This is a genomic window from Nocardia exalbida NBRC 100660, assembly GCF_000308575.1.
GTDB lineage: Bacteria > Actinomycetota > Actinomycetes > Mycobacteriales > Mycobacteriaceae > Nocardia > Nocardia exalbida.
The window spans coordinates 1-54,348 of the sequence record NZ_BAFZ01000159.1 but is presented as its reverse complement, the minus strand read 5'-3'; the positions used below and the strand labels follow the sequence as shown (position 1 = coordinate 54,348).

Annotated in this window: 52 protein-coding genes; 20 read left to right on the top strand and 32 right to left on the bottom strand. The window is 69.3% G+C overall.

Annotation, left to right across the window (positions count from 1 at the left end; all coding sequences use genetic code 11):
- Positions 1-949: glycosyltransferase family 9 protein (locus tag ON29_RS31160; protein ID WP_040871785.1), on the bottom strand; the 949-nt coding region annotated here is incomplete at its 3' end.
- A 215-nt stretch (positions 950-1,164) separates the two neighbouring features.
- Between ON29_RS31160 and ON29_RS31155 the strand changes: the two genes are divergently transcribed.
- Positions 1,165-1,755: an HdeD family acid-resistance protein gene (locus tag ON29_RS31155; protein ID WP_040871784.1), complete on the top strand. Its 591-nt coding sequence runs from the start codon at positions 1,165-1,167 to the stop codon at positions 1,753-1,755.
- A 173-nt stretch (positions 1,756-1,928) separates the two neighbouring features.
- Complete coding sequence (locus ON29_RS31150) at positions 1,929-2,234, top strand: hypothetical protein (RefSeq protein WP_040871783.1); 306 nt, start codon at positions 1,929-1,931, stop codon at positions 2,232-2,234.
- 80 nt (positions 2,235-2,314) lie between these two features.
- Here the strand turns inward: ON29_RS31150 and ON29_RS31145 are convergent, their stop codons facing one another.
- Positions 2,315-2,497: a hypothetical protein gene (locus ON29_RS31145; protein WP_040871782.1), complete on the bottom strand. Its 183-nt coding sequence runs from the start codon at positions 2,495-2,497 to the stop codon at positions 2,315-2,317.
- 549 nt (positions 2,498-3,046) lie between these two features.
- On the opposite strand from ON29_RS31145, the gene ON29_RS31140 reads away from it, so the two are divergent.
- The 3 genes from ON29_RS31140 to ON29_RS31130 all read left to right on the top strand — a co-directional run bounded on the left by ON29_RS31140 (position 3,047) and on the right by ON29_RS31130 (position 5,313).
- On the top strand, positions 3,047-3,472 hold the full coding sequence (locus ON29_RS31140) for a DUF4383 domain-containing protein (RefSeq protein ID WP_040871781.1): 426 nt from the start codon (positions 3,047-3,049) through the stop codon (positions 3,470-3,472).
- Positions 3,473-3,896: 424 nt separating this feature from the next.
- Positions 3,897-4,223: a hypothetical protein gene (locus ON29_RS31135; protein ID WP_040871797.1), complete on the top strand. Its 327-nt coding sequence runs from the start codon at positions 3,897-3,899 to the stop codon at positions 4,221-4,223.
- 250 nt (positions 4,224-4,473) lie between these two features.
- Positions 4,474-5,313: a patatin-like phospholipase family protein gene (locus tag ON29_RS31130; protein ID WP_051175799.1), complete on the top strand. Its 840-nt coding sequence runs from the start codon at positions 4,474-4,476 to the stop codon at positions 5,311-5,313.
- Positions 5,314-5,656: 343 nt separating this feature from the next.
- Here the strand turns inward: ON29_RS31130 and ON29_RS31125 are convergent, their stop codons facing one another.
- The 8 genes from ON29_RS31125 to ON29_RS31090 form a co-directional block, all read right to left on the bottom strand.
- Positions 5,657-7,093, bottom strand: a complete 1,437-nt coding sequence (locus ON29_RS31125; protein ID WP_040871780.1) for an aldehyde dehydrogenase family protein — start codon at positions 7,091-7,093, stop codon at positions 5,657-5,659.
- A gap of 2 nt (positions 7,094-7,095) precedes the next feature.
- Complete coding sequence (locus ON29_RS31120; protein ID WP_040871779.1) at positions 7,096-8,802, bottom strand: thiamine pyrophosphate-binding protein; 1,707 nt, start codon at positions 8,800-8,802, stop codon at positions 7,096-7,098.
- Entirely contained in the window at positions 8,792-9,718 is a 927-nt protein-coding gene (locus ON29_RS31115) for an SDR family NAD(P)-dependent oxidoreductase (protein ID WP_040871778.1), read from the bottom strand. The genes ON29_RS31120 and ON29_RS31115 overlap by 11 nt, the downstream gene beginning before the upstream one ends.
- 41 nt (positions 9,719-9,759) lie before the next feature.
- Complete coding sequence (locus tag ON29_RS31110) at positions 9,760-11,589, bottom strand: flavin-containing monooxygenase (protein ID WP_040871777.1); 1,830 nt, start codon at positions 11,587-11,589, stop codon at positions 9,760-9,762.
- 57 nt (positions 11,590-11,646) lie between these two features.
- The gene (locus ON29_RS31105) at positions 11,647-13,023 is read right to left on the bottom strand and encodes an aromatic ring-hydroxylating oxygenase subunit alpha (protein ID WP_040871776.1); all 1,377 of its coding nucleotides are present in this window, start codon (positions 13,021-13,023) and stop codon (positions 11,647-11,649) included.
- A 29-nt stretch (positions 13,024-13,052) separates the two neighbouring features.
- A complete protein-coding gene (locus tag ON29_RS31100; RefSeq protein WP_040871775.1) occupies positions 13,053-13,913 on the bottom strand; it encodes an SDR family NAD(P)-dependent oxidoreductase in 861 nt (286 codons plus the stop codon).
- Positions 13,903-15,531, bottom strand: coding sequence for an SMP-30/gluconolactonase/LRE family protein (locus ON29_RS31095; protein WP_040871774.1), 1,629 nt, complete (start codon positions 15,529-15,531; stop codon positions 13,903-13,905). The genes ON29_RS31100 and ON29_RS31095 overlap by 11 nt, the downstream gene beginning before the upstream one ends.
- A 459-nt stretch (positions 15,532-15,990) precedes the next feature.
- Positions 15,991-16,797 carry a FadR/GntR family transcriptional regulator gene (locus ON29_RS31090; RefSeq protein WP_040871773.1) on the bottom strand — a complete coding sequence of 269 codons (807 nt, stop codon included), beginning with the start codon at positions 16,795-16,797 and terminating at the stop codon, positions 15,991-15,993.
- Positions 16,798-16,918: 121 nt separating this feature from the next.
- On the opposite strand from ON29_RS31090, the gene ON29_RS31085 reads away from it, so the two are divergent.
- Genes ON29_RS31085 through ON29_RS31065 form a run of 5 tightly spaced genes read left to right on the top strand, consistent with a single transcriptional unit; the run spans position 16,919 to position 22,169 of the window.
- The gene (locus ON29_RS31085; protein WP_040871772.1) at positions 16,919-18,088 is read left to right on the top strand and encodes an acyl-CoA dehydrogenase family protein; all 1,170 of its coding nucleotides are present in this window, start codon (positions 16,919-16,921) and stop codon (positions 18,086-18,088) included.
- A 32-nt stretch (positions 18,089-18,120) separates the two neighbouring features.
- Positions 18,121-19,062, top strand: coding sequence for an acyl-CoA dehydrogenase family protein (locus ON29_RS31080; RefSeq protein ID WP_040871795.1), 942 nt, complete (start codon positions 18,121-18,123; stop codon positions 19,060-19,062).
- A gap of 4 nt (positions 19,063-19,066) precedes the next feature.
- Positions 19,067-19,849, top strand: coding sequence for an enoyl-CoA hydratase/isomerase family protein (locus ON29_RS31075; protein WP_040871771.1), 783 nt, complete (start codon positions 19,067-19,069; stop codon positions 19,847-19,849).
- Entirely contained in the window at positions 19,846-21,042 is a 1,197-nt protein-coding gene (locus ON29_RS31070) for an acyl-CoA dehydrogenase family protein (RefSeq protein WP_040871770.1), read from the top strand. Before ON29_RS31075 ends, ON29_RS31070 begins: the two co-directional genes overlap by 4 nt.
- Positions 21,042-22,169 (top strand): acyl-CoA dehydrogenase family protein, encoded by a 1,128-nt coding sequence (locus tag ON29_RS31065; protein ID WP_083864184.1) that lies wholly within the window; start codon positions 21,042-21,044, stop codon positions 22,167-22,169. Before ON29_RS31070 ends, ON29_RS31065 begins: the two co-directional genes overlap by 1 nt.
- 37 nt (positions 22,170-22,206) lie before the next feature.
- On the opposite strand, the gene bfr is transcribed toward ON29_RS31065, so the two are convergent.
- From bfr to ON29_RS31030, 7 genes are all read right to left on the bottom strand, one after another.
- Positions 22,207-22,686, bottom strand: a complete 480-nt coding sequence (gene bfr / locus ON29_RS31060) for a bacterioferritin (protein WP_040871768.1) — start codon at positions 22,684-22,686, stop codon at positions 22,207-22,209.
- Between the two features lie 58 nt (positions 22,687-22,744).
- Positions 22,745-22,936 (bottom strand): (2Fe-2S)-binding protein, encoded by a 192-nt coding sequence (locus ON29_RS31055; RefSeq protein ID WP_040871767.1) that lies wholly within the window; start codon positions 22,934-22,936, stop codon positions 22,745-22,747.
- Positions 22,937-23,158: 222 nt separating this feature from the next.
- Positions 23,159-24,868 carry a class I adenylate-forming enzyme family protein gene (locus ON29_RS31050; protein ID WP_040871766.1) on the bottom strand — a complete coding sequence of 570 codons (1,710 nt, stop codon included), beginning with the start codon at positions 24,866-24,868 and terminating at the stop codon, positions 23,159-23,161.
- A gap of 28 nt (positions 24,869-24,896) precedes the next feature.
- Positions 24,897-26,075 carry a MaoC family dehydratase gene (locus tag ON29_RS31045; protein ID WP_040871794.1) on the bottom strand — a complete coding sequence of 393 codons (1,179 nt, stop codon included), beginning with the start codon at positions 26,073-26,075 and terminating at the stop codon, positions 24,897-24,899.
- 28 nt (positions 26,076-26,103) lie between these two features.
- On the bottom strand, positions 26,104-27,087 hold the full coding sequence (gene acuI, locus ON29_RS31040; RefSeq protein WP_040871765.1) for an acrylyl-CoA reductase (NADPH): 984 nt from the start codon (positions 27,085-27,087) through the stop codon (positions 26,104-26,106).
- A 136-nt stretch (positions 27,088-27,223) separates the two neighbouring features.
- Positions 27,224-28,000: an SDR family NAD(P)-dependent oxidoreductase gene (locus tag ON29_RS31035; protein ID WP_040871764.1), complete on the bottom strand. Its 777-nt coding sequence runs from the start codon at positions 27,998-28,000 to the stop codon at positions 27,224-27,226.
- A complete protein-coding gene (locus ON29_RS31030) occupies positions 27,997-29,535 on the bottom strand; it encodes a class I adenylate-forming enzyme family protein (protein ID WP_051175802.1) in 1,539 nt (512 codons plus the stop codon). The genes ON29_RS31035 and ON29_RS31030 overlap by 4 nt, the downstream gene beginning before the upstream one ends.
- Before the next feature lie 106 nt (positions 29,536-29,641).
- Here ON29_RS31030 and ON29_RS31025 point away from each other — a divergent pair, with 106 nt between their 5' ends.
- From ON29_RS31025 to ON29_RS31010, 4 genes are all read left to right on the top strand, one after another.
- Positions 29,642-30,817 carry a CaiB/BaiF CoA transferase family protein gene (locus ON29_RS31025; RefSeq protein WP_040871763.1) on the top strand — a complete coding sequence of 392 codons (1,176 nt, stop codon included), beginning with the start codon at positions 29,642-29,644 and terminating at the stop codon, positions 30,815-30,817.
- Positions 30,814-32,085: an acetyl-CoA hydrolase/transferase family protein gene (locus ON29_RS31020; RefSeq protein ID WP_083864181.1), complete on the top strand. Its 1,272-nt coding sequence runs from the start codon at positions 30,814-30,816 to the stop codon at positions 32,083-32,085. Before ON29_RS31025 ends, ON29_RS31020 begins: the two co-directional genes overlap by 4 nt.
- Positions 32,085-32,852 carry an enoyl-CoA hydratase/isomerase family protein gene (locus ON29_RS31015; RefSeq protein ID WP_040871762.1) on the top strand — a complete coding sequence of 256 codons (768 nt, stop codon included), beginning with the start codon at positions 32,085-32,087 and terminating at the stop codon, positions 32,850-32,852. The genes ON29_RS31020 and ON29_RS31015 overlap by 1 nt, the downstream gene beginning before the upstream one ends.
- A 156-nt stretch (positions 32,853-33,008) precedes the next feature.
- The gene (locus ON29_RS31010) at positions 33,009-33,320 is read left to right on the top strand and encodes a 2Fe-2S iron-sulfur cluster-binding protein (protein WP_040871761.1); all 312 of its coding nucleotides are present in this window, start codon (positions 33,009-33,011) and stop codon (positions 33,318-33,320) included.
- 85 nt (positions 33,321-33,405) lie between these two features.
- Here the strand turns inward: ON29_RS31010 and ON29_RS31005 are convergent, their stop codons facing one another.
- From ON29_RS31005 to ON29_RS30995, 3 genes are all read right to left on the bottom strand, one after another.
- Positions 33,406-33,591 (bottom strand): hypothetical protein, encoded by a 186-nt coding sequence (locus ON29_RS31005; protein ID WP_040871760.1) that lies wholly within the window; start codon positions 33,589-33,591, stop codon positions 33,406-33,408.
- Positions 33,592-33,939: 348 nt separating this feature from the next.
- Entirely contained in the window at positions 33,940-35,169 is a 1,230-nt protein-coding gene (locus ON29_RS31000; protein ID WP_040871759.1) for an acyl-CoA dehydrogenase family protein, read from the bottom strand.
- Positions 35,170-35,203: 34 nt separating this feature from the next.
- Complete coding sequence (locus ON29_RS30995) at positions 35,204-36,358, bottom strand: acyl-CoA dehydrogenase family protein (RefSeq protein WP_040871758.1); 1,155 nt, start codon at positions 36,356-36,358, stop codon at positions 35,204-35,206.
- Positions 36,359-36,498: 140 nt separating this feature from the next.
- Between ON29_RS30995 and ON29_RS30990 the strand changes: the two genes are divergently transcribed.
- Entirely contained in the window at positions 36,499-37,800 is a 1,302-nt protein-coding gene (locus ON29_RS30990; RefSeq protein WP_217999359.1) for a cytochrome P450, read from the top strand.
- A complete protein-coding gene (locus ON29_RS30985; protein ID WP_040871757.1) occupies positions 37,797-37,985 on the top strand; it encodes a ferredoxin in 189 nt (62 codons plus the stop codon). Before ON29_RS30990 ends, ON29_RS30985 begins: the two co-directional genes overlap by 4 nt.
- Before the next feature lie 280 nt (positions 37,986-38,265).
- Here ON29_RS30985 and ON29_RS30980 read toward each other — a convergent pair whose 3' ends face one another.
- From ON29_RS30980 to ON29_RS30940, 9 genes are all read right to left on the bottom strand, one after another.
- Positions 38,266-39,069 (bottom strand): NAD(P)-dependent oxidoreductase, encoded by an 804-nt coding sequence (locus tag ON29_RS30980; RefSeq protein WP_083864180.1) that lies wholly within the window; start codon positions 39,067-39,069, stop codon positions 38,266-38,268.
- Position 39,070: 1 nt separating this feature from the next.
- Positions 39,071-39,889, bottom strand: coding sequence for an NAD(P)-dependent oxidoreductase (locus tag ON29_RS30975; protein ID WP_040871755.1), 819 nt, complete (start codon positions 39,887-39,889; stop codon positions 39,071-39,073).
- A complete protein-coding gene (locus tag ON29_RS30970; RefSeq protein ID WP_040871754.1) occupies positions 39,889-40,410 on the bottom strand; it encodes a DoxX family protein in 522 nt (173 codons plus the stop codon). The genes ON29_RS30975 and ON29_RS30970 overlap by 1 nt, the downstream gene beginning before the upstream one ends.
- Positions 40,411-40,414: 4 nt before the next feature.
- Entirely contained in the window at positions 40,415-41,371 is a 957-nt protein-coding gene (locus tag ON29_RS30965) for an alpha/beta fold hydrolase (RefSeq protein WP_051175798.1), read from the bottom strand.
- 16 nt (positions 41,372-41,387) lie between these two features.
- Positions 41,388-43,073, bottom strand: a complete 1,686-nt coding sequence (locus ON29_RS30960; protein WP_051175797.1) for a thiolase C-terminal domain-containing protein — start codon at positions 43,071-43,073, stop codon at positions 41,388-41,390.
- Positions 43,074-43,152: 79 nt separating this feature from the next.
- Positions 43,153-44,511: a cytochrome P450 gene (locus tag ON29_RS30955; RefSeq protein WP_040871753.1), complete on the bottom strand. Its 1,359-nt coding sequence runs from the start codon at positions 44,509-44,511 to the stop codon at positions 43,153-43,155.
- A 10-nt stretch (positions 44,512-44,521) separates the two neighbouring features.
- A complete protein-coding gene (locus ON29_RS30950) occupies positions 44,522-44,716 on the bottom strand; it encodes a ferredoxin (RefSeq protein WP_040871752.1) in 195 nt (64 codons plus the stop codon).
- Positions 44,717-44,730: 14 nt separating this feature from the next.
- Positions 44,731-45,591, bottom strand: a complete 861-nt coding sequence (locus ON29_RS30945; RefSeq protein ID WP_040871751.1) for a mycofactocin-coupled SDR family oxidoreductase — start codon at positions 45,589-45,591, stop codon at positions 44,731-44,733.
- 56 nt (positions 45,592-45,647) lie between these two features.
- Complete coding sequence (locus tag ON29_RS30940) at positions 45,648-46,355, bottom strand: SDR family NAD(P)-dependent oxidoreductase (RefSeq protein ID WP_040871750.1); 708 nt, start codon at positions 46,353-46,355, stop codon at positions 45,648-45,650.
- A 301-nt stretch (positions 46,356-46,656) separates the two neighbouring features.
- Between ON29_RS30940 and ON29_RS30935 the strand changes: the two genes are divergently transcribed.
- The 4 genes from ON29_RS30935 to ON29_RS30920 are packed head-to-tail and all read left to right on the top strand — an operon-like array spanning position 46,657 to position 51,713.
- Positions 46,657-48,123 carry an aldehyde dehydrogenase family protein gene (locus tag ON29_RS30935; RefSeq protein ID WP_040871749.1) on the top strand — a complete coding sequence of 489 codons (1,467 nt, stop codon included), beginning with the start codon at positions 46,657-46,659 and terminating at the stop codon, positions 48,121-48,123.
- A 23-nt stretch (positions 48,124-48,146) separates the two neighbouring features.
- A complete protein-coding gene (locus ON29_RS30930; protein ID WP_040871788.1) occupies positions 48,147-49,355 on the top strand; it encodes a CaiB/BaiF CoA transferase family protein in 1,209 nt (402 codons plus the stop codon).
- A 19-nt stretch (positions 49,356-49,374) separates the two neighbouring features.
- Entirely contained in the window at positions 49,375-50,559 is a 1,185-nt protein-coding gene (locus ON29_RS30925) for an OB-fold domain-containing protein (RefSeq protein WP_040871748.1), read from the top strand.
- Complete coding sequence (locus ON29_RS30920) at positions 50,556-51,713, top strand: thiolase C-terminal domain-containing protein (protein ID WP_040871747.1); 1,158 nt, start codon at positions 50,556-50,558, stop codon at positions 51,711-51,713. The genes ON29_RS30925 and ON29_RS30920 overlap by 4 nt, the downstream gene beginning before the upstream one ends.
- 69 nt (positions 51,714-51,782) lie before the next feature.
- On the opposite strand, the gene ON29_RS30915 is transcribed toward ON29_RS30920, so the two are convergent.
- The 3 genes from ON29_RS30915 to ON29_RS30905 form a co-directional block, all read right to left on the bottom strand.
- Positions 51,783-52,079, bottom strand: coding sequence for a DUF4286 family protein (locus ON29_RS30915; protein WP_051175796.1), 297 nt, complete (start codon positions 52,077-52,079; stop codon positions 51,783-51,785).
- 9 nt (positions 52,080-52,088) lie between these two features.
- On the bottom strand, positions 52,089-53,345 hold the full coding sequence (locus ON29_RS30910) for an amidohydrolase family protein (protein ID WP_040871746.1): 1,257 nt from the start codon (positions 53,343-53,345) through the stop codon (positions 52,089-52,091).
- A gap of 271 nt (positions 53,346-53,616) precedes the next feature.
- The coding region (locus ON29_RS30905; protein ID WP_157172953.1) for an amidohydrolase family protein at positions 53,617-54,348 on the bottom strand (732 nt) is incomplete at its 5' end.

Genomic DNA, 54,348 nt, shown 5'->3' with positions numbered 1-54,348 from the left:
AGCCCGTCCCGGGCCAGTTGCGCTTGCTCAACTGCTTGTCGACGGCATTGATCACTTCGGTGACCCCGATCTGCAGCAAACCCGGGTCGGGGGCGTCGGCGTCCGGGTCGCCGACGTGGCCGGTCCACAGCACCGCGTGCCGGCCGAGCAGGTGCGCGGGCGGACCGGCCCGCCGGGGCGGGGTGGGGCCGAACAACAGGACGGTGCGGGTGCCGAACGCCGTGGCCAGGCCTACGACTCCGGTGTCCCCGCAGATCACCAGGGCGGCCTCGGCGACGGTGGCGGCCAGATCGATGAGGTTCTGCTCTCCGGCGAGCACCCGGCCGACGGGCAGCCCCGCCCGGGCGGCGATGCCCAGCGCGAGCTGGCGTTCGTACTCGTCGCCGGTGATGACCACTTCGCGTCCGAGCATCAGCAGGTGCCGCACCACCGCGGCGAAACGATCAGGCGGCCAGCGGCGCGCCGGTGCGCCCGCGCCGACGTGCACGACCACACAGTCGCGGCGGCTGGTCGTCGACACCGGCGGAACCAGTCCGAGATTGCGGCGATCCGCTCCGATGCCGCCGTACTCCAGCAGATGACACCAGCGGTCCACCTCGTGCATCTCGGGTTCCCATTCCGGGCCGGACAGCTCGGGGAACGCGGCGTTGCGAAAGGAGAGGATGCGTCCGGGCCGGGTCCTGGACAGCGCGACGATGCTTTCGGCGCTCGCGCCGTGCAGGTTGACCGCCAACTCGGGGGGAGGTGCGTCCCAGCGCAGGCTGCCCGGATCGGTGGTGGGCGCGAGCGCGTCGACCGAGGCGATCAGATCGACGATCGGCTTCAGTCGCTGCGGGGCCGCCAAAACGATGCGATCGTGCGGTTTGGCCCGGCGCAGTGCGCGGAGAGCCGGGACCGCGGTGAGTAGGTCACCCAGCCCACGCGCCTGCAACACGAGCAGAACCGCCACCCTCTTCTCCTAGCCACCCGAGTCTCACCGAACCCCGACCCACCCGTTCACCCCCGGGGGCGCCAACGAAGAGTCACTCCGAGATGACTACCCGACCGCACGGGCGGCGAAACGTGAACTCCGGGCAACGCCGCAGTACCAGGCTGATCCAGCATGTTGCGGCCCACTGGGCAAATGGGCAGAAAACCCGAGGGGGTGAGCTATAGCATCAATGCATGACGACAAACAGCGTGGTAGAGGGTCCCCTGCAGTCTCTTGCCCGCCGTGCGTGGCAAACCATTCTGGTCACCGGCATTCTCGCGGTGATCCTCGGCATCCTGATCCTGGCCTGGCCGGACATCACCCTGCTGGCGGCGGGCATCATTTTCGGCGTCTACCTCGTGGTCACGGGTTTCCTGCAGCTGATCGCGGCCTTCGGAGCGCCTGGCGGCGCCGGTCTGCGCGTGCTGGCGTTCGTTATCGGGGTGCTGTCCATCGTGGTCGGCGTCTTCTGCTTCCGCGACGAATTGGCCTCGATCCTGCTGCTCGGATTGTGGATCGGCATCGGCTGGCTGTTCCGCGGGATCGCGCTGCTGGTAGCCGCGATCTCCGAACCCGGGATGCCGGGGCGCTGGTGGCAGGTGTTCTTCGGCGTCGTGACCGCGGCCGCCGGCGTCGTGCTGATCATCTGGCCGGTGCGGTCGGTGGCCACCCTCGCCGTCTTGGCGGGGGTGTGGCTGATCATCCTCGGCATCGTGGAGATCATCGTGGCGTTCGGGGTTCGCAAGGACACCGCGGCGGTCGGCGCCGCGCACGCCGCCGCCTGATCGCGGAAACGCTCGGCCGGGTGTTACCTGCGCCCGGCCGCGCGATGTCGTGTCTCCCGGCGTCTCGACCAGCACGGTTCCGTCCCGCTGGAACTCGTGACAGAATCACAGGCGCATTTTCACGAGACGTCGGCTTCGGGGTTGGTCGACATCGAAAAGAACTGGAGGCACGAATGATTCGTACTGCTGGGTTTGTCGGTGCGCTGGCCCTGGCGGGGGCCGCGGCCATGCTGTCGGCGGGGACGGCGCAGGCCGCGGTCGGAACGCTGTCGATCAACGGTGAGCTGCACGCGGATCCGGTGGGCTGCTTGAACACCGACGGAACCTTCTACACCACGTTCCAGATCACTGTCGTCAACAGCACCGATCGTGCCGTCACGCTGTACTCCGGCCGGGACTGCACCGGCTCCGTGGTCGGCGAGCTGCCGGTGGAGAAGATCGGCTACCTGCCCAAGGGCGGCAGCGTCTCCGTCAGCTGACGAGTGACCGAGGTGGCGGCGAGGCGGGACACCGCCTCGCCGCCTGATCGCCCGAACTCGCGGACGGCGCCGTGTTCCGTTCAGCGCGTGCGCGGCCAATCGCCTGCGCTCGGCACCGCGGACTCCGCGGTCGCCCGCACCGGAATCGGCGCGGTGACGGTCGCGCGGCGACGGCCGCGCGGATCCCACACCATCGCCGTTGCCGCTGTGCCCAACAGGACGGCGACGATCATCGCCACAACGCACCACACCAACACTGCCATGCCTCCCGGGCATCACCCATCCGGCTGACAGACTGCGTTGGCTTACCAAGGCGGACAGTTGTTTTCGAGTCGTGCACAGTATTGCCCGAGCGAGTGGCCTACGCGAGTCGACGGCGGCCGCCGCGCACCGCGAACGAAGCCGCCATCGACGTCTGCCCGGCCCGTCGCACCAGCGCGGACGCCGGTTCCTCGGTGCGGCACGGCTCCGATGTAGTCGGCGCAGGAGACGAGGATCACGGCGCGTCACTGGCGATCCGGTGTGTGGGGCGGGTCCCGGTCGCCCGGCGTCGCACCCGTTCGGTGTGCGGCCGGATGTCCACCATCGACGCGTCGACCGTGGCGCCACCACGTCCGTCCGCCCACGTCGTCCGGGCCGTCGACCACCATGTGCCCCGACGAGCGTGCAGCCTGCCTGTTTGCCCACTTCCCGCCGGGGTAGCACGGGGACGAAGGTACCCACTACCAGCGGAAAGGGTCGGCTCGGCGATGTCTACTACTTCCCCACCCGGCGCGACGACAGATCGGCGGTCTCCTCTTCAGGTCGCCGCCATGGCCGTAGGAGCGGTATTCCTCCTGGTCGGCATCCTCGGCTTCATCCCGGGGATCACCACCGACTACAGCGAACTCGACTGGGCGGGACATCACTCCCAGGCTCAGCTGCTCGGTTTGTTCAGCGTGTCCGTGCTGCACAACGTGGTCCATCTTGTTTTCGGGTTCGCCGGAGTGCTGGCGGCCCGTGCCGCCGCGTCGGCGCGTGCGTACCTCATCGGTGGCGGTGTCGTATATCTGATCCTGTGGCTGTACGGACTCCTCGTGAACCCCGACAGCGACGCCAACTTCGTGCCGCTCGATACGGCGGACAACTGGCTGCACTTCGTGCTGGGTGCCGGCATGATCGCGCTGGGAGTGGTCTTGGCGCGGCGGCCCGTGACCCAAGCGCCCGGAGCGGGCCGGCAGTCCGGAATTCTGGAATAGAGCGCGCCCGACCCAGCCCGATCGAGCCGCCCGCGCCGGGATGACCGAGGGCGGTGGGGTGGGGGGCTTCGGTAGCGGGGAGGTCGGCGCAGGGGCGTTTCGGCACCGGCCCTCGACTAGAACACGTTCTAGTCGAGGGCCGGTGTCTTGCCGCTGGGAGATTGCCGCCGAGCCAATGGATCTCGGTGTCCGTCCGCGAGCCCGGCAATGCCGGAGGAGCGGCGATACGCTCGGTGGGAGGCCGAGTCCGGCCCGGGAAAAAGTTGTACTCGTCGCACGCCGCACATGTTGACATCAGCTGCTGTAGACAACATATGATGTCAATACCTTGCTCAGCCCGTTCCTCGATGCGCCGACGCCGCTCGAGCTGCGGGAGTGCAGGCGCTTCGACCACTTCAGCAACGACCGCGCCGAGGGAGTACCGATGAGGGCCAAACCACCCGCGCTGGGATATCTCCGCAAGGACGTCTCGGGTGTGTCCCAGGATTGGGACGAAGCGCAGATGCGGAGTTTGGCCAAGCGGCTGGGGTACGAGCTGTGCAAGACCGTGACCTTCGGCGCCGGTACCGACGCACCGGTCGATCGCCTGGTCGAAGCCGCACGCACCTTCGGCGTCGAGGCGGTCATCGCACCGGGGCTGCAGCACTTCGGCAACGCGGTACCGGCCGAACTCGTCGAGGTGTGCGACCTGATCACGGTCACGCCCCAGCAGACGTACTCCCGCTCGGCGCTGTCGCGCATCTGGGCATAGTTCGCCCGGTGCCGGGGAGCGTTCTGCTGTGGCACGAGGGGGCCGCGCTGTCGTCGAGGTGACCCAGGCGCTTGGATGAGCGCGGTATGTCGCTGCCGGACAATGGGACAGGCATCGGATACGTGAATCAGGGTCCCGGTCTCGTCGGGGTCGTCACCGACGTCCACGTGGAGACCTGTCACCGCCGGTAGCGAAGGGCGGCCGATCGAGCGTGACGGTTGTCGCGACCGGGACGGATAGGCTGATCGGTATGTCGGAAACGGTGTCACCCAACGGATTGTCGGTCGCGCTCGTGCTCGGTGGAGGTGGTCAGGTCGGCCTCGCGTGGTTGGCGGGATTGGCTACCGGGCTGCGCGACAGTGGAATCGATTTGTCCCTGGCGGACCGGTTCGTCGGCACCTCGGCCGGGGCGGTGGTCGGCGCGGTCCTGGCCGACGGCGGTGACCCGGCGCGTCTGCTGCGGCCGCGGTCGACGTCGGCGCCGGTACAGGCGGATCCGGCGCGGATGGCGGAGGCATTCGCCGTCCTGCGCGCCCCCGGACAGGATCCCGCCCAGGCGCGCCGCCGGGCGGGTGAACTGGCGCTGGCCGCACAGGTGGGTGATCCGGACGAGCACATCGCGCGCATGGGTGGGCTGGCCGGTGTGGCACAGTGGCCCGCGCGCGATCTGATCGTCACCGCGATCGACATCACCACCGGCGAGTTGCGCGCGTGGACCAGGGACGGCGCGGCGTCGTTGCCCGCCGCGCTGGCGTCGAGCACGGCGGTGCCGGGTGTCTTCCCGCCGATTCCGATCGACGGCCGCCACTACATCGACGGCGGGTTGCGCTCACCGGTGAACGCCGACCTGGCCGCGGGCGCGGACGTCGTGGTGATCGTCGAACCCTTGGCGCACATGTTCCCGCGCATCGCCAGCGATCGTGAATTGGGTTCGGCCACAGAGATTTCCATAGTGCCCGACGACGACGCCATCGCCGCGTTCGGGCTCGATGTGTTCGACCCGGCCGCGCTGGCCCCCGCCCATGCGGCCGGTGTGCGCCAGTCCGCCGAGGCGGCGCTGCGACTGAAGGATGTCTGGCCGAACCCCTGACCTGGGTGTGCCCCGTCCTGAGCAAAAGGATGGTTACCTGCCGCTACATCGTCCGGATTCCTGGTGTGCCCGCGGCTGGTAGGGGCCTTCCTCACGGGCGAACGGATCGTCTGGTCTGGTTGACCGCGGCCAGTACGGTCAGCTCCGGAACCGCCTCGCTCGCGGCCGGAATGCGGGCTGTCGTGGGGTCGATCCGCATCGTCGTGGGTGGCGAGATTGCCGACCGCCGGCCTCAGCACGATCGCCACCAGCACCAGCACCGACACGACAGCGCCCAGGACGACCAACTGCGTCCACCATCCTGCCATCACAGCCATCTGTTCCCCGTCATACGCGCACTCCGCTACGACCCGGATTCTTCCGGTGCGTACCCGAGGATGCCCTTGATCTCCAGGTAGTCGTGAAATCCGAATTCGCCCCATTCGCGGCCGTTTCCGCTCTTGCGGTAGCCACCGAAGGGGGCGTGGAAGTCGAAGGCGTCGTTGATGGTGATCCAGCCCGACCGGATGCGGCGGGCCACGGAGCGGGCCTGGTCCAGATCGGAGCCCGCGACATTGCCCGCGAGTCCGTACTCGGTGTCGTTGGCGATCTCGACGGCGTGGTCGACGCTGTCGTAGCCGAGGATGGCCAGCACCGGGCCGAAGATCTCCTCGCGGGCTATGGTCATGTCGTTGGTGACGTTCGCGAACACGGTGGGCCGCACGTAGTAGCCCTTGGTGAGTCCGTCGGGGCGGCCGGTGCCGCCCACCACCAGCGTGGCTCCCTCGTCGATGCCCTTCTGGATGAACGCCTGGATCTTGTCGAACTGCGAACCGGAGACGACGGGGCCCAGCGCCGCATCACCGGTGGGGTCGCCCACGCTGAGCTGGGCCGCGGCTCGGCGGGCGGTGTCTATGGCCTCGTGCATGCGGGCACGGGGGACCAGCATGCGCGACAGCGCGCTGCAGGTCTGGCCGGAGTTCATCATCATCGGGCCGATCGCGGCGGCGACATTGGTGGTGAAGTGCGCGTCGTCGAGCACGATGTTCGCGCTTTTGCCGCCCAGCTCCTGGGTGACCCGCTTGACGCTGGGCGCGGCATTACGCGCGATCTCGATGCCCGCGCGGGTGGAGCCGGTGAAGGAGATCAGATCCACGTCCGGATGCGCCGACAGCGGCACCCCGACGCTGGGGCCGTCGCCCTGGACCAGATTGAAGACACCGGCGGGAACGCCTGCGGCATCGAGGATCTCGGCGAAGATCTGCCCGGTGAACGGCGAGCGTTCCGACGGCTTGAGCACCGTCGTGCAACCCGTGGCGAGGGCGGGGAACACCTTCACGGCGATCAGGCTCATCGGCCAGTTCCACGGCGTGATGAGGCCGCACACGCCGATGGGCTCCTTGACGACCAGGGTGGCGCCGCGCCGCTGCTCGAAGGCGAAATTCTCCAGGACCTCGATGGCGGTCGACAGGTGCCCGGCCCCGAGGTCCACCTGGAATCCGCAGGCCAGCGCGCTAGGTGCGCCCATCTCCTCGGTCAGCGCGGCGGCGAGGTCGCCCGCGCGTTTGCCGTACTCCGCGCCGATGGCGCGCAGCAACGCGATCCGTTCCGGCACCGAGGACGCCGACCAGGCGGGAAACGCCTCGCGGGCGGCCGAGACCGCCCGGTCCACGTCCGCGGCCGACCCGGTTGCGACCGTGCCGCACACCGCTTCGGTCGCCGGGTTCACGACTTCGAAGAACTGCGCCTCGGCCGGGTCGACCCAGGCGCCGTCGATATAGAACTGGGAATACTCGCGCATGACTACTGCGTCCCTTCCGCGTACCAGGTGCGGAACTCGTCGTAACTCGGCATCTCCTCGGAGTTCGCCTTCGGGTCTACGGCCACGTGGATGACGCCCGGTTTGCCGCTGGCGTACGCCCGTTTGATGGCGGGGGCGATGTCCTGGTCGTGGTCGACGAATTCGCCGTAGCAGCCGAAGCCCTCGGCGACCTTGTCCAGGCGGGTGTCGGTGCTCCAGTGCGTACCGGTCTCCAGCGAGCCGGGCCCGAAAAGCCCCTTGTAGACCCCGACTTCGAGGCCCCACGCGTAGTCCACGGCCACCACGCAGACCAGCGGAAGGTTCAGCCGCGCCGCGGTCTCGAGTTCGCCGATGTGGAACAGGAACGACGAGTCGCCGGTGACCAGCATGACCGGCCGCTTCCTGCCCTCGGCCACCGAGGCGCCGATGGCGTAGGGCAGACCGGTACCGAGGTGCCCGAAGTTCTGGTTCCAGATCACGTCGTGCGGCTTGGCCTGCGAATAGGTCCAGCCGAAGATCGTGGTGGCGCCACCGTCGCGGACCATGATGCCGTCGGAGGGGAACACTTCGGTCGCCTCGACGACGAGTCGCGCGGGGTGCACCGGGGACCGCCCCGACGGCGCGTTTTCCGACAGCTCGGCGAGCCGGGCGGCGTCCCGCTCGATCCAGCCCGCGAGCTCGGGCGACGGCGTGCGAGGCGTGTCCTTCAGCGCCTCGACCAGCTGCGGGACGATCGCGCGCAGGTCACCGACGAGCGGAACATCGATGGGGCGATTGACCCCGATGGCCTCGGGATTCTGTTCCACCAGAATCCATTTCCGGTTCGCCTCGTTGGCCACCCAGTGCCGGCCCACCCCGTAGTGGACGGGTTCACCGAGTTCGGTGCCGACGGCCAGGCACAGATCAGATCGCACCACCGCATCGATGGACGACGGCGAGAAGCCGTAAGCGAAGGTGCGGTCCTCGAGTCCCTCGATATACGAAGTACCGCCGGAGGTCTGGATAACCGGGCAGGCCATCAGCTCGGTGAGCGCGCGCACCGAGTCCCCGGCGCGCGTGGTGTGCACGCCGTGCCCGACGAGCAGGACCGGCTGTCGCGCCGCGCGGATCAGCCGCGCCGCCTCCTCGATCCGGTCCTGGCCCGCGGTCTGGCCGACGAGGCGATACCGGCTGGGCGGCAAGGGTTCCGGAACGTCGAGTTCCTCTTGGATGATGTGCTTGGGCCACTCGATGTAGACCGGCCCGGGTGTTCCGGTGAGTGCGCGGCGCAAGCCTTCGCGAATGATCTCGTCGGTCTGGTCGGCGTATTCGATGCTGGCGTGGTACTTCACCGACGGCGCGAAGAGCTCGGCCTGCTTGACGAATTGGATACGCCCGCGCCGCACCCGCTGCTCGGTGATCCGGGCGCGCTGCCCGCCGAGGAAGATCACCGGCGAATTCTCGACCTTCGCGCACATCATCGCGCCCGCCAGATTGGCGACGCCCGGCCCGAGGGTGCCGATGCACACCGCGGCCTTACCGGTCATCCGCGACACCGCCTCGGCCATGAAACCGGCCGATTCCTCGTGATGCGGCGCGACGACATTCCAGCCGCGTTCCTCGGCGAGGTGGAACATGTGCACGAAATTGGGGTCGGGAATACCGAATATCGTATTGATGCCCTCGGCTTCGAAGAGCTGAAGAATACGTTCGTAGACCTTAACGGGCATGCTGTCCTGCTTCCGTGGCTAGCTCGAAACTCTTCCTGATGTGATCGCTGTGCCCCGAGGGAACGGCGGGCAGAATCCAGGAGCCGGTCGTATCGCGGATCGCGTCGATCTGCTCGCCGATCTCTTCGACCGTCCACGAGGGGCGGTAGACCCCGGGGGTCTCGGCGATGTAGGCCCTGGCCACCCGTCCGGCGACCGACACCAGCATCTCGCCGGTGATCGAGCAGGACTCGTGGGCGAGCCAGCCGACGGCCGGCGCCGTCAGTTCCGGTCCCATGGGCGGATAGGACGAGATGTCGAGTCCGTCGGCCAGTCGCGTCACCGCGGCGGGCACGATGACGTTGCCGAGAATGCCGAATTCGGCTCCCTCCAGGGCGATCACATTCGACAGGCCGATCATGCCTGCCTTCGACATGGCGTAGTTGGCCACGCCCTTGTTGCCGTACAGCCCGCCGATGGACGACGTGAGCACCACGCGGCCGTAACCCGCCTCGGCCATGACCGGGAACGCGGGCCGGACGACGTGGAACGCGCCGCGCAGGTGCACGTCGAGCACCGCGTCGAAATCCTCATAGCTCAGTTGCCGCAGCGAACCGTAGCGGACGTTGCCCGCGTTGTGCACGAGGATGTCCAGGCGGCCGTACCGGTCGAGCGCCGTGTCGATGATCGCGCGCCCCCCTTCGGGGGTGGCCACCGACTCGGTGCAGACGACGGCGGTGCCGCCCGCCGCTTCGATCTCGGCGACCACCTCCGCGGCCGGGTTCGCCTCGACGCTGTCGCCGCGCACGCTGCTGCCCAGGTCGTTGACCACCACCTCGGCTCCCTTCGAGGCGAGCAGCAGCGCATAGGCGCGGCCCAAACCCCTTCCGGCGCCGGTGATCACCGCAACGCGATCGTCGAATCTGAGTTCTGGCAAGGTGGTCCTCTCACAGGTGCGTCGTGATGGCGGGGGACTCGTCATTCGCCCAGGACGAGACCCTCCAACCGGCCGGTGTCGCGCCAGTCCCGCAGCAGGTCCTCGAGCACGTAGAAGCCACCCCAGAAGGGGTCACCGAGGAACGACCGCCCGTCCGGTTCACCCTCGCTGTTGTAGTAGCCCGGAGTGCATTCCCGGACGAAGTTGCTGTTGTCGAACGAATTGGCCCGGATGGTCGCGATCCACGCCTCCTCGGCCTCCGCGCTGGGCTCCACCGTGGTGGCCCCCCGGGCCAGGGCTTCGGAGATGATGTAGGCGATGTGATCGGCCTGCTGCTCGAACATCCGCGTGGTGGACGCGGTCACCCCGCCCTGGACGAACCCGGTCGCGAAGTGGTTCGGGAACCCGTGCGACATGATCCCGTGCAGGGTGCGGAATCCCGCGCTCCAGTGCTCGTAGAGCGACCGGCCGCCTCGCCCGGCGAACGGCTGGATGGCGAGCCTGCGGTCGATGTCACTGCTGATCTCGAAGCCGCTGGCGAAGACGATGCAGTCGACCTCGTATTCGACACCGTGCGCGACGATGCCCTTCGCCGTGATGCGCTCCACCCCTTTGGTGTCCGAGACATCGACGAGCGTGACGTTCGGGCGGTTGAACGCCGGCAGGTAGTTGTCGCTGAAGCCCGGCCGTTTGCACAGGTGCCGGTAGTACGGCTTGAGAGCCTCGGCCGTCGCCTCGTCCGTCACGATCTCGTCGACGCGGCGGCGCACCCGCTCCATCGCGCGGTAGTCCTCGGCCTCCTTGAGCTCCATGACCTTCAGCGGATTCGTCGCCAGTTCGGCCCAACCGCCGGTGGCGTCCAGGTGGGCGGCCACGTTGCGGGCGACCTCGGTCCAGCCGTCGCAGATCAGGTCCGGCTCACCCGGGGAGTAGAACGCGTAGGCGGCGTTGTGGAAATTCCGCTGCCGCTCCTCCCGCCAGCCCGGCCGCAGCGAGTTCACCCATTCGGGGTCGGTCACGGTATTGCCGCGCTCGAAGATGTAGGACGGCGTCCGCTGGAACACGTACAGGTGTCCGGCGCCTTCGGCCAGATGTGGGATCGTCCCGATACCACTGGCGCCGGTGCCGATGATGGCCACCTTCTTGTCGCCGAGCTTGTCCAGGCCGCCCTTCAGCGTGCCGCCGGTGTACGCGTAGTCCCAGCGCGCGGTGTGGAACGTGTGGCCCTGGAACTGCGCGATGCCGGGGATGCCGGGCAGTTTCGGCCGGTTGTACGGACCCTGGCACATCACGATGAACCGGGCGCGGATGTCGTCGCCCCGGTTGGTCGCGATCCGCCACCGTCCGATCTGCTCGTCCCATTCCAGCGACCGGATCAGCGTGTGGAAGATCGCCTTCTCGTACAGGCCGAAGTGCTTGCCGATGCGCTGGGCGTGTTCGTAGCACTCGTCGCCGAAGGAGAACTTCTCTTTCGGCATGTAGCCGGTTTCCTCGAGCAACGGCAGATAGCAGTAGCTGTCCGAGTCGACCTGGATGCCGGGGTAGCGATTCCAGTACCAGACCCCGCCGAAGTCACCGCCCAATTCGATGATCCGGAAATCGTCTACACCGGCCTGCCGCAACCGGTGCGCGGCGATGAGACCGGCGAAACCGCCACCGAGAATCGCCACCTCGATCTCGTCGGTGATCTCGTCTCGCGGCTCGACCGGCGTGTACGGATCCTCCTCGTAGTAATCCGCGAATTCGCCCTCGGTCAGCAGATATTGCTTCTGTCCCTCGGGCCGCAGGCGCTTGTCGCGTTCGGCGAGATATTTCGCGCGGAGGGCCTCCCGATCGACATCGGGCGTAACCGTGGGCTTGCACTCTTGCATTCGGATTCCTGGATCTCTGTCTCGGTCGTCGGTGGCGGACCGGGCGGGGCCCGCTCGTCAGGTCAGGTCGCGCGGCTCGCCGGTACCCATGTACTCGGCGAGGTTGTGGTGCAGATTCACCACGCTGCGTTCGCGATAGGGGTTGGGTTTCGGCCCGGAGAAGCCGCGGCTCTTCATGCCCTGCTGGACCGCGGCCATATTGGCGAAGTCCTGCGGTAGGACGGTCCGCCAACCGGGGTCGCCGGCGGGGGTGTACTCCCACTCGGTCCGCGGCTCCTGGCCGGGCGGGAAGAGTTCGAACACAGCGGCCTCGAAGATGCACTTGCCCGGGTCGTAGCCGTAGGGGCGGAACCGGTAGCACAGCATGTTGTTCAGTGCGTGGCCGATCTGGAAGTTGGGGAAGATCTGCCACGCGGTGCCGGCCCTGGCGACGATGTCGGGGTCGACCTTCGGCCAGACCACGCCGCGTGCCTCGTCCTCCGATCGCGCGGTGTCGAGCCAGTAGCGCAGCACTTCGCCGGCCGGGGTGCCCTCGGGCAGTTCGTCGACCAGCCGATTGGCGACGTCGACCAGCGTGCGGGTGGTGTTGGTATTGGCGTTCTCCCAGGTGAAGTTCTGTAGCGTGGCGGTGGAGACGCGCGCGTCCGGACCGCCGCCGACGCGCACCTTGGCCTGGTTCTCCTCCATGCCCTTGGGAGCGTCGTAGCCGATATTGCTGTGCTTGCCCTGCGCCCGCGACCATCCGAGGAAAGTGCCGAAGTTCATGAACTCCGGATGGGTGTAGGGCACGTGGTAGGTCTCCATGAACGCCTCGAAGGCGACCTTCCAGTTGCAATCGAAGGTCAGCCACCGCCGCCAGCGGTAGCGCATGTTCTCCAGTTCGAAGTGTTCGAGCAGCTCGGCCGCGGGCTCCAGATACTCCCGCAGCGGTTCCGCGTCGGGGTCCATGTTGATCCAGATCCAACCGCCCCAGGTGTCGACCCGCACCTGGTTCAACCCGTCGTTGCGCTCGGTGAGACCGCAGGACCAATCCTTGCGCTCGGCCGCGAAGGTATTGCGGCCCTCCAGGTCGTAACGCCACCCGTGGAAACCGCACACGAAGTGTTTGCGACTGCCGCGGGCGTCGTGCGCGCCATCCGGGGTGTCGATCAGTTTGCGGCCGCGGTGCGCGCACACGTTGTGGTAGGCCCGGATGGTGTCCGGGGCGGTGCGCACGACGATGATCGAATCGTCGAGGATCTCGTAGGTGAGGAAGTCGCCGACCCGGGGAATCTCCTCGACCCGTTCGACCTGTTGCCACACCTTGGCCCAGAGCTTGTCGCCCTCGGCGCGTGCGTATTCCTCCGAGATGTACGCCTCGACGCCGATCGTCATCGGCGTCGACAACGGTTCGGCGGTCGCGGAAGTCGTTGCCCCGTTGGTCGTTTCGCTCATGACATGCTCCTGGTGATAACTCGGGTGCGTCAGCGGGTGATGGATGCGCGGAAGTTTTCGTCCTTGAGGAACAGCGAGGTATGGTCATCCCCGAGATGGGTCCACCTGAGGTTCAGGCCGCCGTCCACCAGCAGGGTCTGGCCCGTGACGTAGGTCGACAGATCCGACAGCAGGAACAGGATCGGGCCCGCCTGCTCCTCCGGTCGCCCGCGTCTGCCCATGGCGATGGCCCGGCGGTCGCGCTGGGTATCGTCGTCGACGTAGGTGCCGGAGGCCGGTGTCTCGGTGACGCCCGGCGCGATGGCGTTCACCCGGATGCCGTCCTGGGCCAGCTCCACCGCCAAGGTGCGGGTTGCCGCGACCAGCGCCGCCTTCGCGGTGCCGTAGGCGATATGGAACGGTGCGGTGTTCATCCCGCTGATCGAGGAGAGCGACACCAGCGAACCGGGCCGGCCTTGTGATTTGAGCTCCGCGGCCACAGCCTGGCTCATGAAGAACATCGTCTCCAGGTTCTGGGCGAACAACGCCCGCCAGTCTTCCCGGGTCACCCGGGTGGCGGGCATCCAGGTGCGCACCGCGGCGCCGCCCGCCACATTGACCAGTCCGTGCAACTCGCCGGGCGCCGAGCGGGCGTGTTCGAGCACGGTCGCGACACCCTCCTCGGTGCCGACGTCGGCCGCGACGGACAGCACGGAAAGGCCCTCCGCCGCAAGGGGTTCGACATGCTCGGCGAGGTTCTCCTTCGAGCGGCTCACCCCGATCACGGTGGCGCCCGCCCTGGCGATCAGGCGCGTGACGGCGGTGCCGATACCGCCACCGCCCGCGCCTGCGACGATGACGACGCGCCCGGTCAGTCCGAAGAAGTCTTGTGTGAGCCCGTCATCGGTCATGGCCGGGTCGTGCCTTCCCGCGCAGTGCCAGCACACTGCCTTCGGCGTCGGCGGAGAGATAGATCGTGCCGTCCGGTCCGGCGGCGAGCCCCGCGAACGGGCCCATGGGTCCGGAGAACGGGGGAGTTCCGCGCAAGGGTTTGGCGACGACGCCGGGCGGCGCGCCGACCGGAAGGTTCGCGGCGAGCGTCTGCCGCGCCTTGGTCTCGAGATCGACGCAGACCAAGGTTTGCGAACCGGCGTCGAGGACCAGCAATTGTCTGCCCCGCACCAGAATTCCCTGCGGCTTCTCCAGTCCGTCCACCACCGTGTCGACTCCGGCGCCGCTGATCGAGACGATCCGCCCGGCTCCGGATTCGGAGATCAGGGGCGTGCCGTCCGGGCCGAACGCGACACCCATCGGGGCGTTCAACCCGGAGGCCAGTACGTCGACCTGGCCGGAGCGGATCGACATCACCCGGCCCGCGCCGAGTTCCGCGGCCACGATCATCCCGTTCCCGGTTGCCGCGACCCCGTAGAGCTGATCGAACCCGTCGGCGACGATCTCGGGTTCCTCGTCCGTGCCCGGGCGGTAGTACGCGATCTGCCCGGTGGAGGTGGCGCACAGGAACTCGCCCGATCCGACGGCGCTGACGCCGCGAACATAGCCGGGGTTGCCCGCGCTGAAAAGGGAGGCGACCGTGTGCAATCGGCCGTCGCGCAAGACGTAGAAGAAGGTGCCGTCGGCGACGTAGAGATTGCCGTCGTGGCCGACGGTCAGGTCCAGCGGCCACAGCAGGCCGCCTTCCAGGACCGGCCGGGTCCGGCCGCCGGTGAGAATCTCGGTGATCTCGCCGGAGAAGTTCGAGACGAACAGCCGGTCGCCGACGAAAGTGCAGTTGTCCAATCCGGGATCCAGGCTCGCCAGCACCTGACGGTCCCCGGTGCGCGGGTTGATTCGCAGCACCTCGCCGGTCTGCACCTGGGTGGAGACGATGAAGCCCGCGGAGTCGAACTTGACCGAGTCGGGCACACCGAGGTCACCGGCGACTCGTTCGGGCGCACCTCCGTCGGGATCGATCCGCCAGATGTCGTTGGTCCCCATGACCGGGTAGTAGAGGAGACCATCGGGGCCGACCTCCATGGCATTGGGCATCGGCAGGTTGTCTTGCAGGATGCGCGGCGCGCTGCCGTCCAGCGGCAGCTCCATGAGTCGGCCGCCGACCCGGCATTCGTTGACGAACAACCGGCCGTTGTGCACCGTGATGCCGTTGGCGCCCGGCAGATCGTCGCGGATCACCCGGGTGCGGCCGTCGGTGCCGCGCATACTGACCCGCGCGTCCATGTACTCGGTGGCGATGAGATTGCCCTCGGGATCGAAGGCCAGGTCGTCGGGGGCGATGATGTCGCTGCCCTTGGCGCTGATGGTCTCGAGGTCGCCGGTGGCGACGTCGAGTGCGCTGATCTGGCTGCCCGCCACCTGGGCGACGTAGATCCGGCCGTCGGCACCCGTCCGCAGGCCGTTCGCACCGAACAGGCGGCTCGGCGGGGTGAGTCGTCGAACGCTCCACCCCTGGGCGAGGGTTATCGGTGTGGTGGTGCTGTAGCGCGCCCCTCGAGTCAAGGCGGGGCCTCCCATGCGATGTGAAGTCGATATCCATTGGCACAGCCCGGGCCGGAGGTCCGGGCGACGGGAATCCGGCACCCATGTGGGTCGGGCCGTATGTCGTGGGCCACGCTACTTCAATCCTCGTAAGGATAGCAATACTTGATTGGTTAGCTACCTCTGAGTAGGTTCGCACCAGGGTTGTCGAGCGTCGCCGCCGAGCGCCTCGCTATGACCGCGGGGTCCCACGTCAAGGGGCTGGATGACACTGGGCGCCAATATTTCCGCTTGGGGACGGGGCCGCGCTGTGGGTTCGGCTGACGGATGGACGCTCTGCGGCCGAACCGTAAAGGGTGCTACCTGGCTATAGCCGGATTCGTGCAACCCAATTTCACGCTGTGAAAACGTCATTATCGTACAGCGGGCAGGGTGATGCGCAACCGACCTGCTCTTGCCCGGGCGGAGGCGAGGGTGACGTGCGGCTCGACGAACTCAGATCTGCTGGCGTAGACCCGGCTGGATCGCCAGCCGCGCACCGGCGGACGAAGCGTTCACCACTCCGTCGTCGAACCGCTGCAGCACGAGTGTCTGGGTGGCGGCGAGATGGGTGCGGTACAGGCGTTCGGCTTCGGCGGCCCGTCCCTCCGCGATCTCGCGGGTGATGCGGCGATGGGTGCGCACGGCTTCGGTCGACTCGGCCTCGGATGGGTATTCCCCGCGCCGGGTCAGCGCCTCCGCCCACGCCTCCTCCTGTGCCGACCACAGGGTGACCAGCGTGCTCACGACGTAGCGAATGGTCAGGTTGGGAGTGAACGAGACGATGAGATCGTGGAATTCGCGAGCGGTGTGGGTGAAGGCGACGCCGTCGTCGATGAGTTCGGCCGACTTCTCGACGTTCTCCGCGAGTGCGGGGACGACGGTCTCGGCGCGGTCGGGCCGCTCGGCGCAGGCGGCCGCGCACTGCGGTTCCAGCGTGCGCAGGCCCGCGGCGAGATCGCCGAGGGTGACGCGCGCACCTTGCAGGGCCAGGCCGAGGTGATAGGCCGCCGACGTCTCGTCGGGCCGGTGCACTTCGGCGCCGCCCACATTGCCCCGGCGGACGGTGACGAGGCCCTCGGTCTCCAGGATGCGCAGCGCCTCGCGGATCGAGGGGTAACTCACCCCGAAGTCCTGGACCAGCTGATCCTGGGTGGGAAGCCGAAAGTTCTCGTCGCCGGCCAGGATCCGGGTGCGCAGTTCCGCGGCGACGGTCTCCGCGATACGACGCTGTGGGACCCGGCCGCGTTTGGCGGCCGTCATGCGGTCCGCCTCTGGTTGGTCCTCACCGGGCCCGCCTTTCCATCATGGCGGCAGTGTAGTCACCGCTAGATGACCATACAAATATTGCTATCCTTATGAGGATTGAAGTACTGTGCGTCGCATGGACTTCACTATGGGTGAGGCCGCCATCCGTCTCCGGGGTGAACTACGGCGGCTGATTGCCGAAGAGGTCCCCGCCGACTACCTCGGCGCGTTCACCGACGATCCGGCCGATCTGGCTGTCGCTCAGCGTTTCTGCCGGGTGCTGGCCGAGCAGGGCCTGCTGTGCGCGGCCTGGCCTGCGGAGTTCGGTGGCCGCGGCGCCTCGGTGTGGGAGCAGACCGTGGTCCGCGAGGAGATGTGGGCGCACCACGAACCTCGCGGGGCGCAGTACATGGGCGTCAACTGGGTGGGCCCGACGATCATGCGGCACGGCACGGCCGAACAGCAGCACAAGCACCTGCCGCCGATCGCGCGCGGTGAGACGATCTGGTGCCAGGGCTTCAGCGAACCGGACTCCGGGTCCGACCTGGCCTCCTTGCGGACCACCGCTCGCCGCGACGGCGACGGCTGGCGTATCTCCGGCCAGAAGATCTGGACCTCCTACGCCACCATGGCGCAGTGGTGCTTCCTGCTGGCGCGCACCGCGACAAGGGCGCGCAAACAGCAGGGGCTCACCGTCTTCCTGGTGCCGATGTCCGATCCGGGCATCGAGGTCCGGCCGATCCGCTCCATGCTCGGGCCGCACCACCTCAACGAGGTCTTCTTCGACGGGGTGCGCGTGACGGAAGCAGACGTACTCGGCCGGATCGACGAGGGCTGGTCGGTGGTGCAGGAGGTGCTCGCGTTCGAACGCGTCGGCATCGCCCGCTACGCGCGCTGTGAGCGACTGTTGCAGGCCGCGCCCGATGTTCTCGGCCCGCGGTGGGAGACGGTTCCGGCCGAATTGCGCGGTCGCTGGGCCCGCATGCTCACCCGGGCGCGGCGGGCGCGGCTGCTGGCGTATCAGGTGGTCGCGATGCAGAGCGCCGGGCGGGTCGCGCCGGGTGACGTCGCGGCCTACCGCATCGCGGTGACCCGGCTCGATCAGGAAAGCGCGAGTGTCCTGGCCGAACTCGCCGCGTTCGCGGGCTCGGGAGACGAGCGCGGGCGCCGGTTCCGGCGCGCGGTGGACGATCATTGGCGATACGCGAATGCCGCTACGGTCGCCTCCGGCAGTATCGAGATGCAGAAGATCCTGTTGGCGCGCTCGTTGCTGAGCGGGCCGCGCCGGGCGGGGGAGGCCGCATGACCGCCGCGTCGTTCCCGCCGGGCGGGCGGGCGATGACCATCGAACTATGCGCCGAGGCAACGGAATACGGTAAGGAAGCCGTGCGCGCGTTGCGCGTGGCGGGCGGCGACGAGCTGGTGCAGTGGGCCGAGCGCGAGCCCGCGCGCCGCGCGCTCGTCGCGCCGGTGCTCGGCGAACTCGGCGCGTGGGAGCTGGAGCCGCGGCGTGATCCGGTCGAACTGGAAGCCGCCGCGGCGCTGTGCCGCAGCGCGGGCTACTGGGCCACGCCCTATCCGGTCGCGGAGCGGCTGTCCCGCCCGGTCGAATCGGACGTCGACGGGTTGGTGGTGGTGTCGGATGGCGAGCCCGCCGCGGCGGTCGCGCATCTCGACCTGCGCTGGGCGGCGGTGACCTTGGACGGTTCCCGTGGCTCGGTGGTGGTGCGACCACCCCGTGCGTCTGCGCGTGAGTCGGCGTTCGTCGCGGAGCTGGAGGTGTCGCCGGTGGACACCGGCGGCGGCGCCGACCTGGCGTTGGCGCTGGTGCTGCCGTGCTGGACCCTGCTCGGCATGCTCGATCGTGCCGTCGAACTCACCCGTGCCCATGTGCTGGTCCGGGAGCAGTTCGGCAAACCGCTGGCCGAGTTCCAGTCGGTGCAGTTCCAGTTGACCGACGCCGAGGTGGAACGGCGCGGCGTGGACATGCTCGCCCGCTACGCGTTGTGGAGCATTCAAGCCGATCGCGGCGACGCGCTGATCGACGCGTTGGCACTGCGTTCGGCGACCCTCGAGGCGGCCGAGGCCGTGTTCCGCGTCGCCCACCAATTGCACGGCGCCCTCGGCTTCTGCGACGAGTCGCCACTGTCCTGGCTGTCGCGTTACAGCCTGCCGTTGCGCCGGCTTCCACTCGGCTCGGTCGCCACCGAGGAGCTGCTGGCCCGGCTGGCCGGCCGCCGCGGTCTGACCGGTTTGTTCTCCGATCCGGGGGAAGGGTGACGCCATGCGCTACGACCTGCCCGATGTGCTGACCGTGGCCTGCGAAGGGCCCGTCCGTATCGTCGTCATCGACCGCCCCGACGAGCTCAACGCGGTGAACGCCGAGTTGCACCGAGCGCTGACCGAGGTGTGGCGGCAGCTGGCCGCGGACCAGGGGGCCGCAGTCGTGATCCTCACCGGTTCCGGCCGGGCCTTCAGCGCGGGCGGCGACCTGGACTGGATCAGCTCCTTCTTGGACGACCCGGTCGCGCGGGACGAGAGCATTCGCGAAGGCGCCCAGATCATCGAGGAGATGCTGCGCTTCCCGTTGCCGGTGATCGCCGCGGTGAACGGCGCGGCGATGGGGCTCGGCGCCAGCCTGGCGGTGCTGTGCGACGTCGTGCTGATGTCGGATCGCGCCTACCTGGCCGACCCGCACGTGGCGGTCGGGCTGGTCGCCGGGGACGGCGGCGCCGCGTTCTGGCCGCTGCTCACCCCGATCCTGCGGACGCGGGAATATCTGTACACCGGCGACCGGATCGATGCCGCCACCGCCGTCGAGGTCGGACTGGCGTCGCGGGTCGTCGCCGCGGACGAATTGCTCGACGAGGCCAGGAAACTGGCCGGCCGGTTGGCCGCCCTGCCGCCGGAGGCGCTGCGCAGCACGAAACGGGTGGTGAACATGTACCTGTCCCAGGCGCTCGGTGGTCCGATGCAAGCCGGTTTCGCCGCCGAGGTGGTCACCATGCGGTCACCGGAACACCGGGACCGGCTGCTGGCGTTGCGACAGCGGGCGCGGGCACGGTGACCGGGCACGACCTCGACGGGTTCCGCGGCGAGGTCCGGGACTGGTGCCGCGCACACGTGCCTGCCGATTGGCGGCGATCGCAGACCGGCCCCACGGACGCGGAATTCGTCCGTTTCCAGGCAGAGTGGTTCCAGCAGCTCCGCCATGCGGGATACGCGGTGCCGCATTGGCCGCGCGAATACGGCGGCGGCATGTCCCTCCCGGAACAGATTGTGCTGTATCAGGAACTCGCCGCCCACGACGCGCCGCGACTGGTGCTGGCCTTCGTGGCCGTTCACCACGCGGCCGCGACCTTGCTGGCGGCGGGGACCGACGAGCAGCGGCGGCGGCATCTCCCCGCGATCCTGGACGGCGAGATCTGGGTACAGGGCTTCTCCGAACCCGGCGCCGGATCCGATCTGGCGGCATTGCAGACCAGCGCCCGCCGAGACGGTGACGGCTATGTCGTGACCGGGCAGAAGGTGTGGGCCAGCGGTGCGCAATACGCGGACTGGTGCCTGCTGCTGGCCCGTACCGACCCGGCCGCCCCGAAGCGGCGCGGGATCTCCTACTTCCTGCTGGACATGCGCAGCCCCGGCATCCAGGTGCGCCCGATCCGGCAGGCCACCGGGGAATCACACTTCTGCGAGATCTTCTTGGACGAGGTGCGGATCCCGGCGGACGGGCTGGTCGGCGCGGAACACGCGGGTTGGCAGGTGGCGCAGCAGACGCTCGGCGCCGAACGTGGCCTGACCATGCTGGAGCTGGCCGAACGGCTCGGCAACGCCGGATTCCGATGGCTCGTCGAAGCGTGCGAGCGAGCCGATCCCGGCGGGCGGCGCGCGGTCGCCGACGCGGTGGTGGCCGATCGGCTGGCCGCGCTGGAGATCGAGATCTTCGGATTGCGCGCATTGTGCCGTGACCTGGTGGAGCGGCACGAGGCGGGCGTCGCGGGCCCGGCCGACGCTTCCGTGGTGAAGCTGTACTACAGCGAATTGTTGCAGCGGATGACGGATTTCGGCACGGAGGTCGGGGGACTGGCCGCGCACACGATGCTGCGCAAACCGATGTCCAGCGGCTGGGAGTCGGGCGCATGGGTGCTCGACTTCGTCGGCTCCTGGGAATGGACGATTCCGGGTGGGACCAGCGAGATCCAGCGCACCATCATCGCGGAGCGCGGGCTCGGCCTGCCCCGGGAATCGACGGGAACATGATGAGCGACGAATTCGCCGAGATCCACGACGATTTGCGCGCGGTGGCGCGTGACCTGCTCGGCGAAGCCGATTCCGAGTCGGCGGTCGACTGGTCGCTGATCGCTCGATCCGGGTGGCTCGGTCTGGAGGCGCCCGACGAATTCGACGGTGCCGGAGCAACTTTCGCCGAGGTCGCCGTGGTCCTGCGAGAAGTGGGCCGAGCGGTCGCCCGTGGTGCGTACCCGTCGGTGGCGGTGCTCGCCGTCGGCGCGCTCGCCTTGCTGGAGCCGAATCCGCAACGGGACGAACTGTTCCGCGGCACCGTCGCCGGTGCGGTGGTCCCGGTTCTCGCGCTTGCGGGGGAGCAGCTGGCCGGCGCCGAGTCGTCAGGTGCGGTCTCCGCGCACGCCGATCGCACGCCGGTCGAATCGCCGTTCCGGCTCGTGACCGGTACCGGCGGCCCGCGTCTGCACGGTTGCGCCGACTTCGTGCTCGACGCGCCCGGGGCGGACCGGCTGCTCGTTCCCGCCCGCGATCCCGGCGGCGAGATCGTGCTCGCGGCAGTCGAATCCGGTACGCCAGGGGCGGTCGTCACCGCGCGACCGGTGGTCGACGCGACCCGCAGCCTCGGGCGCGTGACCGCCGACGACGTCGCGGTGGCGCCGGTGGCGGTGTGGCGATTCCGTGGCGACGGAGAGCGCGCCCTGCGGCGGTTGTACGACCGGGCCGCGGTCGCGATGGCCTGCGACAGCCTCGGACTGAGCGAGGCCATGCTCGAGGCCACTGTCGGCTATGCCGCGGTGCGCGAGCAGTTCGGCCGTCCGATCGGTTCCTTCCAGGCCGTCAAACACGCCTGTGCGGACATGCTGGTTCAGGTCACGGTGGCCCGGCAGGTGGTAGCGGCCGCGGTCCGGGCCGAGGCGTCGTCGGCGCCGGACGCGGGCGAGGTGGCGTCGATGGCCAAGGCATTGAGCACCGAGACGGCGGTGCGGGTGGCGGGGAAGGCCATGCAACTGCACGGCGGCATGGGCTACACCTGGGAAAGCGGGATCCACGGGTACCTGAAGCGGGCCACGCTCGATCGGTCCCTGTTCGGTACGCCCGCCGAGCATCGGAAACGACTGGCCCGGCGGTACGCCTCGGCGTAGCGCCGGGCAGCCTTTCGCAGGGGCCCCGGATGCCGGGTCAGTCCTCCGGGGTCTCGGTGAAGCGCTGGAGGTACAGCGGCTCGCCCAGCTTCTCCACCAGGTCGAGTTCGGTCTCCAGGTAGTCGACGTGCTGCTCTTCGTCTTCGAGGATGTGCTCGAAGATGCGCGCCGAGGTCACGTCACCGCGCGACCGCATCAACTCGATGCCCCGGCGAAGCCGTTCGACCGCTTCCAGCTCGATCTGCAGGTCGGCCCGCAATTGCTCCGGCACGCTCTGCCCGATGCGCAACGGATTGAGCTTCTGGTAGTTCGGCAGGCCCTCCAGGAAGAGGATCCGGTCGGTGAGGAGTTCGGCATGCTTCATCTCATCGATGGACTCGTGCCGAGTGTGCCGCGCCAGCTTGGTAAAGCCCCAGTTCTCCTGCATCTTGGCGTGCAGGAAGTACTGGTTGATCGCCGTGAGTTCGGCCGTCAGTTGCTCGTTGAGCAACGCCACGATGTCCTTGTCGCCGTCCATGACTGCGATCGTGGCACAGATTGAGCGCAGCGGCAGGCAGACCGCCTGGTGTGTCGGATCAGGCGGCCGAGGGTTGCGCTTCGGTCGTCGCGCGGGCGCGGCCGATGACCTCGGCCAATCGCGCCGTGCAACTGCCGCAGCCGGGCTTCCAGCCGCAGGCGTTCTTCACTTGGCGGACACTGTCGGCCCCGGCCGCGACGCAGGTGTGCACGTCACCTTCGGACAGCGCGTTACAGATGCACACGTACATGAAGCCTCACAGCCAGGGTCACCGTTTCACTGAGGTTAGCCTCGACTAACGAGGTAAGCCTCCCCTAATGTATAGCATCCAGGACCGGCCGTGTGAAGCCCCGGTGGGCGCGGTGTCGCCGTGTCGAGTGCCGCCGGGCGGTGACCGGGTGCAGCGACCTGGGGACTGTCGGCGCGGCATTGGCCGCGCTGCACGGGAGAAGCCTCGGCAGGCCCCGTGGCGCTAGCTGTCGGCCAGCCGTTTCACCGCGAGCTGCCGCAGGTCACTGGACTTGATCTTCGCACTGCCGGTGAGCGCGATGTCCTCCTCGGCGAACAACAGCACCTGTCGCGGCACCTTGTAGCTGGCCAGCCGCTCGCGCAGGAACGCGCGGACCGCGGCGCCGTCCACCGTCGCGTCCGCGTGCGGCACCACACACGCCACCACGACCTCGCCGAGCGTCTCATGCGGTACGCCGACGGTGCGCGCGACCTTGACACCCGGGAAGCCGGCCAACGCCTCGTCGACCTCCAGCGGGGAGACATTTGCGCCGCCGGTCTTGATGATGTCGGTCAACCGCCCCTCCCAGTACAGCCGGTCCGCGTCATCGAGGTAGCCGCCGTCACCGGTGTGGAAGTAGCCGTCGGCGTCGAGCGTCTCGTCCAACGCGGTGCCGAGATAGCCGAGCATGAGCGTCGGCCCTTTGACGCAGATCTCGCCGCGCTCGCCGCGGGCCGCGACCGCGCCGGTGAGCGGGTCGACGATCTTGACGGTGTTGCCGGGCAGCGGTTTGCCGCTGCTGCCCGCGATTTCGTCCTCGGGTGTATCGGCCGGAAAACAGGTGGTGATGGTGAAGGTTTCGGTGTTGCCGTAGGCGTGCCCGGGCTCGGTCCAGGTGGTCGACACGCGAGGGTGCCGCGCCGCGGGCGTCTTCACGTCCACGAATCGCAGGCTGCTCAGGTCGGTCGTCGACCAGTTGGGCGCGCCTTCCAGTTGCGCCCACTGGTGCGGCCACGCGACCGGGAAGTTCACTCGCTCGGCCTGCATCAACTCCAGCGCCTCGGCGGCGTCGAAGGTCGATTGCAGCACCAGGCTGCCGCCCGCGGCCAGGGTGGCGCCGAGCGCTTGGCCGAAGTTGCCGGACCAGAAGAAACCGTTGGCGGTCCAGCAGCGCACGTGGTCGTCCGGGCCGAATCCGAACATGCGCCGGAACCGCCACATCTGGATGGCGACGCCGCGGTGCGCGCTGCGGATGCCTTTCGGCTTGCTGGTGGTTCCCGACGAGAAGAACAGCACGGCGGTATCCGCGGGTCGCACCGTGGCGGCCGTCGCCTCGATCAGTTCCTGTGCTTCGGAGTGCCCGCGAGCAAGGAAGGTGTGCCAGGAGTCGATCGCCGCATCGGGCACCGGTTCGCCGACCATCGCGAGATGACGTAGAAACGGGTAGGCCGTCGAGCGCAGCGCGCCCGGCGCGGCGGCGCCGACGGCGGGCTCCAGTCCGGTCAGCACCTCGGCGAAGTCCTTGTTCGCCACCGTCCTTTCGAACAGCAGCATCGACACACCGGACAGCCGTAGCAGATGGTCGAGTTCCGCGGGGCTGGAAAAGGTGCTGAGGGCGACGGCCACCCCGCCGGCCAGCGACACGCCGAACACGGCCGAGAGCCACTCCGGCCGGTTCGTCATCAGCACGCCGACCCGGCTGTCCTTGCCGATCCCGCAGGCACGCAGGGCGCGCGCCACTTCGGTGGCGCGCGCCCACAACTCGGCATAGCTCCAGCGGACGACGCCGGCGCCGGTGTGCGCGACGAGTGCCTCGCGGGCGCCGTACTCGCGGGTGACTTCGCGCAGGAAGCCGGGCAGGGTGAGCGGTCCGAGACCCGGCTCTTCGGACAGCGGCGGCCCGGAGGCGATCGCCACGGCAGGCGCGAGGACGTCGTTGGTGTCGGTGGGCATCGCCTCTCCCGTTTCTTTCCGGTGGCCGTCAGTACGGAAGCTCGACCTCGGCCGTGCAGTCCACCAACACGCCGAAGTCCTGATTGGTCAGCCGCAGTTTCACCTGCACCAGCGGTACGCCCCAGACCGAATCCGCTTCCTTGCCGATGATCTCTGCGTCGAAGTAGGTCACGTCGCCCTCGAAAGCGGGCAGGCGGAAGTCCGCCTTGCTGTGACGGAGGATGCCGTCGTGCCCGGCCCAGTACGAGAGGTAGTCGGTGCACCAGGCGCCCATGGTGGCGCCGTAGCCGTAGGCCCGCGCCATCCCGACCTCGCCCGCCTTGTCGGCGTCGATGTGCCCGCGTGAGGGGCCGACGTACAGGCCGTCGCGCTTGCGCGGGTCGATGCGTGCGCCCTCTTCGTCGAAGGCGAACCCCTCGGTCCAGCCCGGATCCTGGTTGACCCAGGGATCGTCGACGCCCGCGGGGGCGGTCCAGTGAAATGTGCCCCAGATGTTGAACAAGAAGGCGCGGTACTCGGTGGTGAAGCCGGCGATGGTGTGCGGGCCGATCACCCGGCGCGGCAGCCGATCCCCGACCTTCACTTCGTCGAAGTGCGGCGAGACCCCGGCGCGGTTGGTCAGGATCCACTCGTGCCGTAGCGACTCGATCTCGGCCAGTTCGGCGGCGGTCCAGGTTCGCACCGCGCCGAGCTGGTTGTCGTACATGCCCCGCTTGTTGGCCTCCGACGCCAGATAGCGGATGGCGGTGGACCTTTCGCGGGCGACCAGCACGCCGTGCTGATTGCGGTGGACGGTGTCGCCGCGGGAGAACATCGTCGGCCCGGCGAACTTCGTCTCCACCACCTTGTAGTCGTGGAATCGCCGGTCCTGGAACAGGGTGTCGCCGGGGCGGACCGGGCAGCCGTAGAACCACCATTCCTCGCCGCCGAAGATCAGGTGGCTGCCGGGGATGTGGCCGACGCAGGCGGGCTGTGCGCCGTGCCCGTAATCCAATGCGACCGCGATGGATTGGGGCGCCACGATTCCGCCGTATCGCGATTCGCGAGCGAATTCCTGGTCCCAATGCAGCGGATTCGGATAATCCATCGCCATCACCCAGCGGCGGATGTCGGAGGAACTGCACGGGTCCCACAGTTGGCCGCCGCCCACCGGCTTGCCGACCCGGTGGTTGACGTCGGACAGATCGAGTTCCACAGTCGATTTCATCGATTTCCTGGTCACGGGATGCTCCTGATCAACGATTCACGTCGACGACGATCCGGCCGCGCACGGTGCCGTCGATGAGCCGGCCGGCCGCGGTGGCGGCCTCGCCGAGGGGTATCTCCTGGGCGATGCTGTCCAGGGCGGCCGGGTCCAGGTCACGGGCGAGCCGCGCCCAGGCGTCGAGGCGCCGCTGCTCGGGCGCCATCACGCTGTCGATGCCGAACAACGTGACCCCGCGCAGGATGAACGGGGCGACCGTGGCGGGGAAGTCCATCCCCTGGGCCAGGCCGCAGGCGGCTACCGCGCCGCCGTACCGAGTCTGGGCGCATACATTGGCGAGCGTGTGACTGCCGACGGTGTCGACCACACCTGCCCAGCGCTCCTTCTGAAGCGGCTTGCCGCGCTCGGCCAGTTCGGCGCGATCCACCACGGTGCCCGCGCCCAGTTGCTGGAGGTAGGCGGTCTCGGCGGTCTTGCCGGTGGCGGCCGCGACGGCGAACCCGGCTCTGCTCAGCAGTGCGATCGCGATGCTGCCCACGCCGCCGGTCGCGCCGGTCACCAGGATCTCGCCTCGGTCGGGGCGAACGCCGTGGCGCAGCAGCGCTTCGACGCACAGGCTCGCGGTGTATCCGGCGGTACCGATCGCCATCGCTTGTCGTGCGGTGAACTCGGCGGGCCTCGGCACCAGCCAGTCGCCGTTCACGCGGGCCCGCTGCGCGAGGCCGCCCCAGTGTGCTTCTCCGACGCCCCAGCCGTTGAGGATCACGTCGTCGCCCACCGACCAATCCGCGTGGCTGCTCTCGGTGACGACGCCGGCGAGGTCGATGCCGGGCACCATCGGGAACGCGCGCACGACGGGAGACTTTCCGGTGATCGCCAGGGCGTCTTTGTAATTGAGGGTGGAGTAGGCGACCTCGACGGTGACGTCCCCCTCGGGCAGCGTCGCTTCGTCCACGTTCGTCAGCGTGACCTTCGGTCCCGCCTCGCCCTTCTCGATCAGAACTGCGGCAAACATGCGGAAGAATTCCCTTCCTAGAACGGGTGCAACATCTGAGCGTACATTCGTTTCCAATTTGGAGAATCATATTCTCTTATGGCGTTGTCATGCTTTCACCGCGAGATTCGGGTGTCAACGTGGAATCACCGTTCGCTCATCGAGCGGTCCAACCGCCGTCGACGACGACGGTTTGTCCGGTGACGTACCGGGCGGCGTCACCGGCCAGCCAGACGACGGCCCCGACGATGTCCTCGGCCTGTGCCTCGGTCGGCAGGGGGGTGTTGCGGCGCAGGTAAGCGGCGCCGCGCTCGTCGTCATAGAGGGTGTCGGTGATCTCGCTGCGGAAGAAGCCGGGCGCGACGGTGTTCACCCGGATCGAATGCCGCGCCCATTGCACGGCGAGTTCGGCGGTGAGCCCGGACAGCCCCGCCTTGCTCGCGGCGTAGGACGCCTGCGGGATGCCGGGCACGCCGACCCGGCCGCTGATGGAGGAGACGTTGACGATCGAGCCGCGACCCACCGCGCGCATGTGCGGGAACACCGCTTGGGCGAGCAGGAAGGGCGCCACCAGGTTGAGTTCCAGGGTCCGGTGCACGGCGTCGAGCGGCTCGGATTCGGCGCGCTCGGTGGTGAACCGGTTTCCGGCGGCGTTGACCAGGATCTCCGGTGGTCCCAGGGCGTCGGCCACAGCGGTGACCACGGCGCCGATGCCCTGCGGCCGGCTCAGATCGCACAGCACGGGGAGCCCGTCGATGCGCCCGGCGAGCTCGGTCAGCCGGTCGGCGCGCCGGGCCGCGACCGCGACGCGGGCCCCGAGCGAGGCCAGCGTTTCCGCGACCGCGGCGCCGAGCCCGGAGGACGCTCCGGTCACGATCGCGACCCGGCCAGCGAGGTCGAACAGGCGCGGGGCGCGCGGGGACCGGGCGGTCACGGCCGCTCCTGCGTCGTGTGCCGCGCGGCGGTCGCCAGTTCGGTGAGCCGCGTTCGCTCGATCTTGCCCATGGCGTTCACCGGCAGTGCATCCACCCGGGTCCAGAACTCCGGCACCTTGTATCCGGCCAGCTCGCGCCGACACAATCGCGCCAGGGCGTCGAGATCCACCGCGGGATCGGCGCTTTCGATCACCGCCGCGACCCTCTGGCCGAGCCGCTCGTCCGGCACCGGGCACACCGCCACCTTGGCCACGCCGGGATGCTTCGCGATGACTCGCTCCACCTCCTGCGGGTAGACGTTCGCGCCGCCCCGGATGATGACCGACTTCTTGCGGTCCAGGATCGACAGCCTGCCTTCGGCGTCGACGGTGCCGACGTCGCCGGTGGGGATCGGTCCGGGTCGCGGCGGTCGCACTCCATCACGCTCCCAGTAGCCCAGCATCGGCGTCCACCATCGGGCCCACGGGCCGTCGGCGGCCGCCTTCAGCCGCAGCTCGCCGAGCGAACCGGGCGGTAGCCTGCGGCCCTCGTCGTCGTAGGCGGCGACGTCGTAGTGGGGCAGCACCCGGCCGCTGGCACCCGGGAACCATTCGTTGCCGGGCGGGTCGATCGCGACCACGGTCGGCGCCTCGGTGAGACCGTAGGTGACCCGCGGCACCGGCCCGTGCGCGTCGGCGAAGGCTGTGCGAACCGAGTCGGGCGTATCGCTGCCGCCGCTCCAGACCTCGCGCAAGGAGCCGAGATCGCGTCCCTGCCTGCGCGCGAGGTCGTAGAGCTGCGCGGGGGCGCCGTTCCAGACCGTGACGCGATGCTCGGCGATCCATTCGGCCACCCCGTCGGCGTCGCGGCGGTCCATGACGACCGCGCAGCCGCGGGCCTGCGCGGTGAGCAGGGTGGAAAGGACCATCAGATTGAGGATTGTCAGCGGGAAGCTGTCGCCCTTGCGCAGATCGGGCCCCCAGCCTCGAGTGGCCGTCAGCACGGCGCCGGGCAGCAGGAGGTTGCGCTGGCTGTGTACCACGGCCTTGGGCTGTCCGGAGGTGCCGCTGGTGAAGGCGATTCCGGCCGGGGCATTGATGTCGTGCTCCACCCGTGGTGCGGGTGCCGCGCGATCCAGCAGTGCCGCCCAATGATCGGGGTCGACCGTACCGGGCGAGTCCACCCGGCAGCGGGACCCGGCGAGTACGACTGCCGGTTCACACAGATCGTGCAGGTGCTGCTGTTCGGTCGCGGTCAATGCCTCGCCGATGCCCGCCCACACCGCGCCGATGCGTTGCGCGCCGTGGAAGGCGGCGACGATGTCCAGATCGTTGGGGAGGCAGGCCGCGACGCGATCGCCGGGGCGCACGCCGAGCGCCCACAGGGCGCCGGCCGCCCGGTGAGCGCGATCGTCGAGTTCGACGTAGGTCCACGCACCGGAAGCGGCCTCCACCGCAGTGGCGTCGGGGTGGGAGCCGAGCGCGGCGTCCAGTACCTGGGCGATCGGGCGGAGGGCATGCCGAGGGGGTGGGGCGTCGGCGTTGAAATCGTCCACAGCATCCTTGATATCACTATCCTTGCAAAGATTCATCAGATAGGCTCACGGCCGCTGGTCGGATGGTGATCCGGCGGCGGTGGAGGGTGGTGGAAGAGGCGTGGCGATGGAACATCGTGGTCCGCTCGTGGGGCTCCGGGTCGTCGATCTGACGGCGATGGTCATGGGCCCGTACTGCACGCAGATCATGGCCGACATGGGCGCGGACGTGATCAAGATAGAGCCGCCGGACGGGGACAACACCCGCTACATCTCGGTGGGCCCGGAACGGGGGATGGGCGGCGTCTTCGTCAACGTCAACCGGGGCAAGCGCAGCGTGGTGCTGGACCTGCGATCCGAGGACGGCAAGCGATCGTTGCGCGAGCTCGTCGCAGAGGCCGACGTGTTCATCCACTCGATGCGCGCCTCCGCGATCGCCCGGCTGGGCTTCGCTTACGACGAGGTGGCCGCGCTGAATCCTTCGATCGTCTACACCAATTGCTACGGCTACGGCCGCCGCGGCCGGGACGCCGGCCGTACCGCTTACGACGACACGATCCAGGCCGAGTGCGGACTGCCGTACGTGCAGGAGCGGCTCACCGGTGCCGCCGGGTACGTCGGCACCATCATGGCCGACAAGATCGCCGGGATGACCGCGCTGTACGCGACCACGATGGCGCTGTTCCACCGGGAACGCACCGGGGAGGGGCAGGAAGTCGAGGTCGCGATGTTCGAGACGATGGCCGCGTTCATGCTGGTCGAGCACGCCAACGGGGCCATGTTCGACCCCCCGCTCGGCCCCGCGGCCTACCCGCGCGCGGTGACGCCGGACCGCAAGCCCTATCGCACCGCGGACGGCTACCTGTCCGCGCTGGTCTACAACGACAAGCAGTGGACGGCATTCGTCGAGGCGGTGCGCCCGCCGTGGGCCGGGCCGGAGTTCGCCACGCTGGAGCAGCGCGCGGCCAGGATCGACATCGTCTACGCCCGTCTCGCCGAAACGTTCCGTGCGCGGAGCACGGCCGAATGGCTGGAACTGCTGCGCTCGCTGGACATTCCGGCCGCACCGGTGCGGTCGCTGGACGAACTCTTCGACAATCCGCATCTCGCCGACACGGACTTCTTCGAAACCGTGGATTCACCATATGGATCGGTTCGCTTTCCTGGTCCGCCAACGTGGTTCTCCCGCACTCCCGGCCACATCGCGGGACCAGCACCCAGGCTCGGCGCCGACACCGCCGAGGTGGTCGGCCGGTTGCGGCCCGCCGCCGATGACCTTCCGAACGGCCGGGTCCAGCGGTGACCGCGCTGCTCGAGGCCGCCGACCTGGACCTCAGCACGATCCTGCGGGCCGGTGACCGCATCGTGGTCGGGCAGGCGTGCGGCGAGCCGGCCACCTTGATCGAGGCGCTCATCGCACAGGGCGGTGCGATCGGCGGGTTGTCGGCGTTCATCGCGACGAGCTTCTCCGGTCTGTTCACCCCGGCCGCGACCGAAGCCTTCACCTTGTCCAGCATGGGCGCGATCGGCGCGCTGCGATCGCTGACCAAGGAGCATCGGCTCGGCATCGTCCCCTGCCACATCAGCCGGGTGGGGCCGATGATCGAAGCCGGAATCCTCGGCTGCGACGTGGCTTTCGTGCAGGTGAGTCCAGCCGACGAGCACGGCGACCACAGCTTCGGCCTGGTCAGCGACCATGTGCGCGCGGCGGTGGCGGCGGCGCGCGTCGTGGTCGCCGAGGTCAACGACCAAGTGCCCTTCACGCTGGGCGAACGGCTGCCCGGAGCTCGGATCGACTACGCGGTGCGGGTTTCCCGGCCGCCGGTGCAGGTGCCGCCCGCCCGGATCGGCCCGGTCGATGAAGCGATCGCCGCGCACGCGGCGGCCTATATCGAGGACGGCGCGGTGCTGCAGATCGGGGTCGGCGCCGTACCCGACGCCGTGGTGCGCCTGCTGCACGACCGCACCGATCTCGGTGTGCATTCGGGGATGATCGGCGACGGATTGGTCGATCTGGTCGAGTCGGGCGCGATCACCAACGCGCGCAAAACCATCGATCGCGGGGTGTCGGTCACCGGCGCGCTCATCGGCACCGAGCGCCTGTACCGGTTCGCCGACCGCAATGCGGCGATCCGGATGTGCGCGACCGACTACACCCACGACGCGGGCGTGCTCGCGCGACTGGAACGGCTGGTCACCATCAACTCCGCCGTGGAGGTCGACCTGACCGGGCAGGTGAACGCCGAACAGAGCGGTGCGTCCTATCTCGGCGGGACAGGGGGCCAAGTGGACTTCGTCCGGGCAGGCGCTCGTTCGCCGGGGGGTCACGCGATCATCGCACTGCCCTCCACCGCCAAAGGCGGGACGGTCAGCCGGATCACCGCGGCACTGTCCGGGCCGGTCACCACGGCGCGCAGCGACGTGGACGTGATCGTCACCGAATTCGGCGCCGCCGAACTCGCCGGGCGGACGCTGGCCGAGCGCACCCGCAGGCTGATCGCCGTGGCGCATCCCGATTTCCGCGACGAACTGGAGCGGGCGGCGCGCGTCGTCCAGCGGAGAGGTTTCTGATGTCCGACGCCGTTGTCTTCGACGCCCGCTCCGACGGGATCGCGATCATCACGCTCAATCGGCCGCAACGGCGCAATTGCCTGGCGCGGGACGTGCGAGAGGGGCTGTTCGACGCCTGGGACCGATTCGAGCGCGATCCCGCGTTGCGCGTCGCGATCCTGACCGGCGCGGGACCGAAAGCGTTCTGCGCGGGAGGGGATCTCGAGGAGATGGTGGCCACCGGCATGACGGTGCCGCCGCGCGAGATGTACCCGCTGCCCTACGACACCATCGAGCTGTCCAAGCCCACGATCGCGGCGGTCAACGGCGCGGCGTTCGCCGGGGGCTGGATGATCGCCCAGGCATGCGATCTGTGTGTCGCGAGCACTACGGCGACCTTCGCGGTCACCGAGGTCAAGGTGGGTCGCAGTTCGCCGTGGGCCGCGCCGCTGATCCACATGATCCCGCAGCGGATCATGATGGAGCTGCTGCTGACCGGAAAGCCGATCGATGCGCGGCGGGCCTACGAGATCGGACTGGTGAACCGGCTGGCCGAACCCGAGGTTCTCCTGGACGCGGCGCTCGAGCTGGCCGCCGAGATCCTCGCGGGCGCTCCGCTGTCGGTGCGGGCCGCGCGGGAGACGGTCATGCTCGCGACCGAAATGGGCCGCTCGGCCGCGCTGCAAGCCGCCCGGCACGCCTCGGTGCACTGCTACACGAGCGAGGACGCGCAAGAGGGTCCCCGCGCGTTCGCCGAGAAGCGCAGCCCGCGCTGGACGGGCCGCTGACCCGGGCCCCCGGCGCGGTCCTCCTCTTGACCCAGCCGGAAGAACCATGCTACGCATGTGCACAGCATGCTGAGCGAGTGCTCAATCTACGCCCCGGCGGCGCCGGTCGGCGCGTCACCGGCGTTGTGCGATCCCCATTGATCAGGAGTGTGCGTCATGGCCGCATCCCCACTGTCCGAGTCGTCGAAGACGGCCACCTGCGTGGCGACCGTCCTGGTGGACGGCGCGCGGTCCACCATCGACGTGCGCCCCGACGAGACGGTGCTGGAAGCCGCGAAGCGAGCCGGGCTCAACCCGCCGTTCGCCTGTGAGGAGGGCAATTGCGGCACCTGTATGGCGCGCCTCGTCGCGGGCCGCGTCGAGATGCGGGTGAACGACGCGTTGACCGAGGAGGACGTGGCCGACGGGTACGTGCTGACCTGCCAGTCCGTTCCGCAGACCCCGTCGGTGACAGTCGATTACGTATGACCCGTGCGGTGGCGCGACTTCTACCGCAGCGCAACGAATACGGTCGGTCCCGCCGGCTCCGGCGTCTGTCCACCGGCTGACCGTCCTATAGGTCGACCAGCACCTTGCCGATCGCGCGGCCGTCGGCCACATGCCGCAGCGCGGCCACCGGCGGCCGCTTCGCCAGGAACGCCTGTGCGCCCTCCTTGGCGTCGGCGCTGGTGAATACGGTTTCCTGCCAGTAATTCAGGCGAGCGGCCGCGCGGGTGGCGTCGGTGGCCGACAGCCGCACCAGCTCTTTGCAGGCGGCCAGCGCCGTCCTCTGGAACGCCGCGGGGCCCGGACCGCGCCCGCGGCGGGACCGGGCATGGTGGACGCCGCGCCGGCCGTCCTGTTGCGCGACACGCTCGCTGAGTTGGGCAGCGCCGCACCGGATTCGGACGCGGCGCTGATCGCCACGCCACCATCGGCACGCTGGCCGAGCGGTTGCGGCAGCGCAGTGAACCGGCCGACGGCGACGTCGAGCGCATCACAGCCTTCTGCCTGCGTGCCTTGACCCCGCCGGGGCCGGGGCCGATCCGTCCTCAGTAGTCGTCGCGCGGCATGCGTAGTGGTGCGTGATCGCACCAGCCTTCCCGGGTCATCGGCCGTGCTTGACCTGGTTGAACGGGACGTCGCGATCGGCGGCGAACTCGCGGGGCATGCCCAGCACGCGCTCGCTGATGACGTTGCGCGCCATCTCGGTGCTGCCGCCCGCCAGGCTCCACGCCGAGCGGAACAGGTAGTCGAGGCCGACCTCGGTCGTGTCGGCCGCGTCCCCGGGGCTGTGGGTGGCCGCGGTGGGCCCGGCGATGCGTACCGCGAGATCGGTTTGCAGCCAGGCATTCTCGGCGGTGAACAGCCGGGTGATGGCGCCGGCGGAGGGTGGTAGCTCGCCGCAGGCGATCGCCCGTGAGATGTGCGCTATGAGCTGGTCGCGTACCACGTTCATGGCCCGCGCCTCGCCGATGTCCTCCCTGGTGCGGGGGTCGTTCCACTGGCCGGTGGCGCGGGCGAGTTCGAGCAACCGGTCGGCCTCGCCACCCAGGTGCGGGCGGGCGCCGCTGGTGTACGGCGAGGTGCCGCCCAGTGCGGCCCGCTCGTGGTAGAGCAGCCGGGACGCGGCGTCCCAGCCACCGTCCACCTGGCCGAGCACCGCCTCCTCGGGCAGCGCGACGTCGTCGAAGAACTCCTGGCAGAACTCGGTCGAGCCGGTCACCTGTTTGATCCGCTGCACCGTCACGCCTTCGGCGTGCACCGGCACCAGGAACATGGTGAGCCCGCGGTGCTTGGTGACCTCCCAGTTGGTTCGAGCCAGGCACAGGCCGTAGTCGGCGGCGTAGGCGCCGGAACTCCAGATCTTGGATCCGTTGAGGATCCAGCGATCGCCGTCGCGCTCCGCGCGGGTGGTGAGCCCGGCCAGATCCGACCCGCCGCGCGGCTCGGACAGGAATTGTGCCAGGATCTCCTCGCCGCGCAGTACGGCGGGCAGGTGCGCGCGCTTCTGCTCCTCGGTGCCGAGATCGAGCAGGCTCGCCGCGCAGATGGCCAGCGTCGGCACGTTCAGCAGCAGCGGCATCTCGTAGGGAATCGATTCCTCGGTGAACGCCCGCTGGTGGGCGGTGGTGAGGCCGAGGCCACCGTACTGCGCGGGGAAGCAGATCCCGGCGAAGCCGCCGTCGTGGAGAATCCGTTGCAGTTGCCGGGCGCGGTCCCACGCCTCCTCGGTGTCGGATTTGTATTCCGCGGCCGAAGCCGGGGGCAGGTTGTCGCGCAACCAGGTCCGCGCACGTGCACGGAAGTCTTCGACGGGCTCCAGATCCGTGGTCATAGCGTAGGTGCCTTCCAAGCGAGTTCGATTCGGTTCACGCGGCTGCCGTGTCGAGTAGATCGGTGATGTGGCGCCGGTGCTCTTCGGGAGTGCCGTAGAGGGCGCGGCCCAGGGTGATGCGGCGCAGATACAGGTGCAGGTCGTGTTCCCAGGTGACGCCGATGCCGCCGTGCAGTTGCACACAGTCCTGGGCGATCACGGGGGCCTTCGCTCCCACATACGACTTCGCGATGCTGATCGCCTCCTCCGCGCTCGCCGGGTCGTCGTCCCAGACCGCCGCGGCGGCGGTCGCGGTGGCCCGGCACGCTTCCAGCCACGTCTTGTTGTCGGCCATCCGGTGCTTGAGCGCCTGGTAGGAGGCCAGTTGCCTGCCGAAGGTGTAGCGGTCGAACAGCCAGGTCAACGTCGCGGCCAGCGCGGTGTCGGTGGCGCCGACCATCTCGGCGGCGGTGAGCGCGGCCGCCGTGTGCGCCTGCGCCCGGATCGCGTCGGCGGCGCCTGCGCCCACCTGCACAGCGTCGGCGGGCACCGCGACGTCCTCGAACGTCACACGCGCGGTGCGGCGGACCAGGTCCAGGGTCCACGCCGGTGTGACGCTCACGCCCGGGGCGTCGGCGGGCACCAGCAGCTGAACCGGGCCGTCGGCGCTCTCGGCGGTCACCAGGAACAGGTCCGCCTGGTCGGCCGACTCCACGCGGTCTTTCACACCGTTGAGCCGGTAACCGCGGCCGTCGGGTTCGGCCCTGGTGCGCGCGGCCCGGCCGGTGGCGCCGGAGCCGGGGGAGAGCGCGTCGAAGCCTCGGCCCGGTTCGTAGACCGCCCACGTCGCGATCGTCTCGCCCGCGGCGATGGCGGTGAGGGCCTCGGCGAAACGACTCGCGTCCGAGGAGAGCCCGGCCAGGACCGCGTTGGTCGTGACGAACGGGCCGGGCGCGCAGGCGCGACCGAGTTCTTCGGCCACCAAGGCGAGCTCGGTCATCGCCCGCCCGGAAACCGTTCCGCCACCGAATTCTTCGGGCACCAGCATGGCTGTCCATCCCAGTTCCGCGCCGCGCCGCCACCAGGACCGGTCGAATCCCGTTCCGGACGCGCCGAGCGCTCGCACGGTACCCACCGGGACGGTGCCTGCGAGGAAATCACGGGTGGTCGACTGGAAAAACCGCTGATCGGCGGTGGGTTCGAGGCTCATGATGCCGGTCCTTCGGTTGACGCGCGGCGCTAGATATGGAAATCTCATACTCACAGATGAGAGGCATATTCTCAATCACGGAAGTCGACCGGCAAATCACGCCGTTGGCGGTGCCGGCCGGGCGTCGAAGGGATCGTCGAGTGGTGAAAAACTTCCAGGATCTGGACTTCTTCCTCGGGCAGGAGCTGGTCGCCGATCCGTATCCGTACTTCGACGCGCTGCGCGAGCAGTGCCCGGTGACGCGCGAGAAGCACCACGACGTGATGATGGTGACCGGTTACGAGGAGGCGCTCGAGGTCTACAACGACGTCGAACGGTTCTCCTCCTGCATCTCGGTCACCGGTCCGTTCCCCGGATTCCCGGTATCGCTGGAGGGGGCGACCGACGTCGACGCCCTCATCGCCGAGCATCGGGACACGCTCCCGATGAGCGACCAGCTGCCGACCCTCGACCCGCCGGTGCACACCGATCACCGCGCCTTGCTGATGCGGCTGATCACCCCGAAACGCCTGAAGGAGAACGAGCAGGCGATGTGGGCGATCGCCGACCGGATGCTCGATCAGTACCTGGCCAAGGGCAAGGGGGACTGCATGCGCGAATTCGCGGGCCCCTTCACGCTCTACGTGATCGCCGACCTGCTGGGTGTCCCCGAGGGCGATCAGGAGGCGTTCCTGCAGGCGCTGCAACGCGATCCGCACCGCGAGGGCTCCAGCGTCGGCAGTACCGCCGGGGAGAACATGTCGCACAACCCCATCGAATTCCTCTACGCAAAGTTCTCCGAGTACGTCGCGGACCGCAGGATGAACCCGCGGGACGACGTGCTGACCAGCATGGCCACCGCGACGTTCCCGGACGGGCGCGAGCCCGAGGTGCTCGATGTGGTCCGGGTGGCGGCGAACCTCTTCTCGGCGGGACAGGAGACCACCGTCCGGCTGCTCAGTTCGGCGCTGAAGATACTGGCCGAGCGCCCCGACATCCAGCAGTACCTGCGCGAGGACCGCAGCCGCATCCAGAACTTCATCGAGGAGTGCCTCCGGATGGAGAGCCCGGTCAAGGGCGATTTCCGGCTGGCCAAGGTGTCCACGACCGTCGGCGGGACCGAGGTGCCCGCGGGCACGGTCCTGATGGTGGTCAACGGCGCCGCGAACCGGGACCCGCGCCGATTCGACGACCCCACCACCTTCGCGGCGGAACGCTCCAATGCCCGCTCGCACTTGGCTTTCGGGCGCGGAGTGCACACCTGCCCCGGTGCGCCGCTGGCGCGGGCCGAAGCGCGGGTCGCCATCGAACGGCTGCTCGAGCGCACCACCGGCTTCCGGATCGACGAGAGCGTGCACGGCCCCGAGGGCGCGCGCGACTACCGCTATCTGCCGACGTTCATCCTGCGCGGGCTCACTTCGCTGCATCTGGAGTTCGACGTCGCGGAGGGCGTGGCCCGATGAAGGTCACCGTCGACGAGGATCGTTGCCGGGGGCACGGCGTGTGTCTCGGCCTGTGCCCGGAGGTGTTCTCCTTGACCGACGACGGCTACGCCGAAGCCACCGCCGCCGACGTGCCCGCGCACCTCGAGGCGCAGGTGCACGAAGCGGTGCAGTGCTGTCCCGAACAGGCGATCGTCATCGAGTGAGCGTGGCGCGCACGCGGATCTCGCACCCTGAAATGTCGGCGGCGCGCAGCCGCTGAGACGAGTTGTCCGGCGGAAGAGGCCTGTTCGGCACGTGAGAGATATGCGGGCGTTGCGGGATTCAGAGGTCGCGGCCCGTCGCACCGCGGAATCCAGCGTACGGGCCGACGCTAGTGCAGCGCGCAGTGGTGGTGCCACCGCCGCGGCGATGTAGCCCCCTGGCAACGATGTTTCCGCCGCATCGCCTTCTCGGCGCTGGACTGCGGGGGTATCGGTTCGCTGATCAGGTGCGGTCGGTCGCGGGTATGCCCGCGTCGATGGCGGCGTCCAATATCCCCAGTGCACCGCCCAATTCGGCGACGAGCGCGCGAGCCACGGCCACATCCTTGCGGAGGAACTCGCCCACCGAGGCGCGGAATACCTCGACCGCGCCCTTGCCCGCGACGCTGCTGACGGCGCGTCCACCGCTGCTGGCGTGCGGTAGGGCGGCGAGCAGGGTGGCCTCGTCCACACCGAGTTGGCCGCCGAGCCGGACCGCATCGGCGACCAGCCCGATCTGCGCCGCGAACAGCGCGTTGTTCACGAGCTTCACCCGCTGCCCCGCGCCGAGTGGCCCGACGTGCAGGACCGGGTCGGCGTAAGCCGCCACCACGGGCCGCGCTCGGCGCACCGCCTCGTCGGTACCGCCGAGAAAGACGGTGAGCTCACCGGTGGCGATGTGGTGCGGTCCACCGCTCACCGGTGCGTCCACCACCTCGACAGCCGGGGCCGCCGCCGCGATTTCGGTCACCGTCGCCGGACTGCCGGTCGTGTGCACGATCAGCACGGCCGCACGCGGCAGCTCACGCAGCAGGCTGCCGCCGAGGCAGACCTCGCGGACCTGGTCGTCGGTGAATACGGACACCACCACGGCCTCCGCGGCGTCGGCTGTCTCGGCGACGGTCGCGACCGGCTCGGCCCCGATCTCGGCGAGGGCCGCGCGCGATTCGGCGGATCGCCCGACCGCCCGGACGATGTGCCCGGCCGACACCAGCCGCCCGATCATCGGGCGTCCCATCCGCCCGGCTCCCACGAAACCTATGCGCACGTCAGCGCTGCCGGTCCATCAGCGCGAGGGTCGCGTCGGCAGCGCCGAGCACGATTCCCGGAGTTACTCCCGCCGCGTCGGCCAGACCGGCGACCAAGCCGACGTCCTTGCGGAGCAGATCGCCGGCATGTGCGGCCAGCCGATCCAACGTGCCACCCGCCGAGACGATGCGGCCCAGCGCGAAACTGTTCGCGGTGCCGTGCGTGATCACTTCGCCCAGCTTCTCCGGGCTGATACCGAGCTCCCTGCCGAGCGCGAGCGTGCTGGCGGCGGTGGCGAGATTGGCGGTGAACAACAGGTTGTTCAGCAGCTTGGTGGCCTGGCCGGAGCCCAGCTCGCCCAGGTGGACGATCGGGTTCGCGTAGGTCTCGAACACCGGGCGGCTGCGCTCGACGGCCTCGGTGGCGCCGCCTGCCATGACCAGCAGCCTGCCCTCCGCCGCGGCGGGCCCTCCGCCGCTGACCGGCGCGTCGATCACCGTGACCCGGTGCGGCGCAGCGAGATCGGCCAGCTCCCGGCAGGTGTCCGGGTGCACGGTGGAGTGCACGGCGATGATCGACCCCGGCGTGAGGCCTGCCAGGACGCCGTCGCGCCCGGTGACCACCTCGCGCACGTCGGCGTCACCGACCACGCACAGACAGACCAGATCGCTGCGCGCGGCCAGGGCGGCGGGGGATTCGGCCGTCGCGGCCGCCGTACCCGAGAACGGCTCCAGCGAGGCGGGGCGGCGCGCCCACAAGGTGGTCGGGTAGCCGCCTTCGATGATGCGGCGCGCCATCGGCGCGCCCTGACTGCCCAGTCCGATGAACCCGACACGCATCAGCGCACCTCCTCGGTGACGATCTCCGGCGCGGGAGCGGGCCGGTAGAAGGCGATCAGCAGTCCCGCCGTCGCCAGCACCGCCACACCCAGCGCGACGGCGCCACCGGCCCAGCCGATGATCTCGACGCCCGCCGCGTGGTCCAGCGACAGCCATCCGGGCCCGAGCAGGCCCAGCGCCAGCGCGACCACGGCCAGCACCAGGACGTACTCGTAGCCTTCCTTGAAGACGAAGAATCCGTTGGCGCGGTGCGCCAGCAGTCCGGCGACGAGCATGACCGAGATGATCGCCGCGGCGGCGAACGGCGTGAGCAGCCCGAGCACGAGCAGTGCGCCCGCGCCGATCTCGGTGACCACGCTCAGCCAGGCCTGCAGGACGCCGTTGCGCAGCCCCAGCCCGCTGAACCACCGCGCCGTCCCGGCGATCCGGCCGCCGCCGATCCAGTGATTGACGCCGTGCGCGATCATGGTGACTCCCACCACCAGCCGCAACAGCAGCAGCGCGACATCGGTGACCTCCATGGCCTCACCTTTCTGGCCGCGCGTGCGCGCGTCCGTCCAATTGAATTGCGGGACCGGTGAATTCGCCGGTGTCGGCCGCGACGACGCACTCTTCGGCGAAGGCGAGCGCCTCGAGGTGGTACGCCGCCGCCGTGTAGCCCAGGCTGGTGTTGTGCCCGGTGTTGGGTTGCTGATTGAGCACCACCCGCGGCGCCGCGCCGAACAGCGCCGCGATGGCGGTGAGTTCCTCGATGTCGTTGCGCCACACCGTTTCGTGATCGCCCGCGGTGAATCGCACCGGGACCCGCACCTGCCCGGCCAGGCGCGGGAAATCCCGATCGGCCCAGTTGGTGACGATGGTGGCCTCCAGCCGCGGGCCGGGGACGGCGATCGAGGCGCCGCTCAGGTCGGGGGGATACAACCGCCGCGGTCGCCACAGCAGCGCGCCGAGTCCGGGGGGCCGGGTGCCTTCCGGCCGCGGGCTGCACAGCACTTTCTGGGCTTCCGGATGGTGTGTGCGGCCGGTGCCCGCCAACTCGAGGCCGAGCAGCTCCCGGCCGCGTTCGTCACCGGCCATGCGCAGGGCCAGTTCGCATCCCGCCGAGTGCGCCAGCAGGAAGACGCCCGCACCGCGTGGACGGCCGGCGAGCTGCGCTTCGACGGCCCCGAACATCAGATCGACGCGGCGCTGCGGCGGGAACAGTTCGTCGGCGAACGGACCCGAGGCGCCGTATCCGGGCCGGTCCAGCGCCAGCACGGTGTAACCCAGCCGCAGGCCGAGCCGCAGGAGGGAAAGCTCCGGATGCCCGGGGCAGTCGAAGTACGCCGAGGTGGTGGCGCCACCGTGCAGGGCGACCACTACCGCGCGGGGCGCGGGCGCCTCGGCCAGCAACCCCGACACCGGGATGCCGTCGACGTCGGCGACCACGGGCAGCGGTGCGGTGTCGCCGAGGCGGCCGAGGTCGGATTCGGTGAGTGTCATGGCGTGGCCATCACGATCAGGACGCCGAGCGCAGCAGCATGGCGCCGCCGGGCGTCAGTCCGCCGCTGGAGACGACCGCGACCCGGGCGCCCGCCACCTGCCGCTGCCCGCCCGCGCCGCGCAGCTGCACGACCGCCTCGTGCAGCAGGCCCATGCCGTGCGTGCGGCCGTGGGAGAGCTGGCCGCCGTGCGTGTTGACCGGGATCATGCCGTCGCGGGCGATGTTCTTGCCCCCGTCGAGGAAGTCCTTGGCCTCGCCGATGCCGCAGAAACCGAGCGCCTCGATCCAGGACAGGCAGTTGAAGCTGAACCCGTCGTAGAGTTCGGCGACGTCCACGTCCTCGGGACGCAGCGTGGTGCGCGTCCACAGGTGCGCGGCCGGGCCGAGCACCTGTGGTTCGTGGGTGAGCGTGCTCTGGTCCCACTCGACGCGCTCGACGATCTGGGTGCCGACCGCCTCCACCAGCACCGGCGGACCGGGCAGATCGCGCGCGGCGTCGAGCGCCGAGACGATCACCGCCACCGCGCCGTCGCAGGGCACGTCACAGTCGTAGAGCCCGAACGGGGAGGTGATCGGCCGCGCGGAGAGGTAGTCCTCCATGGTCATCGGGTCGCGGTAGACCGCCGTCGGCTCGAGCTCGGCGTTGGCGCGCTGGTTGAGCGCGATCCAGCCCAGCGTCTCGCGGGTGGTGCCGTAGCGGTGGAAGTGACGCTGGGCGTTCTGGGCCAGCGTGTGCGCGGCGGAGATCGCGCCGAACGGCGTCAGCCAGCTCGTGGTGCGGCCGCCGGACGGCGGGATTCGCCCCGCCTTGGTCAGCTCGTTGAAGGTCGATTCCCACACGGTGCGGAAGCACAGCACGTGCCGGGCCAGCCCGGCGGCCACCGCCGTCATCGCCGCGATCACCGATCCGCCCGGCCCGAAGGTCTCGATGCCGCCGTTGTGCCAGCTCGGGCGCAGGCCGAGCGCGGCTTCCAGGGCGGTGACCCCGCCCTCGCCGAAGCCGCCGAGATTCCCGCCGCCCGGATAGGACGCCAGGCCGTCGATGTCGTCGAGCGTCAGGCCCGCGTCGGCGACCGCGCGTTCGCACGCCTCGATCGTCAGCGCCAGCGGCGCCACCATGAGCCTGCGCCCGATCCGGGACATCCCGATCCCGGTGAGCGCGACCTTCTCCTCGAACTTCTCCTGCCGCAGCATCGGCCGCACGTGTTCGGCGAAACGCTCAGGCTCGATCTCGTCCACCGGCAGCGGCGCGGGCTCGGATTGCTCGGCGGCGGGCCGGAACAGCGGCAGCCACACGTCGGCGTCCTGCTGGAAGACCACCTCCATCCGCATGCCGAGGGTCAGGTCGTCCGGACCGGCGTCGACGATGTTGGTGGTCAACCGGACGCGCGGATCCTCGGCCAGCGCCACCTGCGCCACCACGTACGGGGGCCGCAGGCCGGGCACGGCGAAGCGGTGGTTGACCGTGAAGCTCGCCAGGGTGGCCGCACCGGAGACTTCCCGCACGCCGAGATCGTGCCCGCGGCAGTACCGGCACACCGGCTGCGGCGGGTGGATCAGTGCGGCGCAGGATCGGCACTCCTGGATGCGCAGCGTGCCGTCGGCGCCCGAGGTCCAGAAGAACTCGGTGTCCAGGCCGAGCAGCGGCAGTGGCCGTCCCGACGGCTCGGCCGTCGCGGGGGTCTGCTCCGTGTCTGCCACAGCGCCTCCTCGTAGTCGTCGCAGCCGGTAGCCGCGTGTGTCCGGTCGGCCACACGCGGCGGGGTCGGTCCGGTTCCGGTCAGATCTGTGCCGCGCCTCTGCGGACGGTCACCGGCTCGGCGAGCCGCTGCTCGTCGCAGACTCGCTGCAGCTTCGCCAAGGTCTCGTCGAGCCCGGGACCGAGCCGGGGGCCCGGGGTGAACTCGGTGGGCAGGTGCCGCATGCCCTGGATCACCGCGATCGTGTCGTAGTGCACGGTCTCCTCCGGGATGCACCGGAAGTCCGGCATCCGGTCCAGCACGGCCACCAGCATCCGCTTGAACACCGTGCGGGCGACATTGGAACCGATGCAGCGGTGGATGCCGAGACCGAAGCTGTAGTGCCGGTTGCCTTTCCGATCCAGGATCAGCCGCTCCGGATACTCGAACACCGCCGGATCGCGGTTGGCCATCGCCCACGACAACCAGAGGCGATCACCTTCTCGGAAGGAGGCTCCCGCCACCTCGCAGTCCTCCGCGATGGTGCGCGCGTCGCCGGGGGCCGGGGTGTAGTAGCGCAGGAACTCCTCGGTGGCCGAGTCGAGCAGCAGATCCCTTTCCCGGCTGAGGGTTTCGCGTTCGCCCGGATTCTGCGACAGCCATTCCAGAGCGTGCGCGGTGAGCGCGGTGGTGGTGTCGAAACCGCCGCCGATGAGCAGGCTGAGCATGCCCAGGATCTCCATGTCCGGCAGCGGACCCCCGTTGACCTGCGCCGAGGCGACCGCGTGGATCAGCCCGGGCCGGGGATTCTCCCGGATTTCGGCGAGATTGGTGAGCAGGTCCAATCCCATCGTGCGGTGCATTTCCGCGATGCGCGGGTAATCCGGCGAGTCCGGCGGTGTGTAGACCGCGGCGTGCACCGGTTCGTTGTAGATGGTCCACTTCCGCAAGGGAACGCCCAGCATGCCGAGGGTCAGCACGGCGGGAACGACATTCGCCAGGTCGTCGACGAAATCGATGCGGCCGCTCTCGATCTTCTCGTCGATGGCCGCGCGCACCACCTCGTCCACGAACGGCACCCAGCGTTGGACCGCGGCGGGGGAGAGGTACGGGTTGAGCGCCGAACGCAGTTCCCGGTGCTCGGGCTCGTCCATCTCCAGGATGCCGCCGCGGATGCCGCGTGCGCGCGGCGCGGGCGGAATGGAGATTCCGCGGTAGCCCTTGCGAACGCCCTGCGGGTCGTGATCGTTGGATATGTGCGGGCAGCGCGCGAGTTCGAACACCTCCCTGTTGCCCGCGGCCACCCAGTGACCGTCGTAGGTGTCGGTCCAAGCGAGCGGGCACTCGCTCTGCATCGCCTCGGTGATCGCCTGGAAGTTCTCCCGGTATTCGGGAGCGTAGCGGTCGAAATGGAACCGGGGTTGCTTGCGTTCGAAATCGGTGACGTTCTCGACGGTCATGGCGCAGCTCCTATTCGGCGATCGAGATCGCGCGTTCCGGGCAGGAATGCACCGCCTCGCGGACCTGATCGAGCTGGTCCGCGGGAACCGATTCGCCGATGGGGGAGGAGTGGCCGTCGATCTCACTGAGTTCGAACGACTGCGGGGCGATCATCGCGCACAGCGTGTGCCCTTGGCAGCGCTGCTGATCGACTCGGACCTTCACGGTGTTTCTTCCTCTCAGACGTGGTAGTCGTACCACTTCAGGTAGCCGCCCGCGTCGACGCGCAACTGCGTGCCGGTGATGTAGCGCGCCTCGTCGGAGGCCAGGAACAGCACCGCGTCGCTGATGTCCTCCGGCTCGACGTAGGGGGTCGGCATGGCCTGCTGCACATGGAAGGCGGGCTCGGCGTCCGCGCGGGTGGGATGCTCCAGGTCGGGGCGGAAGGACCGGTACATCGGCTCGCTCTGCAGCATCGGGGTGTTGCAGTTGGTGGGGTGGATGACGTTGGCGCGGATGTTCTGCGGCGCGATGTGCAACGCGAGCGCGTGCACGTACTGCGCGAGGCCGCGTTTGGCGACCACGTAGGCGATCCCGCCGGGATCCTTGCCCGGCTGGTCCACCTTGGACACGTCCATCAGCGCGGCCACCGAGCCGGTGGCGATGATCGACCCGCCCGCGCCCAGATGGGGCAGCGCGACCTGAATGGTGTTGATCACGCCGACCAGGTTGGTGTCGATCACGTCGGACCAGGCCTGCCACTGCGGCGTGCCCTTCATGCCCGCGATGCCCGCCTGGGCGATGACGATGTCCAGCCGGCCGAACTCTTCGATCCCGCGTTCCAGCACGACGCGCAGCTGTCCGGCCTCGCGCACGTCGGCCGGTTCGGCGACGATGCGGCGGCCGGTCTTCTCGACCAGCCGGGCGGTCTCGTCCAGATCCTCCTGGCGCGAAAGCGCGTACCCGATCGTGTCGATGTCACGGCAGATGTCCACGGCGATGATGTCGGCACCTTCCTGCGCCAGCCGTACCGCATGGCTGCGGCCTTGGCCACGAGCGGCTCCGGTGACGAACGCGACCTTACCCTCTACGCGTCCCACGGCAATCCTTTCGTTCTTGCTTGTGCTGACCCATCGCGCCTGCTGCGCAACGGGTCTCAGGTATTGCGGCCGCCGTTGACGCCGAGGATCTGGCCGGTGATGTAACCGGCCTCCTCGGAGATGAGGAACGCGCAGGCGGCGGCGATGTCCTCGGGTGTGCCGACCCGGCGGACCGGGGTCCGCTGGATGTGGTCCTCGACGGAGCCGCCGAGCCGGCGTGCCTCCTCGTTCTTGCGCAGCATCGGCGTGTCGATGAACCCGGGCGGCACCGCGTTCACGGTGATGCCGGACGGGCCCAGCTCCAGCGCCAGCGCTTTGGTCAGGCCGTTGACCGCCGACTTGGCCGAGACGTAGTGCGTCATGAACGGCTGGCCCGAATGCGTGCTCGAGGAGGAGATATTGACGATGCGCCCCCACCCGGCCGCCAGCATGTCCGGCAGCACCGCTTGGACGCAGTGGAAGACGCCGTTGAGGTTGACGTCGATCACCCGCTGCCATTCGGCGAACGAGATGTTCTGGAAGCGCTTGAAGCCGTCGATGCCCGCGGCGTTCACCAGCACGGTGACCGGGCCCAGCTTCGCCCGGATGGCGGTGAGCGCGTCGGCGATCTGCTCCGGTTCGGTGACGTCGGCCCGGTAGGCGAAGTCGTCGTCGGCGGGCGGATTGAGATCGAGCGACGCGACGTGGAATCCGGTGCTGCGCAACCGCTGCGCGATGCCCAGTCCGATGCCGGACGCCCCTCCGGTGACCACGGCCGTCTTCACGCGTGCGACCCCTCTCCGGTGATCGTGCCGATCGGCGACCGGCGTGCGCGCGGCCGCGTCGAGACCGGGACGCGGGTTGTCGTGTCCACCACAAGAATCTCCCTTCCGATTGCGAGAACCGTACTCTCGTTCAGTTCTCGGACGCAAGAGTCGCGCCGCAGCCGGTGCTCGCTTCCCCCCTCGGGTCAGGGTGGGATCTCCGAGCCTGCGCAACTCAATGATTGTTGCTGCATTCCGCTATCGCGAGTGTTAAATTCTCCAATATCGAGAATCTAATTTCCACACCCGGCGAGGAGACAGGATGTCAACGCAGGAACAGGCGATAGCGGTGGCGCGGCGGCTGCTGATCGACGGGCAGCTGGTCGAGACCGGGCGCACGCTCGCGTCGCTCGATCCCGCCACCGGCGCGGTGTACGGCTACGCGCCGGAAGCCGGTGTGGCCGAGGTGGACGCGGCCGCCGCGGCGGCGCGGCGGGCCTTCGACACCACCGACTGGGCGACCAACCACGAGTTCCGGGCGCACTGTCTGAACCAGCTGTACCAGGCGTTGCGCGACAACGTGGAGGAGCTGCGGGAACTGACCATCGCCGAAGTCGGCGCGACGCGCACGCTGACCCACGGCAACCAGCTCGAGGTCCCGTTCGAGATCGTGCGCTACTACGCCGGACTCCTGACGGACTACGCCTGGAGCGAGGACCTCGGCGTGGTCGAGATCCGCGGTCAGCAGCACCGGCGCTGGGTCGAGCTGGAAGCCGCGGGCGTGGTGGCCGCCATCGCCGCCTACAACTACCCGCATCAGCTGGCGCTGGCCAAGCTCGCACCCTCCCTCGCCGCCGGATGCACCGTGGTGCTCAAGGGCGCGCCCGATACTCCGCTGGCCACCTTGGCGCTGGGCGAGATCATCGCCCGGCACACCGACATCCCGCCCGGCGTGGTGAACGTCTTGGCCTCCTCCGATATCGAGGTCGGCAAGCGGATGACCACCCACCCGGACGTCGACGTCGTCACCTTCACCGGGTCCACGCCGGTGGGGCGCCAGATCATGGCCGCCGCCAGCGGCACCCTGAAAAAGGTGTTCCTGGAGCTGGGCGGCAAATCGGCGATGATCCTGCTCGACGACGCCGATTACACCAAAGCCGCGCTGTTCGCGGCGTTCAGCGTGGTCACCCACGCCGGGCAGGGCTGCGCGCTGACCACGCGCGTGCTGGTACCGGCCCAGGACCACGACAAGGTCGCCGAGCTGATCGCGGCCAATTTCGCCCACGTCACCTGGGGCGACCCCGGTGATCCCAAAACCTATATGGGCCCGTTGATCAGCGAACGCCAGCGGGACAAGGTGCACGGCATGGTGCAGCGGGCGGTCGAGCGCGGTGCCACGCTCGTGACCGGCGGCGAGAAACTGAATCCGGGCTACTTCTACAAGCCCACCCTGCTGGCGAACGTCGACCCGGACAGCGAGATCGCGCAGGAAGAGGTGTTCGGCCCGGTGCTGACTCTCATCCCCTACACCGACGACGAGGACGCGATACGGATCGCGAACAACTCCATCTACGGCCTGTCCGGCGCGGTGTTCAGCGCCGACGCCGAACGGGCGAAAGCGGTGGCGCGGCGGGTCCGCACCGGCACGTTGAGCATCAACGGCGGCAACTACTTCCATCCCGACGCGCCCTTCGGCGGATACAAGCAGTCCGGCATCGGCCGGGAGATGGGTCGCGTCGGCCTGGAGGAGTTCCTGGAGCGCAAGACCCTCGCGGAGGTGGTCGCGTGAGCGAGCCCGAGCGAGGTGAGGCGGTGAGCAAGCCACTGGAGGGCATCCGGGTGCTCGAGGTCGCGATGTACGGTTTCGTCCCGTCGGCGGGCGCGGTGCTCTCCGACTGGGGGGCCGACGTCGTGAAGGTCGAGCACGCCGTCACCGGTGACCCGCAGCGCGGACTGCGGCAAGTGGGCGCGTTCAAGATCGAGGGCGACCCCAATCCCAATGTGGAGCATGCCAACCGGGGCAAGCGCAGCATCGGGGTGGACATGTCGGTGGCCGAGGGCCGGGAGGTGATCTACGACCTGGCCCGGCGAGCGGACGTGTTCCTGACCAGCTTCCTGCCGCAGGCGCGCACGAAGTTCGGCATCGACGTGGAGGACATCCGCGCGGTGAACCCGGATATCGTCTACGCGCGGGGCAGCGCGCTGGGCCCGCGCGGCGTCGAATCCGCCCGCGGCGGCTACGACATGACCGCGTTCTGGTGCCGTGGCGGTATCGCGGCCACCATCACCCCGCCGGGCTTGGAGGGCATGATCCAACCACCCGGCCCGGCGTTCGGCGACACCATCTCCGGCACCAATCTCGCCGGCGGGATCGCCGCCGCCCTGCTGAAACGCGAACGGACCGGGCAACCTTCGGTGGTCGACGTCTCGCTGCTCGGCAGCGGACTGTGGGCGATGGGGCACACCGTCGCGTTGTCGGCCAGCCAGGACAAACCGCTGGTGGCGCCGATGCCCGGTGCCCACGGCGCGCCGACCAATCCGCTGTCGGGGCTCTACGCCACCGCCGACGATCGCTATCTGTCGTTCGTCATGCTGCAACCGGCCAAGTTCTGGGCGGATGTCTGCAGGCACATCGACCGCCCGGAACTGGCCGATGACCCCCGCTTCGCCGACGCGGCGCAGATCGCGGCGCACACCGCCGAGGCGGTGCAGATCCTGCGCGAGGTGATCGAGCAACGCACGCTGGCCGAGTGGAGCGAGCGCTTCGCCACCCTGGCCGGACCGTGGGCTCCGGTGCAGGACTCGTGGCAGGTGACGCAGGACGCGCAGATCAGGGCGAACGAATATCTGCTTCCGGCAGGGGAACTGGAACTGGTGTCCAGTCCGGTGCAGTTCGACGTCGGCGCGCCGGAACTGCGGCCCGGCCCCGAATTCGCCGCCCAGACCGAGGAGATCCTGCTCGAACTCGGCCTGGATTGGGATCGCATCATCGCGCTCAAGGCCGCCGGCGCGGTGGCCTAGGCCCGGGAAAGAGGGACCGATGCCGTACATCGCATCGCTGGGCACGTATCTGCCCTGCTGGGGTAGCCAGCGCAGCCGGATCGCGGGTGACGACGAGGACGCCGTCACCCTGGCGGTGGAGGCCGGGCGATCCGCCGTCGCGTCCGGCGAGCCGGTGGAACGCGTCGTGCTGGTCAGCCGTGATCTGCCGCTGGTGGAGAGCAGCAACGCCGCCGTCCTGCTGGCCGGTCTGGGATTGGATCCCGAACTGGAGGTCATCGAGCGGCTCGGCGGCGCCCCGGCGGCGCTGGACGCCTCGAGTTCGGCGCGCCCGCGCACCCTGGTCATCGGTGTCGACCTGGAACCGGCGGGCGCGGTGGCGGCCTGGGTGTCCGACCGCGAAGGCCTGCAGGTACGCACCGCGGCGCGCGTCACGCGCAGCCTTCCGGTGCGTACCCGCAACGCCCTCGGCGCGGTGCACGACTACGGCGATCCCCGGCTGCTGCACGAAAGGGGCCTGATCGCCTCGCTTTCGGCGGCGTGGCTGGACACGCCGGTGGCGGTGGCGGGCGTCGATCACAAGCAGGCGGCGGCGCTGTGCCTGGCCGCACCGCCGCGATTGCCGACGCTGGGCGCCAGCGCCGGGCTGTTCGCGCTCGCCGCGATGGCCGACCGGGGCGGAGCCGGCTTGCTGGTCGGCGTGGAGCAGGCCAACCTGAGCGGGGTCATGGTGGTGCCCGGCGCTGCCCGGGTGCGGCGCAACGAACTGCCCGCGCGGGCGCTTCCGGAGGTCGTCGCCCTGCCCGGCGCGGACCTGCCGATCTCGCTGGCCGCCTACGAGCGCGCGTTCGAGGCCAAGGTCCGCTGGGAGGCGGGCAGGCACGGTGACAGCGCGGAGCTGGACTTCCCGCCCCGCTACCGGGTGGGCCGGGACGGCAGCCTCAGTACCGGCTACACCCTGGTGCCGCTGCCGCGGACCGGCAGCGTCTACGCCGAGACGACGGTGCGGATCCCGGTGCCCGGGCTGAAGAGCCCGTACTCCCTGGTGATCGTGGAACTCGACGACGTCGGCGTCCGGGCGCTGGCCAAGGTCACCGGAGCCGACCCGGGCACGGTGACCATCGGCGATCGCGGGCGCATGGTCCTGCGACGGGTGGCGGTGCGCTCCGGCGTGCCGGATTACGGATACGCGTTCGAACCGGAACCGGAACCGGAGGCGGTATGAGGAAAGTGGCCATCGTCGGCGCGGGGATGACGCCCTTCGCCGAACATTTCGCGCTCGGCATCCAAGACCTGCTGCTCATGGCGTTCGCCGACTGCGCCGCCTCGGTCGACAAGGGCCTGCGCACGACGGATCTGCAGGCCGCCTGGTTCGGCGCCATAGGCACCACCGGCGGCTTCCCCGCCGGTGTGCTGGCCGACGCGCTGGACCTGCCGGACCTGCCCGTGACGCACATCGACAACTCCTGCGCCACCGGTCACGACGCGGTCCGCAACGCGCTGTTCGCCATCTCCTCCGGCGCGGTCGACGTCGCGCTCGTGATCGGCGCCGACAAGCTGCGCGAGACGGCGCAGAAGGACCTGCTGCGCGAGTGGGAGAACCTGACCAGGGAAAACGCCTGGGACTACCAGCTCGGCCTGTTCGCGCCGGCGGGTTTCGCGTTGCACGTCAACCGGTATTTGTACGAGTCTTCGGCGACCCGGGAGCACTTGGCGATGGTCGCGGTGAAGAACCATCGGCACGGCGCGCGCAATCCCAAAGCGCGCCTGCGGTTCGAGATCACGATGGAGCAGGCGCTGACCGCGCCGATCGTGGCCGATCCATTCGGCGTGTACGACTGCGTGCCGCAGAGCGACGGCGCCGCGGCTCTGGTGCTCGCCGCCGAGGACGTCGTGGACCGCTACACCGACAGGCCGGTGTGGATCCGCGGCGTCGGCCTCGGCCTGGACTCGGTGATGCACCAGCACAAGCGGGACATGACCACCTTCCCCGCGACGGTGCGGGCGGCGCGCGCGGCGTTCGCGATGGCCGGGCTCGCCCCGGGGGACATCGACGTCGCCGAGGTGCACGATTTCTTCACCGGCATCGAGCTGATCAGCTACGAGGACCTCGGTTTCGCCGAGCGGTTCGAGGCGTACAAGCTGGTGGAGGCCGGAGCGACGACGGTCGGCGGCGTCCTGCCGGTCAATCCCAGTGGCGGACTGAAGACCAAGGGTCACCCGCCCGGCGCGACCGGCGTCGCGCAGTGCGTAGAGCTGTTCGAGCAATTGCGCGGCACCGCCGTCAACCAGGTGGACGGCGCGCGAATCGGTCTGGCGCACAACCTCGGCGGGCCGACCGCGGTGTCGGCGGTGACGATCCTGGAGGGGCCGCGCTGAGGACCGGCCCTGGCAGCGGACAGCCCCGGTGCGGACGATCGAGACCGTCCGCACCGGGGCTGTCCCCGCTCAGATCTGTTCCCAGACGGTGATTCTGGTCTTGGCGGGGTCGGCCGCCGGAGTGAGCGCCATGCGTCCGTCGGCGGCGCGCTCGCCGAGTTCGGCCAGCACGGTGTGGACATCGCCGTCGATGTCGTACACGGCGAGGTAGCGGGCCGCACCGGCGTCGCCACGAATCAAGCGGTGGCGAGTGCAAGAGAGGACGCCGGGGACGGCGAGCATCTCGGGGATGTGCGTCCCGGCGTACCACTCGTTGTATTCGGCGTCCATTCCGTCCCGCGGAGTGGAGAAGACCAGCAGCCGCACTCCGCCGCCTCAGCTCGCGCGCTGGGCATAGGCCGCGGCGTATTCCTTGCGCGACCTGGTCGAGGTGTCGACGTCGGTCGCGTTCGCCCGCAACGCCCCCACGGTCGCCCGCTCCTTCGGGATGTGCGCGAACGGATCCCAGTTGAAGTGACGGGTGGCGTTCTGCCAGGTGATCTTGTGGATGTCGGTGTCGTCGGCGCCCGCGGCCCGCAGTTCACCCAGCACGAACTCGGGCGCGTCCGGCCAGATCGAGTCCGAGTGCGGGTAGTCGCATTCCCAGGCGATGTTGTCGATGCCGATGTCGTGGCGGAACTTCAGCGCGGTCTTGTCGGTCACGTAGCAGGCGAGCACGTGCTCGCGGAACACCTCGCTGGGCAGCTTGCCGCCGAAGTCGCGGCGCAGCCAGCGCTGGTTGGTGTAGTGCCGGTCGGAGCGGTCCAGGAAGAACGGGATCCAGCCGACGCCGCCTTCGGACAGCGCGACCTTCAGTTTCGGATAGCTGCGGAAGGCGGGACCCCACAACAGATCCTGGGCGGCGATCAGCGAGATACTCGGCGCCAGCACCATCAGGTTGTCGATGGGGGCGTCCGGCGCCAGCCGCAGCACACCGAAGCCTTGGCCGATGTGCAGGTTCATCACCGTCTCGTGGTCCGACAGCGCCTGGAACACCGGCGCCCAGTAGTCGAGATCGTGGTAGCTGGGCAGGCCGTCGATGTGCGGCAGCTCCGGCATGGTCACCGAGTGGCAGCCCCTCGCCGCCAGCCGCTCGATCTCGGCCACCGCCAGCGCCGGATCCCACATGGGCAGGATGCCGATCGGGATGAACCGGCCCGGGTAGGCGCCCGCCCAGTCCTCGATGTGCCAGTCGTTGTACGCCGAGATCATCGCGACGGTGATCTCGTCCTGTCCGCCGCGGCTGAGGTGACCCGCGCTGAAGCCGGTGAACGTGGGGAAACACATGGAGGCGAGGACGCCGTTGGCGTCCATGTCGCGCACACGGTCGTGCACGTCGTAGACCGCGGGCCGCATCTCGGCGTATCCGGCCGGGTCCTTGCCCCATTCCTCGGCAGGCCAGGTGACGACGGCGTTCAGACCGGCCACGCCGGTGGGCCGGTCCCGGTACACCCACCGGTCGATGCCGTTCTCGTCGACGACGACCTTCGGGGCGAAATCGGCCCACTTCTTCGGAACGTGGTTGTCGAACATCTCGAGCGGCTCGACCACATGGTCGTCGATGCTCACCAGGATCATGTCGTCGATGTTCACGTGACTCCTCGCTGTTCGCGCGCTGCGCCGGGCTGCGCTCCGGCAGTTCGAGACGATAAATCTTCTATGAAGAGAATGTCACTCTCGTAGCTCTAGTAGACGATACACCTCGGGTCGGGCCGGGTCGACAGAGTGAGGACGTCATCCCGGCGTTTCGCGACCATTGACGGCTACGGGCGCTGGAGAGAGCATTCTTCTTGAATGAGAATAGCGTTTTCACACGAGGGCAAACGGGGCATCGGCACGGTGACCCCGGTACCGCTGGAGCGGACTAACCGATCGCCACATACACCGCTGTGCCGTCCACAACGGTGGCCGCGACGAGTTCCCGGTCCGGCACATCGATCTCCCGCGGCGGCACGCGCAGCAGGGTCAAATCCGCGACCTCACCGGCCGCGACGGCGCGCGGCACGGTGGGCCGCGCGGGATGCCCGGAGAACAAGGCGAGCGCGGCGGGCGGCGAGATCCGCTCGGCGGGTTCGCGTTCGACGGCCGCGCGCACCACCCCCCACGGGTCGGCATCACCGAACGGGGCGTCGGTTCCGGCCGCCACCGGGACCCCGGCGGTCAGCAGGGAGCCCAGCCGCCACAGGTCGCCCCGGTCCTCGGCCGCCACTTCGCGGGCGTACTGCTCGGCGCGCTCGACCGGGAAATGCGGTTGCGTCACCACCGGAACGCGCTTGCGGCGCAACCATTCCATGAGATCGGCGGGCACCATGGCGCCGTGCTCGATCCGGTCACCGGCGAGCAGCCCCGCCTCGTCGAGGGCGGCGATGGTCAAGATCAGCTGTACTCGGGTCACGCAGTGCACCGCGACGGGCCTGCCTGCCGCGTGTGCTGCCCGGATGCGCGCTACGAATTCCGGCAACGAGGGGAGTGCGGTGTCGTCGAGCAGGATCTTGGTGGGCCCCAGCGAGAATCGCTGCTGCCCGGGATCGGTCACGCCGGGCGGTGCCATGCAGTGCACCCGCTGCCGGATCACTCCGGCCGTCACCGCCTCGGC

Coding starts and splice junctions, on each gene's coding strand:
- ON29_RS30955 (WP_040871753.1), bottom strand. CDS start 44,511: ATGACCGTCGAGAACGTCACCGATTTCGAACGCAAGCAACCCCGGTTC.
- bfr (WP_040871768.1), bottom strand. CDS start 22,686: ATGGACGGCGACAAGGACATCGTGGCGTTGCTCAACGAGCAACTGACG.
- ON29_RS31025 (WP_040871763.1), top strand. CDS start 29,642: ATGGAACATCGTGGTCCGCTCGTGGGGCTCCGGGTCGTCGATCTGACG.
- ON29_RS31155 (WP_040871784.1), top strand. CDS start 1,165: ATGACGACAAACAGCGTGGTAGAGGGTCCCCTGCAGTCTCTTGCCCGC.
- ON29_RS31105 (WP_040871776.1), bottom strand. CDS start 13,023: ATGAGCGAAACGACCAACGGGGCAACGACTTCCGCGACCGCCGAACCG.
- ON29_RS31125 (WP_040871780.1), bottom strand. CDS start 7,093: ATGCGCGAGTATTCCCAGTTCTATATCGACGGCGCCTGGGTCGACCCG.
- ON29_RS31140 (WP_040871781.1), top strand. CDS start 3,047: ATGGCCGTAGGAGCGGTATTCCTCCTGGTCGGCATCCTCGGCTTCATC.
- ON29_RS31000 (WP_040871759.1), bottom strand. CDS start 35,169: ATGACCACGGATCTGGAGCCCGTCGAAGACTTCCGTGCACGTGCGCGG.
- ON29_RS30970 (WP_040871754.1), bottom strand. CDS start 40,410: ATGGAGGTCACCGATGTCGCGCTGCTGCTGTTGCGGCTGGTGGTGGGA.
- ON29_RS31110 (WP_040871777.1), bottom strand. CDS start 11,589: ATGCAAGAGTGCAAGCCCACGGTTACGCCCGATGTCGATCGGGAGGCC.
- ON29_RS31130 (WP_051175799.1), top strand. CDS start 4,474: ATGTCGGAAACGGTGTCACCCAACGGATTGTCGGTCGCGCTCGTGCTC.
- ON29_RS31095 (WP_040871774.1), bottom strand. CDS start 15,531: ATGGGAGGCCCCGCCTTGACTCGAGGGGCGCGCTACAGCACCACCACA.
- ON29_RS31100 (WP_040871775.1), bottom strand. CDS start 13,913: ATGACCGATGACGGGCTCACACAAGACTTCTTCGGACTGACCGGGCGC.
- ON29_RS31050 (WP_040871766.1), bottom strand. CDS start 24,868: ATGCCCACCGACACCAACGACGTCCTCGCGCCTGCCGTGGCGATCGCC.
- ON29_RS31080 (WP_040871795.1), top strand. CDS start 18,121: ATGACCATCGAACTATGCGCCGAGGCAACGGAATACGGTAAGGAAGCC.
- ON29_RS31075 (WP_040871771.1), top strand. CDS start 19,067: ATGCGCTACGACCTGCCCGATGTGCTGACCGTGGCCTGCGAAGGGCCC.
- ON29_RS31015 (WP_040871762.1), top strand. CDS start 32,085: ATGTCCGACGCCGTTGTCTTCGACGCCCGCTCCGACGGGATCGCGATC.
- ON29_RS31150 (WP_040871783.1), top strand. CDS start 1,929: ATGATTCGTACTGCTGGGTTTGTCGGTGCGCTGGCCCTGGCGGGGGCC.
- ON29_RS31055 (WP_040871767.1), bottom strand. CDS start 22,936: ATGTACGTGTGCATCTGTAACGCGCTGTCCGAAGGTGACGTGCACACC.
- ON29_RS31090 (WP_040871773.1), bottom strand. CDS start 16,797: ATGACGGCCGCCAAACGCGGCCGGGTCCCACAGCGTCGTATCGCGGAG.
- acuI (WP_040871765.1), bottom strand. CDS start 27,087: ATGTTTGCCGCAGTTCTGATCGAGAAGGGCGAGGCGGGACCGAAGGTC.
- ON29_RS30975 (WP_040871755.1), bottom strand. CDS start 39,889: ATGCGTGTCGGGTTCATCGGACTGGGCAGTCAGGGCGCGCCGATGGCG.
- ON29_RS30935 (WP_040871749.1), top strand. CDS start 46,657: ATGTCAACGCAGGAACAGGCGATAGCGGTGGCGCGGCGGCTGCTGATC.
- ON29_RS31085 (WP_040871772.1), top strand. CDS start 16,919: ATGGACTTCACTATGGGTGAGGCCGCCATCCGTCTCCGGGGTGAACTA.
- ON29_RS30965 (WP_051175798.1), bottom strand. CDS start 41,371: ATGACACTCACCGAATCCGACCTCGGCCGCCTCGGCGACACCGCACCG.
- ON29_RS31120 (WP_040871779.1), bottom strand. CDS start 8,802: ATGCCCGTTAAGGTCTACGAACGTATTCTTCAGCTCTTCGAAGCCGAG.
- ON29_RS31145 (WP_040871782.1), bottom strand. CDS start 2,497: ATGGCAGTGTTGGTGTGGTGCGTTGTGGCGATGATCGTCGCCGTCCTG.
- ON29_RS30995 (WP_040871758.1), bottom strand. CDS start 36,358: ATGAGCCTCGAACCCACCGCCGATCAGCGGTTTTTCCAGTCGACCACC.
- ON29_RS31045 (WP_040871794.1), bottom strand. CDS start 26,075: ATGAAATCGACTGTGGAACTCGATCTGTCCGACGTCAACCACCGGGTC.
- ON29_RS31010 (WP_040871761.1), top strand. CDS start 33,009: ATGGCCGCATCCCCACTGTCCGAGTCGTCGAAGACGGCCACCTGCGTG.
- ON29_RS30925 (WP_040871748.1), top strand. CDS start 49,375: ATGCCGTACATCGCATCGCTGGGCACGTATCTGCCCTGCTGGGGTAGC.
- ON29_RS31065 (WP_083864184.1), top strand. CDS start 21,042: ATGAGCGACGAATTCGCCGAGATCCACGACGATTTGCGCGCGGTGGCG.
- ON29_RS30985 (WP_040871757.1), top strand. CDS start 37,797: ATGAAGGTCACCGTCGACGAGGATCGTTGCCGGGGGCACGGCGTGTGT.
- ON29_RS31135 (WP_040871797.1), top strand. CDS start 3,897: ATGAGGGCCAAACCACCCGCGCTGGGATATCTCCGCAAGGACGTCTCG.
- ON29_RS30920 (WP_040871747.1), top strand. CDS start 50,556: ATGAGGAAAGTGGCCATCGTCGGCGCGGGGATGACGCCCTTCGCCGAA.